The sequence below is a fragment of the Aquamicrobium sp. genome, assembly GCF_023954335.1.
Classification (GTDB): domain Bacteria; phylum Pseudomonadota; class Alphaproteobacteria; order Rhizobiales; family Rhizobiaceae; genus Aerobium.
Map to the genome: position 1 here is coordinate 1,394,464 of NZ_JAMLIE010000001.1, position 55,275 is coordinate 1,449,738.

A 55,275-nucleotide genomic window follows, 5' to 3' on the forward strand; every position below is an offset into this window, starting at 1 on the left:
ACCCGACCCTCGTCATGGAGCCGCTGTTCGAGGACCGCTTCTTCCTCGCCGTGCCGGCCGACGATCCCGGCTTCGTCGCTCCGCCCGTACCGCCGGAAAGTCCGGCGCTGGAGCGGCTGATGCTGCTGGAGGACGGTCACTGCATGCGCAACCAGGCGCTGGAGATCTGCACCGCCGCGCGCCGCGCCGCGCTCGCCAATTACGGCGCGGCGAGCCTGACGACGCTGCTCCAGATGGTCGCCCACGGGCAGGGCGTGACGCTGGTTCCCGAGATGGCGCTGGCGGCGGGCGTCGTCTCGCCCGAGGTCAAGGCGGTGCCGTTTTCCGAGCCGATGCCGGTGCGCAGGCTCGCCTTCGCGTGGCGCGGCAGCGCCGACCGGCAGGACGAATGCCGCCTGCTCGCCGGCGTCCTGCGCAGCCTGTCAGTTGCCGGTCAGGATGCGGAAGCCGAGCATGGCCCACAGGACGATCAGAACGGCGAAGCCGGCGATGAAAGCGGGCTGGCGATGGCGGATGCGGTTCGAGGTGACGTGGATCGCGGCATGGGCATAGCGTGAGAGAACGAACAGCCACGCCAGCGCCACCGCCCACGCGCCGTCGCCGCCGGTGACGTGAAGCGCGAGGCACACGATGTGGAACAGCACCGGCAGCTCGAACTGGTTCGAAAGGCAGTTGCGGACGAACAGGCTGTCTTCCGGCTCGTTCAGGTTCTCGCGGAACTGCGAGATCTTCGCCTTTCCGGCCTTCACCGCCGCCGCGCGCCGCTGTCCCAGAAGCGCATAGAGGATGACGATCAGCGCCACATGGGCGATCATCGGCCAGAAGATGGCAGTCTGCGTCATGAAGCGTGTCCTTGGCTGGATGGAGGGATCGACACGGCCGATTGGGCGCCTGCCCGCACCAATGTCAAGCCGCCTTTCCGTGGGGCGGTGGATTTGGGCGTGGTCCGGCGCCGCCATCGCCCTCTGCCGGCCGCGCGATTGCAGACAATCGGCGGCCGGCATGATAGGCTTGTCGCCAGCACAGCAAGGATGCCGGCATGAACATCGTTGCCACCCGCGCCGCCGAAGGCCTGCCCCGCCGCTCGTTCACCGTGGCGGAAATCCGCCGTATGGTCGAGGCGGGCATCATCGCCGAGGACGAGAATTTCGAGCTGATCGAGGGGGAACTCGTTCCGATGTCGCCCAAGGGAAACCAGCACGAGGTTGTCAAGGCTGCTCTCCTCACCATCTTCGCGCGTAACATCCCCGACGAATTACGCCTCGCGGTCGAGACGTCGCTCTATCTCGACGAGCGCACCTTCGTCGAACCGGACCTGTGCCTCTATCCGAAGCGGCTGCTTCCCGAGGACGTCAAGGGAAGCGACGTTATCCTCGCGATCGAGGTCGCGGCCTCTTCCATCGCCTACGACCGGGGCCTGAAGGCGCGGATTTATGCCCGTCACGGCGTTGGAGAGCTCTGGGTGGTGGACGCGGCAAGCCGCGAGACCTGGGTCCATCGCGAGCCAGCTCCGGACGGGCAATGGGGCAGCATCGAGCGGATCGCCGCAGGCGCGCCCCTCGCTCCCGCGGCGCTGCCCGACATCTTTGTCCGGATGGCCGATCTCGACTGACCGGCGTTCCTTCCCCTACATCCCGCCGGGATAGTTCGGGCTTTCCCTCGTGATGGTCACGTCGTGGGCGTGGCTTTCGCGCAGGCCGGCGTTGGAGATGCGCACGAAGGTGGCGCGCGCCCGGAACTCGGCGAGGTTCTGCGCGCCGACATAGCCCATCGCCGCCTTCAGCCCGCCGACGAGCTGGTGCAGCACGCCGCCGACCGGCCCCTTGTAGGGCACCTGGCCCTCGATGCCTTCCGGCACCAGCTTCAGCGCGTCGCGCACCTCGGCCTGGAAGTAGCGGTCGGCCGAGCCGCGCGCCATCGCGCCGACCGAACCCATGCCGCGATAGGCCTTGAACGAGCGGCCCTGGTGCAGATAGACCTCACCGGGGCTCTCGTCCGTGCCGGCGAGCAGCGAGCCGACCATGGCGGCCGAGGCGCCGGCGGCCAGCGCCTTGGCGAGGTCGCCCGAGAACTTGATGCCGCCATCGGCGATGATGCCGAGCCCTGCCTTGTCCGCTTCCTCGACCGCCGACATGATCGCCGAAAGCTGCGGCACGCCGACGCCGGCGACGATGCGCGTGGTGCAGATCGAGCCCGGCCCGATGCCGACCTTGACCGCGTCCGCGCCCGCGTCGATCAGCGCCTTCGTGGCGTCGGCGGTGGCGACGTTGCCGGCGAGGATGCGCACGGCGTTGGACAGCTTCTTGGCCTTGACGACCGCGTCGAGCACGCGCTGCGAATGGCCGTGCGCGGTGTCGATGACGAGGAGGTCGACGCCGGCGTCGATCAGCCGCTCGGCCCGCTCCAGCCCGTCGTCGCCGACGCTGGTCGCTGCCGCGACGCGCAGCCGTCCCTGCGCGTCCTTGGCCGCGTTGGGGTTCAACTGCGACTTCTCGATGTCCTTGACGGTGATGAGGCCGACGCAGTGGCCGCCGGGATCGACCACCAGCAGCTTCTCGATCCGGTGCTGGTGCAGCAGCCGCTTGGCCTCGTCCTGCTCGACGTTCTCGGTCACCGTGACGAGCCGCTCATGCGTCATCAGCTCGCGCACCTTCTGCTTCGGGTCGGAAGCGAAGCGCACGTCGCGGTTGGTGAGGATGCCGATCAGCTTGCCGGTCGAATGGCCGCCCGTGCCGCCGTTCTCGACCACGGGAATGCCGGAAATGCCGTGCGCGCTCATCAGCGCCTTGGCGTCGGCCAGCGTCGCCTCGGGGCCGATGGTCAGCGGGTTGACCACCATGCCGCTCTCGAATTTCTTGACCTGCCGCACCTGCTCGGCCTGCTCTTCCGGGCTGAAATTGCGGTGGATGACGCCGATGCCGCCGGCCTGCGCCATGGCGATGGCGAGCCGCGCGTCGGTGACGGTGTCCATCGCCGCCGACAGGATCGGGATGTTCAGCTCGATGTCGCGGGCGATGCGCGTCGAAACGTCGGTCTGGCCGGGCATCACCTCGGAATGGCCGGGCTGCAGCAGCACGTCATCGAAGGTGAGCGCCAGCGCGCCGGTTGCGGTCTCGATGATTCTTGCCATTGCCGATCCTCGAAAAATTCGGGTGCGCGGGAGGAGCGCTCGGAGCCTTGCGGCCGGCGGCGACTCATTTTCTCCCCTTCAGGATGGCAGCGGCTGGTAACACGCTTGTGGCGGAAAGAAAAGGCGGCATCGCCGGAAATGCGACGATGCCGTGCGAAGGGGAGGGCAGAGGGCGCGCGGCTCAGCGCGCCAGCGCGTCGAGCGCCTGTTCGAGGTCGGCGAGGATGTCCTCGACCTCCTCCAGCCCGACCGAGAGGCGGATCAGCCCTTCGGAGATGCCGTGCCGCGCGCGCTCCTCGGGCGTGTAGCTGGCATGGGTCATCGACGCCGGATGCTGGATCAGGCTTTCGGTGTCGCCGAGCGAGACGGCGCGGCGCACCATCTCCATGCGGTTCATCATCGCCCGGCCGGCTTCCAGCCCGCCCTTCAGCTCGAGCGCGATCATCGCGCCGAAGCCGGGCATCTGCCGCCGCGCCAGCTCGTGCTGGGGAAAGCTTTGCAGGCCCGGATAGTAGACCGCGGCGACCGCCGGATGCGCCTCCAGCATCCGCGCCGCCGCCATGGCGTTCTCGCAATGCTGGCGCATCCTGAGCTTCAGCGTCTTGATGCCGCGCAAGAGCAGCATGGCGGTGAAGGGCGACATCACCGCGCCGGTCATGTCCTTCATGCCGTAGGTGCGCACCAGCAGCATGTCCTCGGCGCCGCCGACGGCGATGCCGCCGATCAGGTCGCCATGGCCGCCGAGATATTTCGTCGCCGAGTGGACGACGATGTCGGCCCCGAGCTCGACCGGCCGGGTCAGGACCGGCGTGGCGTAGGTGTTGTCGACGACGACGCGCGCGCCCTTCTCATGCGCGATCTTCGCCACGGCCGCGATGTCGATCAGCCGCATGTTCGGGTTCGCCGGCGTCTCGAAATAGACGATCTTGGTGCGGGGCGACAGCGCGGCGCGCACCGTCTCGGGGTCGGTCATGTCGACATGGGTGACGGTGATGCCGAACTTCGCAAGCCCGTGATTGAGGAAGGAGAAGGTGCAGCCGTAGAGCGTCTCGTCGGCGATGATCTCGTCGCCGGGGGCGAGGAAGCTCCACAGCACGGCGCTGATCGCGCCCATGCCGGAGGCGAGCGCCAGCCCCGCCTCCGCGCCCTCGAGGGCGGCGGCGCGGCGTTCGAGCAGGTCGTTGGTCGGGTTGGAGACGCGCGAATAGAAGAAGCCCGGCGCCTCGCCGGCGAAGATCGCTGCGCCCTGCTCGGCGCTGTCGAAGGCGAAGGTCGAGGTCAGGTGCAGCGGCGGCGTCAGCGCGCCCTGGTTCTGCATCGGGTCGTAGCCGAGATGGATGGCGCGGGTGGCGAAGCCGGCGGGGCGATGCGGATTCATGGACGGATTCTTTCCTGCCTGAAATGTTCGGGACAGGACGAATCCTCGCATGACGTCTCTGGCAGGTGCTGCCAAACCATGCCACAATTCCCGGAACTGTTGGCATTGAATGCTGGAAAAATACGAAATGAAAGAAATTGATGCCAAGGATTGGCAGATAATCCGCGAGTTGCAGCAGGACGGGCGGCTGACCAATCAGGAGCTCGCCGCGCGCGTGAACCTGTCGCCGTCGCCCTGCCTGCGCCGGGTCCGGCTCCTGGAGGAGGCGGGCGTGATCACCGGCTATTCGGCGAATGTCGATCCGCGCGCCTGCGGGCTCTCCATCACCGCCTTCATCCTCGTCGCGCTCCAGCGGCCCGAGCGCGACGCGGTGGAGAATTTCGAGAAGAGCATCCAGCGCATCGACGAGATCCTCGACTGCTACCTCCTGACCGGCGAGGCCGACTACATGCTGCGCGTCGTCGTCGCCGACCTCGAGGAGTACGAGCGCTTCGTGCGCAAGCGCCTGCACGCCATTCCCGGCATCAGCTCGATGAAGACGAGCCTCGTCTACGGCACGGTCAAGTCCTCGCGGGTGTTCCCGCATTCGCACGGCTGAAACGCGAAGGCCCGGCGTGACGAGCGCCGGGCCTTCCGATTCCGCCCCTTGGGCTCCGTCAGTCGTTGGCGGTGACCGTGACGCCGAGCGACTTGGTCAGTTCCACCGGCGTCGTCATCGCGGTGGCCATCAGCAGCGCGAACGGGACGGGCTGGGCCGGCCGCGCCGACACCGTCAGGCTCTGCGGGTCGTCGAGGAACGTCGAGACGGCCTGCGAGGCCTGCGCGGTCAGCTCGGGATTGTTGAGCTGAGCCAGCGCGAACGGCACCACGGCCTTGGCCTGGTTGGCGATGTCGGCCGCGCGCATGCCCTGGTTCTTGGCGACAAAGTCCAGCACCTTGTTGGTCAGCGTGTCGTCGGCGAAGCTGATCTCGGCGCTGTGGAAGGTCATCTGCTGGAGCAGGCCGAGGATGGCCAGCCCCTGGGCCGAGTTGTCGCTGTCGGGGTTCTCGGCCATCTGCTTCTGCAGCTCGCGCAGCGAGGCGATCAGGCTCGGCGTGTAGCCGCCGAGATCGAAGGTGAAGCCGAGCGTGCCGGCTTCCACCACGGTCATGTCGTACTGCGAAAAGGCCAGCCGCCCGTCATTCGGGTTCCAGCTTCCCTCGACCTCCATATAGCCTTTCATCTGCTTGAGGCCGAGCGCCTCCATCACGGCGAGCTGGTTCTCGTCCTCCATCAGCGACAGGTCGACGGTGAAGCTTTCGGCCGCGCCGGAGAAGTCCATCGGCGTGTCGCCGTCCGGTTCCGTGACCTCGAAATGCATGTCGCCCATGGTGAACACGTCCGTGCCGGCGATCGTCAGCGCCATCCGGTCGAGAGCGAAGGTCTCGTAGAAAAGGAAGCCGCCGTAATTGTCGCGCTTGTCCTCGTCGGGCAGCAGCACATTGCCGAGCTCGATGCCCTCGGCGGCGAAACGCACTTCCTCCTCGTCGTCGGCGCCGCTGAAATCGGCCAGCGTAATGCGCTCGACCCTGTAGCCCTTGTCGTCGCGCGTGACGCCGGCGAGGCGGATGTTGCCGACCGGCACCATGGCCTCGTCATTGCCGGCGCGGACACCGACGAGAATGCCGCTCGAGCCGTCGGTGTCGAGGTCGATGCCGTCCCACTCGATCTTGAAACCCTGGTCGGCGACATAGGTCTGAAGGCGCTCGGCGGCGGCCTCGACCTCCTGCGCCGAGGCGCCGGCGAAGGTCGCCGCGCTGAGCAGCGTCGTGGCGGCGAGAATATGGATATGCTTGCGCAAAGCGGTCGTCTGGGCGGTCATGTGGCGATCCCTGTTGTCCCGCCGATCGGCGGATTGGTTGTCCTTCCCGTGCAATCCTGTCGCTCAGGATCAGGACCGGAGAATGACGCGGCGGCAAGATTGACGCTTTTGTTACAAAAGGCAAATCAAACCTCCCCGCCGGTTGCGATCATGGTTTCCCGATTTTTCACCGTGAAGGCGCGGCAAGACGGGCGGCGGAGCGCCCGCGCTCTTGCCCCGAATCACCGGCTCGATTAACCGGAAATCATGGGAAAAGAGCTTGTTCCGCCCGGATCGGACGGGGGAGACCACATCGAGCCGGTCGATCTGCGGCAGGCGCTCGAGGAGCGCTACCTCGCCTATGCGTTGTCGACCATCATGCACCGGGCGCTGCCCGACGTGCGCGACGGGCTGAAGCCCGTCCACCGGCGCATCATGCACGCGATGCGGCTGCTGCGCCTCAACCCTGACCAGGGCTTCGCCAAATGCGCCCGCATCGTCGGCGAGGTGATGGGCAAGTTCCATCCGCATGGCGACCAGTCGATCTACGACGCGCTGGTGCGCCTCGCGCAATCGTTCTCGGTGCGCTATCCGCTGGTCGACGGGCAGGGCAATTTCGGCAACATCGACGGCGATAACGCCGCCGCCATGCGCTACACCGAGGCGCGCATGACCGAGGTGGCGACCGAGCTGCTGGCCGGCATCACCGAGGACGCCGTCGATTTCCGCCCCACCTACAACGAGGAGGACGAGGAGCCGGTCGTGCTGCCGGGCGCGTTCCCCAACCTTCTCGCTAACGGCTCGTCCGGGATTGCCGTCGGCATGGCGACCTCGATCCCGCCGCACAACATCGGCGAGCTGTGCTGCGCCGCGCTCCATCTGATCGACCACCCGGATGCGCAAGTCGAGGACCTGACGAGCCGCGAGCCGGCCGAGGACCCAGACGAGAACAAGGTGCGCGGCCCCGATTTCCCGACCGGCGGCATCATCGTCGATTCCTTCGACACGATCCTCGAAGCCTACAAGACCGGGCGCGGCTCGTTCCGCACCCGCTCGAAATGGCATGCCGAGGACCAGAGACGCGGCACCTGGCAGATCGTCGTCACCGAAATCCCCTACGGCGTGCAGAAGTCGCGGCTGGTCGAGAAGATCGCCGAACTGCTGATGGCGCGCCGGCTGCCGCTTCTGGAGGACGTGCGCGACGAGTCGGCCGAGGATATCCGCCTCGTGCTGGTGCCCAAGAGCCGCACCGTCGACCCGGCGATCCTGATGGAATCGCTGTTCAAGCTGACCGAGCTGGAAGCCCGCTTCCCGCTCAACATGAACGTCCTGTCGCGCGGCAAGGTGCCGGGCGTCCTGTCGCTGAAGCAGGTGCTGCAGGAATGGCTGGAGCACCGCAAGGAGGTGCTGGTCCGCCGCTCGCGCCATCGCCTCGGCGAGATCGACCGGCGGCTGGAAATCCTCGGCGGCTATCTCGTCGCGTACCTCAACATCGACGAGGTCATCCGCATCATCCGCGAGGAGGACGAGCCCAAGCCCGTGATGATGGCGCGCTGGGACCTGACCGACCTTCAGGCCGAGTCGATCCTCAACATGCGCCTCAGAGCCCTGCGCAAGCTGGAGGAGTTCGAGATCCGCAAGGAGTTCGACGCGCTCTCGGGCGAGAAGGCGCAGATCGAGGCGCTGCTCGCCTCGGATGTGAAGCAGTGGAAGACCATCCGCTGGGAGGTCGAGAAGCTGCGCGACCGCTTCGGCTCGCACACCGATCTCGGACGCCGCCGCACCCAGTTCGCCGACGCGCCCGAGCATGACGAGGAGCACATCGCGCAGGCGATGATCGAGCGCGAGCCGGTGACGGTCGTGGTCTCGGAAAAGGGCTGGCTGAGGGCGATGAAGGGCCACCTCGCCGATTTCTCGACGCTCGCCTTCAAGGAGGGCGACGGCCTCAAGCTCGCCTTCCATGCCCAGACTACGGACAAGATCCTCGTCTTCACGACGGGCGGAAAGTTCTACACCATCGGCACTGATCGCCTGCCGGGCGGGCGCGGCCATGGCGAGCCGATCCGCATCATCGTCGACATGGAGAACGATCAGGACATCGTCACCGCCTTCGTCCACGACCCCGCGCGCAAGCTGCTGCTCGCCTCGCATCTCGGCAACGGCTTCCTCGTGCCGGAGACCGAGGTGGTCGCCAACACCCGCAAGGGCAAGCAGGCGATGAACGTCAAGGCGCCGGACGAGGCCAAGCTGTGCGTTCCCGTTACCGGCGATCACGTCGCCATCGTCGGCGAGAACCGCAAGCTGCTTGTCTTCCCGCTGGCGGAAGTGCCGGAGATGGCGCGCGGCAAGGGCGTGCGGCTGCAGAAGTACAAGGACGGCGGCGTCGGCGACATCCGCACCTTCGCCATCGATGCCGGGCTGTCGTGGCAGGATTCGGCCGACCGTACCTTCACCCGCTCGAAGGAAGAGCTCGCCGAGTGGATCGGCCTGCGCGCCTCGGCCGGCCGCATGGTGCCGAAGGGTTTTCCCCGGACCGGGAAGTTCGGGTAAGGAATAATCTTGGGTGCAGGCGCTGCCCCTGCCCGAACACCGAAATGTGCCCGCCGAACCCCTTTCCGTCAGTGGAAAACTCTGCTCTGCTGGGCGGATTGCGCGGGCCGTTCGTGCCGCGCGAGCAGGAGCATGAGCCATGGCTGTCTACCGCGTCCCCCCGGTGCCGCAGTCCGAGATCACGCCGCAATCCGCCTGGCTGAACCGGCGCGCGCTGATCGCCGGCGCGCTGGCTTCGCTGCCGGTGCTGTCGGCCGTGCGCCCGGCCGGGGCGGCGCAGGACCCGCTTCCCCTGAAGCCCGGCCCCTTCGGCACCTCCGAGCCGCCGACGCCGATAAAGGACGTCACCAGCTACAACAATTTCTACGAGTTCGGCGCCGGCAAGGCCGACCCGTCGCGAAACTCCGGCGCGTTCCGGCCCGAGCCGTGGACGCTGGAGGTCGACGGGCTGGTCGCCAAGCCCCGCACCTTCGACCTCGACGACCTGCGCGGCTTCCCTCTGGAGGAGCGGGTCTACCGCATGCGCTGCGTCGAGGCGTGGTCGATGGTCATTCCCTGGGTCGGCTTCCCGCTGGCCGCGCTGCTCGATCAGGTCGAGCCGCTCGGCAGCGCGAAATACGTCGCCTTCGTGACCGTGGTGCGCCCCGAGGAGATGCCCGGCCAGAAGGGGCTGTTCCAGCCGCTGCCGTGGCCCTATGTCGAGGGCCTCCGGCTCGACGAGGCGCGCCATCCGCTCACCATCCTCGCCGTCGGTCTTTACGGCCGTACCCTGCCCAACCAGAACGGCGCGCCGGTCCGGCTCGTCGTGCCGTGGAAATACGGCTTCAAGGGCATAAAGTCGATCGTGCGCATCTCGCTCGTCGAGGACGAGCCGGTGACGAGCTGGAAGCGCATGGCCGCGCACGAATACGGCTTCTACGCCAACGTCAATCCGACGGTCGACCACCCGCGCTGGAGCCAGGCGAGCGAAATCCGCATCGGCGAGGGCGGCTTCTTCAGCCCGAGCCGCCGCGACACGCTGCCCTTCAACGGCTATGCCGGGGAGGTCGCCGGCCTCTATGCCGGCATGGACCTCGCGGCCGACTACTGATGCAACCTGCATCGTCGCGGCGCTGGCGCGGGGTCGGCATCTGGGCGCTCTATGCGGCGGGCTTCGTGCCGGCGGCGTACTGGTTCTGGCTCGGCGCGACCGGGCAGATACCGGGCAACGCGATCAAGGAGTTCGAGCATGTGCTCGGCATCTGGGCGCTGCGCTTCCTTCTCGCCACGCTCGCCGTCACGCCGCTGCGCGACCTTGCCGGCATCAATCTCCTGCGCTACCGCCGCGCGCTCGGCCTTCTCGCCTTCTGGTACGTGGTCATGCACTTCCTGACCTATCTCGTCCTCGACCAGAACCTAAACCTTGCCGCGATCCTCGCCGACATCGCCAAGCGGCCGTTCATCACCATCGGCATGGCCTGCCTCGTGCTGCTTCTCCCGCTCGCCCTGACCTCGAACGCTGCCTCGATCCGCCGGTTGGGGAAGAACTGGAACCGGCTGCACCGGCTCGCCTATGTCGTCGTCCTCGGCGGCGCGATTCATTACGCCATGTCGGTCAAGGTGGTGACGGCCGAACCCTTCCTCTACCTCGTGCTCGCGGCCGCGCTCGTCCTCTACCGGCCGTTCCGCGGCCGGATCGCGCGGCGCAGGAGGCCGGCGGCCGGCCTGCGGGCGCGGCCCGAACAATCCGGCTGACAGGAGCCGCGGCATCGCCTATTTTATGCGGACGGCCGGAGGCGGCCGGCAGCCCGCGTCCTGCAAAAGGATATGGCGAACGCCTCCACCAGACCTTGCTCACCGTTTCAACCCGTTGGGGCGAAGGCGTTGGCAATGCGGGCGTCAGCGAAGACTTCGCCGTGACGAAGGAAACGGACATGCGCGACCATCGCGATGCAAAAGCCATGGCCAGGGCCATGCGCGAAGCCCTTGCCGAACGCGGCCTGACGATCACCCACAGCGAGGCGCTGGAGATCGTCGCCCGCCAGTTCGGGACGGACAACTGGAACATCCTTTCGGCGCAGATCGGGCGCGAGGAAGCCGCCGCTGACCCCGGCGGCATCGCCTTCGAGCAGGCCGTGCCGATCGTGCGCATCTTCGATGTCGCCAAGGCGCACGAATTCTATCTCGGCTTCCTCGGCTTTGCCGTCGACTGGGAGCACCGCTACGGCGACAACTTCCCGCTCTACACGCAGGTCTCCCGCGCCGGGTTGAGGCTGCACCTGTCGGAACATGCCGGCGACGCCACGCCTGGCGGCAACATGTGCGTCTACATGAAAGGCATCCGCGCCTTCCAGGCCGAGCTCATCGCGAAGAACTATCGCTATATGAGGCCGGGTCTCGAGGACGAGGGGACGCGGCTCGAGGTCACGGTCATCGACCCGTTCAACAACCGCATCCGCTTCATGGAGCTGAAGCAGCCGTAAAGCGGTTGCAGGAAAAGTGTGAAGCGCTTTTCCGTCCGCACTCGCGTCAAAACAGGGAGTCTGACTGGCCGCCCTCAGAGGGCGGCCAGTCAGCGAAAGCGCGGTTGCCTGCAATTTGAACGATTTTCTTGGCCGTTCCGAAATCGCCCGTCTTCTAATGTAGCGTTCGGGGAAATGTTCGGCGGGGGCCGGGATGAGAACGGCAGGCATGGCCGCGCCACGGGCGCGGCCGGATAGAACAAGCGCGCCGCGGGCGAACCGGGCATCGGGCAGGCGGCGCTGGCGCTGGCGCTGGCCGCGCTGCTGGCGCTCGCGGGATCGCTGGTTCTGGCCCTCGCCGCCGGCGCGGCGGCGAAGCTGCCCTGGGAGGAACTGCGCCTGCATCTTGCGGCGCGTTCATGGCCGGAAGCGCAAGCCTCGATCCGCTCCGTCTCGCTTTCCGAGCGCAGTCACGTCACGGGGCCGCAGGAGCGGCTGGTCACGGAGCTGGTGCTGACGGTCGCCTACGACTACGAGGTCGACGGCGTGTCGCATGAAGGTCGGGCCGCCAGCTTCGCCGATACGGGCAAGCCGCACGACCGCAGGCTGAGGACGCTCTACAGCCGGTTGAATTTCGCGCTGGTGACGGGCCGGTCCGTGCCGGTGTTCTACGACCCGCACGCGCCGGCCGAGGCCGTGCTCGACAGGAGCTTCGACCGCAGGCCGATGATGGTCGAGGGCGGGATTGCTGCGCTCGGCGTGCTGCTGGGCGTCACGCTGCTGGCCTCGTCCCTGCGCCTCGGCGGGCTGCGGCGCAGGCCGGTTTCAGGCTGAGCGTCCGCTCAGCCCTGTTTCGGCTCGTAGCGTTCCCAGCCCTTGGGGCCGAGATGCTCCTGCGGCTCGAAGCGCACCTTGTACGCCATCTTGCGCGATCCGTTGACCCAGTAGCCGAGATAGACATGCGGCAGGCCGGCGGCGCGGGCGCGGGCGATGTGGTCGAGGATCATGAACGTGCCGAGCGAGCGGTGCTCGAGCGCCGGGTCGTAGAAGGAATAGACCATCGACAGCCCGTCGGCCATCCAGTCGGTCAGCGCGACGGCGACCAGCTCGCCCTCGCCCTTGCCGGTGATGAAGCTGTCCGGCCCGCGCCGGCGGTATTCTACGATGCGGGTGTCGACATGGCTGTCCTCAACCATCATCGCGTAGTCGAGCACCGTCATGTCGGCCATGCCGCCGTCATGGTGGCGGGCGTCGAGATAGGTGCGGAACAGCGAATACTGCTCGGAGGACGGCTCGGCGTCGTGGACGGCGCCGATGAGGTCGTCGTTGCGCGACACCGCGCGGCGCATGCTGCGCGTCGGCTCGAACTGGTCGACGAGGATGCGCACCGAGACGCAGGCCCGGCAGGTCTCGCAGGCCGGGCGGTAGGCGATGTTCTGCGAGCGGCGGAAGCCGCCATGCGTCAAAAGATCGTTCAGCTCCGGCGCGCGGTCGCCGGCGAGATGCGTGAACACCTTCCGCTCGAACTCGCCCTCGACATAGGGGCAGGGCGAGGGCGCGGTCAGGTAGAACTGCGGCGAGTGGGGTGGATGTTGGTGTTTCATGGTCCGGGGCTGCCGTTCGCTCCCATAGGCATGTCACGCCAGCAAAAAACGTCAACCTTAAAAATTTGAACGCCGGCCTCCGGAACGGAAAAACCGGCGTCCGGACTGTCTCCTACCGGTCGGCGCGCGTCACCACGGTGCCGAGCAAAAGGTCGTGAACGGTGCGCTTGCGCTCCAGGAACAGCGTGGCGAGGAGGATCAGCGGCGTCAGGAGCACGTTGCCGGCCCAGAACAGCACCGTATGGACGATGGCGAGCAGCCCGTCGATGCGCTGGCCGTCGAGGCGCTCCAGCCGGATGTCCATCATCCGCATGCCGACGGTCGCCTGGTTGGGCCCGCCCATCGTGTTCCAGACATAGGTGAGCGCCACCGCCGGGAACAGCACCGAGAACAGCGCCCAGCCGAGGCCGAGCGTGACGATGCCGAACACGAAGACGAGGATGGCGAAGGGGATCATCATCAGCGCCACCAAGAGATAGTCGATGACGAAGGCCATCATCCGGCGCGTCAGCACGCCCTCGTAGACCCTGATGTCGTCGAGGCGGGTGGGGATGATCTCGCCGTCGAGGATGCGCGTCGTGGTCATGTCTTCCTGTCTCCCGGGCAACAAGCGCCCTTACGCGACAGGAGATGGTGTTTTTCGCGCGGTTTTCAATATTTCGTGCTCGTCAGCCCTTGAGGATCTCGGCGACGCGCGGCGCGAAATAGGTGAGGATTCCGTCGCAGCCGGCGCGCTTGAACGCCATCAGGCTTTCCAGCATCGCCGCCTCGCCGTCGATCCAGCCATTGGCGCTCGCCGCCTCGATCATCGCGTATTCGCCGGACACCTGATAGGCGAAGGTCGGCACGGCGAACTCGTCGCGGGCGCGGCGGATGATGTCGAGATAGGGCAGGCCGGGCTTGACCATGATCATGTCCGCGCCCTCGTCGAGGTCCTGCTCGATCTCGCGCATCGCCTCGTCGGTGTTGGCGTGGTCGAGATAGTAGGTCTTCTTGTCGCCCTTCAGGAGCCCCTTGGTGCCGATCGCCTCGCGATAGGGGCCGTAGAAGGCCGAGGCGAACTTGGTCGCGTAGGACATGATCGCCACGTCCTGGAAGCCGGCCGCGTCGAGCGCGTCGCGGATCGCGCCGATGCGCCCGTCCATCATGTCGGAGGGGGCGATGATGTCCGCCCCGGCCGCCGCCTGCAGCACCGCACCCCCCGCGACGGTCGCGACCGTCTCGTCGTTGACGATGACGCCGTCTCTCAGGATGCCGTCATGGCCGTGGTCGGTGAACGGGTCGAGCGCGGCGTCGGTGATGACGCCGATTTCCGGCACCGCCGCCTTGATCGCGCGCGTGCCGCGGTTGATGAGGTTGTCGGGGTTGAGGATTTCCGCGCCGGTGCGGTTGCGCAGCGCCATGTCGACGTTCGGGAAGGTGGCGAGCGCCGGGATGCCGAGCCCGGCCGCGCGCTCCGCTTCCCGGATCGCGAGGTCGACGGAAAGCCGGAACACGCCCGGCATGGCCGGGATCTCCTCGCGCCGGTTCTCGCCCTCGGTCAGGAAGATCGGCCAGATCAGGTCGTCGACGGTGAGGTGGTTCTCCCGCACCAGCCGGCGCGACCAGTCGGCCTTGCGCATGCGCCGCAGCCGGCGCGAGGCGGTGATCTCGTCGACGCTGCGCGGCGGGGCAGGGGGGGTGGGAGCAGGGCTGTGTCGGTTCATGGCGTCTCTCCGGTCGGCGGCTTCTATCACGGCCGGGGCGAAGGCTCCACCCCGTCGCGGCAGGCGCGAACGCGGCGGCTCGCCGCAAGGCCGCGCTTGCCCCCGCCTTTGCCCTTGTGCATGGTTGCGTCAGGTGAATCGGCCCCCGGGAGCGCTCCTTTTACATGCACCGCACAGGCGACAGCGTGGTCCTTCACGCCACGACACTCGATCTCGGCTGGGAATGGTTCCATCGCGCCGTCGCCGCGTTCGGCCTTCTGTGCGGGTTGTTCTACTGGACGCGGCTGATCGGCATCAACGACGGCCCCGAGTGGCGCTTCGACCTGATGCCGGTCCACTGGCAGGTCGCCTCCGTCTCGCTGGCGGTGCTGTTCCCGTTCGCGGCGAGCGGGCTGTGGATGATCTCGTCCTGGGGCGCGGTGATCTGGTTCCTGTGCGCCTCGATCGAGATCGCCATGTATGCCGGCTTCCCGGAATTGTACGGCGCGCGCCCGGTCCTCGTCGCCCTGCATGTCGCCATCGCGCTCGCCTATTGCGCGTTCCGCGTCGCCTTCTTCCTGCGCCGGCGCCGGCAGGCCGATTAACCCATTTTTCAGCGTGATGTCAGGTGGGGCTTCAGTAAGCCCTTGTTAAGCCTGCGGTTTAAGTCGAATTTTATAGGCATTCGATAGGGTCAGGCCAAGGTGAGAGAAAACAAGATCACCGGGCGTTAAACGAGAGGCAAGACCCATGACGACTTCGCGACAGGCGGCGAAGCCCGCTATCAGCATCGACGACGATCGCAAGGATGCGATCCGTTCCCTTTACCTCGAATCGCTCCAGCTCGTCGAGCGGCTGCATCGCCGCCTGCTCGACGTCATCAAGGACGAGTTCGACCGTGCCGGGCGTTCCGACATCAACGCGATCCAGGCGCTGCTGCTGTTCAACATCGGCTCGGCCGAGCTGACGGCGGGCGAATTGCGCTCCCGCGGCTACTATCTCGGCTCGAACGTGTCCTACAATCTGAAGAAGCTGGTCGATCTCGGCTTCATCAACCACCAGCGCTCGCGCGTCGACCGCCGCTCGGTCCGCGTCAGCCTGACCCCGAAGGGCCAGGACGTGGCTGACGTGGTCGGCAAGCTCTACGACCGCCACATCGGCTCCATCGAGCAGGTCGGCGGCATCAGTTCGGACGAGTTCCAGCAGATGAACCGCGCGCTCCAGCGCCTCGACCGCTTCTGGAACGACACCATCGCCTACCGCATGTAGCCCTCGACGGGCGCGTTCGGGCGGCCTGAACCCGGGACAGCCGCAGGGGGCGAGACCCTCCTGCGGCCGCTCCGCGTCGGGCCTTCACGCCATTGTGCCGTGCATCGGCCACGATCCTGCCATATTGAGATGTGACCGCAGAACCGTCATCTTCCGCAAGGGAGGGGGACGGCCATGCGCGTTGGGCGAATATTAACGTTAAGCCCGTCATAACGTGGATGAAGGAAGCGCGGCCGCGGCCGGCGCTGCGGACGAAAACAGGAAATCGGGACACGGTATGAAGACTTCTCGTCGCATCTTCCTCTCCGGCGCGGGCGCGCTCGCCGCCACCGCCCTGTCGCGGACGGTCCATGCGCAGAACGCGATCGACGATATCCTGTCCTCGACGCAGCGCGGAAGCTGGGACGACCAGTTCGACGCGCGCGCCTCCGCCCAGGCGGGCAGGGTGGTCTCGACCTCGCCGATCTTCAGCCCCGAGACGGTGACGCATATCGAGCGCACGCTCGGCCAGTATTCCGACATCGTCGCGCGCGGCGGCTGGCCGATGGTGCCCGCCACCAAGGCGCTCCGGCTCGGCGTGTCCGACCGCGACGTCGAGGTGCTGCGCACGCGGCTGATGATCTCGGGCGACCTTTCCGAGCGCGCCGGCATCTCGCCGTCCTTCGACACCTATGTCGACGCCGCGCTCAAGCGCTTCCAGACCCGCCACGGCATCCCGTCCGACGGCGTCGCCGGCAAGTACACCTATGCGGCGATGAACGTTTCCGCCCCGGTGCGCCTCGGCCAGCTCGAGACCAACCTCGTGCGCCTGCGCTCGATGTCGGGCTTCCTCGGCGAGCGCTACGTCATGGTCAACATCCCCGCCGCCCAGATCGAGGCGGTGGAGGGCGGCCGCGTCGTCTCGCGCCACACCGCCGTCGTCGGCAAGATCGACCGCCAGACGCCGATCCTGAATTCCAAGATCCACGAGATCAACATCAACCCCTACTGGAACGCGCCCGAATCCATCGTGCGCCGCGACATCATCCCGCTGATGCGCAAGAACCCGAACTACCTCGCCGAGAACAACATCCGCATCTTCGGCCCGAACGGCGAGGTCGACCCGATGAGCATCGACTGGTCGACCGAGGAAGCCGCCAAGCTGCGCTTCCGGCAGGATCCCGGCCGCATCAACGCGATGGCGACGATCAAGATCAACTTCCACAATCCGCATGCGGTCTACATGCACGACACGCCGCAGCAGAGCCTATTCAACAATTTGATGCGCTTCGATTCGTCGGGCTGCGTGCGCGTCCAGAACGTGCGCGACCTCGTCACCTGGATCCTCAGGGAAACGCCGGGCTGGGACCGCCGCCAGATCGAGCAGACCATCCAGACGGATTCGGACGTCAAGATCCCGGTCGCCAACCCGGTGCCGGTCTATTTCACCTACATCTCCGCCTGGGCCACCGGCGACGGCGTCGCCCATTTCCGCGACGACATCTACGGCCGCGACGGGGTGGACGAGCTCCAGCTCTCGACGCTCTAGAGTACGCGAGACGCCGCATCGGAAAGGCCGCCGCCAGGGCGGCCTTTTCTTTTGCGCGGCCGCGCGAGGGGCATGCCTCGAGAAGGGGATGAAATTTCCCGCCCGGGCGTGGAATGGCGGGGGGAAGTGTGGTATGCGGCCGGCATCCTCACCTCCCATGCCCACCGAAGGACCGATGCCATGGACACCCGCGTAACGGCCGCCGTCCCCGCTTTCTTTTCCCAGCCTCTCGAGGAGCGCGATCCCGAGATTTTCGGCGCCGTCCGTAAGGAGCTCGGCCGCCAGCGCGACGAGATCGAGCTGATCGCCTCGGAGAACATCGTCAGCCGCGCCGTGCTGGAGGCGCAAGGCACGGTCCTGACCAACAAATATGCCGAAGGCTATCCCGGCAAGCGCTACTATGGCGGCTGCCAGTATGTCGACATCGTCGAGGAACTGGCGATCGAGCGCGCCAAGGCGCTGTTCGGCGCCGCCTTCGCAAATGTCCAGCCCAATTCCGGCAGCCAGATGAACCAGGCCGTGTTCCTCGCTTTGCTCCAGCCGGGCGACACCTTCATGGGCCTCGACCTGAATTCCGGCGGCCATCTGACCCACGGCTCGCCCGTCAACATGAGCGGCAAGTGGTTCAACGTCGTCTCCTACGGCGTGCGCCGCGACGACCACCTGCTCGACATGGACGAGATCGAGAAGAAGGCTCACGAGGTCAAGCCGAAGCTCATCCTCGCCGGCGGCACCGCCTATTCGCGCGTCTGGGACTGGAAGCGTTTTCGCGACATAGCGGATTCGGTCGGCGCGTATCTGATGGTCGACATGGCCCACATCGCCGGCCTCGTCGCCGGCGGCGTCCACCCCTCGCCGGTGCCGCACGCCCATGTCGTCACCACGACGACGCACAAGTCGCTGCGCGGCCCGCGCGGCGGCATGATCCTGACCAATGACGAGGACATCGCCAAGAAGATCAACTCGGCGGTGTTCCCCGGCCTTCAGGGCGGCCCGCTGATGCACGTCATCGCCGCCAAGGCGGTGGCACTCGGCGAGGCGTTGCAGCCCGAGTTCCGCACCTATGCCGCCAACGTCGTCGAGAACGCGCGTACCCTTGCGGCCAGCCTTCGCGAGACCGGCCTCGACATCGTCTCCGGCGGCACCGACAACCATCTGATGCTGGTCGACCTCAGGCCCAAGAACGCCACCGGCAAGCGCGCCGAGGCGGCGCTCGGCCGCGCCCACATCACCTGCAACAAGAACGGCATCCCCTTCGACCCGGAAAAGCCGTTCGTCACCTCGGGCGTGCGCCTCGGCAGCCCGGCCGGCACCACGCGCGGCTTCGGCACGGCCGAGTTCGCCGAGATCGGCAGGCTGATCTCGGAAGTGCTCGACGGACTGAAGGCGGCCAACTCCGACGAGGGCAACGCGGCCGTCGAGGCAGCGGTGCGGGACAAGGTCGCCGCGCTGTGCGGCCGTTTCCCGCTCTACCCCTATCTCGGCTGATGGGGTAAGCATCCCGGCGAGGATTCATTCGCCGGAGGGGTAACATGCGCTGTCCGTTCTGTCAGTCCGAAGACACGCAGGTCAAGGATTCCCGCCCCGCCGAAGACGGGGCGGCGATCCGCCGCCGCCGCGTCTGCCCGGATTGCGGCGGCCGCTTCACCACCTTCGAGCGGGTGCAGCTGCGTGACCTCGTCGTCGTCAAGCGTTCCGGCCGCAAGGTGCCGTTCTCCCGCGACAAGCTGCTGCGCTCGATGGAGATCGCCACGCGCAAGCGCAACGTCGATCCCGACCGCATCGAACGCGCCGCGACCGGCATCGCCCGCCAGCTCGAAAGTTCGGGCGAGACCGAGGTGATGGCCGACGAGATCGGCCGCCTCGTCATGGAGGCCTTGAAGGCGATAGACGACGTCGCCTATGTGCGCTTCGCCTCGGTCTACCGCAATTTCCGCGAGGCCAAGGATTTCCACGAGGTGCTCGGCGAGTTGCGGAGCGACCAGGACGAGGACTAGGCCCATGGCGCAAGGCGAGCGCGGCGCGAACGGGGCGGACGTCGAAGCGGTTTCGGAGGCGGATCGCCGCTTCATGGCCGCGGCCATCCGCCTGTCGCGGCGCAATCTGGGCCTGACAGCCACCAACCCTTCGGTCGGCACGCTCATCGTCAGGGACGGCGCCGTCGTCGGCCGCGGCGTCACCGCGATCGGCGGCCGCCCGCATGCCGAGCCGCAGGCGCTGGCCGAGGCCGGCGATCTGGCGAGGGGCGCGACGGCCTATGTCACGCTCGAGCCCTGCGCCCATCACGGCCGCACCCCGCCCTGCGCCGACGCGCTGGCGGTCGCCGGCGTGACGCGGGTCGTCGGCGCGGCGAGCGATCCGGATCCGCGCGTCTCCGGCAAGGGCTACGCCATCCTGCGTGCCGCCGGCATCGAGGTTATCGAGGGGGTGCTGGCCGCCGAGGCGGGCGATCTTCTGGCCGGATACTTGACCCGCGCGCGCCTCAAGCGCCCGGAGGTGACGCTGAAGCTCGCCGTCTCCGCCGACGGCATGATCGGCCGGCGCGGCGAGGGCCAGGTGACGATCACCGGCGCGGTCGCGCGCCGGCAGGTGCATGCGATGCGCGCCGAATCGGGCGCCATCCTCGTCGGCATCGGCACGGCGCTCGCCGACGATCCCGAGCTGACCTGCCGCCTGCCGGGCTTGGAGGCCCGCTCGCCCGCCCGCATCGTGCTCGACGCTGCTCTGCGCCTGCCGCCGTCCTCGAAGCTCGCGGCCGGCGCGCGGTCGACGCCGCTGCTCATCGCCTCGTCGGTCGAGGCCGACCCGGCGCGCCGCGCCGCGCTCGCCACGCTCGGCGCCGGCTTCCTCTCGGCCGAGCTGCACGAGGGCCGCATCGCCCTGCCGGAGCTGCTGGAGGACCTCGCCGCGCAGGGCTTCATGTCGCTGATGGTCGAGGGCGGGGCCGAAACCGCACGCCATTTCCTCGACGAGGGGCTGGTCGACCGCATCGCGCTGTTCACCGGGCCGGCCGCGATCGGCGCGGGCGGCATCGCCGCGCCGGTGACGGCGCACCACCTGCCGGCCGGCTTCCGGCCCGTGCGGCATGCGCGCTTCGGCGACGATCTTTACAACGAATATGCGAGGGAAGACTGATGTTCACCGGCATCGTCACCGACATCGGAACCGTGGCGCAGGTGACGCCGCTGGCCGAGGGCGTGCGCCTGCGCATCGACACGGCCTACGACCCCGCCGGCATCGCCATCGGCGCGTCCATCGCCTGCGCGGGCGTGTGCCTTACCGTCGTCGCCCTGCCGGACGCCGCCTCCAACGCGCGCTGGTTCGAGGTCGAGGCGTGGGGGGAGGCGCTGCGCCTGACCACCGCCGCCGGCTGGAAGCCGGGAACCCGGATCAACCTCGAACGTGCGCTGAAGATCGGCGACGAGCTCGGCGGCCACATCGTCTCCGGCCATGTCGACGGCCGCGCGACCATCCTCGAGCGCCGCGACGAGGGCGACGCCGTGCGCTTCACCCTCGAGGCGCCGCGCGCGCTCGCCCGCTTCATCGCGCCCAAGGGCTCGGTGGCGCTCGACGGCACCTCGCTGACCGTCAACGGCGTCGACGGCGCGCGCTTCGACGTGCTCCTGATCCACCATTCGCTGACCGTGACGACATGGGGCGAGCGCCAGGCAGGCGACGCGGTCAACATCGAGATCGACACCATGGCGCGCTACGCCGCGCGGCTCGCCGAGTTCGGCGGCTAGCCAGTTAAGCAATGCATATTGCGCAAGGCCGCCATCGCCAACGAAGCGCTTGCTAAGGTGCCGGCTTCGGCCTAAGTCACCGGGCGATTTCCGGAGAAGACCATGACCAGCACCGTTCCGCCCCGCCTCCTCATCATCGAGGCGCGTTTCTACGACGATCTGTCCGACGCTCTGCTCCAGGGCGCGAAGGCCGCGCTCGACGAGGCGGGCGCGCTCTACGACGTCGTCACCGTGCCGGGCGCGCTGGAGATTCCGGCCGTGGTGTCGTTCGCGCTGGACGCGGCCGAGGGGGACGGCACCGACTATGACGGCTTCGTCGCGCTGGGTTGCGTCATTCGCGGCGAGACCTATCATTTCGACATCGTCGCCAACGAATCCTGCCGGGCGCTGGTGGACCTCGCCGTCGAGGAATCGCTCGCCATCGGCAACGGCATCCTCACCGTCGAGAACGAGGAACAGGCCTGGGCGCGCGCCCGGCGCAACGAGGGCGACAAGGGCGGGTTCGCCGCGCGCGCCGCGCTGACCATGATCGCCCTGCGCGACCGGCTCGGAGCCTGACCTTGGCCGCCAAACCGCTTCCGCCGAAACCCGCGGGTCCGCGACAGGCCAACAAGCGCGGCGCCGCGCGCCTCGCCGCCGTGCAGGCGCTCTACCAGATGGACGTGGCCGGCTCGGGCATCCTCGAGATCACCGCCGAATACGAGCAGTTCCGCCTCGGCAAGGAAGTCGACGGCGCGCAGTATCGCGAGGCGGACGCGCAGTGGTTCCGCGCCATCCTCGCCGGCGTGGTCGAGGACCAGAAGACCGTCGACCCGGTCATCCGCCAGGCGCTGACCGAGGACTGGCCGCTCTCGCGGCTCGATTCGACGCTGCGCGCCATCCTGCGCGCCGGCGTCTACGAGCTGATGCGCCGCCAGGACGTGCCGGTGCCGGTCATCGTCTCGGAATATGTCGACATCGCCAAGGCGTTCTACGAGGAAGACGAGCCCAAGCTCGTCAACGCCGTGCTCGACCGCGTCGCGCGCCGGGTGCGCGGCGAGGGCCGGGGCAAGGAACCGGGCGAGTGAACGCCGCGGCGGGCGACGGCGAGGCACGGCGCGCGACTCTGATCCTCGCTGCCTCGCAGGCCATCGTCGGCTCGGCCGCGCCCATCGCCTTCGCCCTCGGCGCGCTGTCCGGCCACTATCTCCTCGCCGAGGACAAGGCGCTCGCCACGCTTCCCGTCACCGGCTTCACCGTCGGCGTCGCGCTTGGCGCGATTCCCGCCGCGACGCTGATCAAGCGCGCCGGCTACCGCCTCGGCTTCCAGTCCGGCACCGCCGTCACCGCGCTCGGCGGTCTCCTCACCATGCTGGGGCTGCTCGGCTTCTCGTTCTGGCTGTTCTCGTTCGGCATGCTGGTCCTCGGGCTCGGCGGGGCCTTCATCCAGCAGGTGCGCTTCGCGGCCGCCGACTACGCGCCGCCTGCCCTCAAGGCGCGGGCGATCTCGCTGGTCCTGGCCGGCGGCGTCGTCACCGCGATCCTCGGGCCGCAGATCGTCATCCTGACCCGCGACCTCTTCGCCCCGGTGATGTTCGCCGGCGCCTTCGCCTCGATCATCGGCCTTGCCGTGGTCGGCGCGGCGATCCTCCTGTTCCTGCCGCGGCGCAAGGGGAGCGGCGGCACCGTCACCGGCCTCGACCAGCCGGCGCGGCCGCTCGGCGAGATCATGCGCCAGCCGCGCTTCGTCGTCGGGCTCACCTGCGGCGTCGGCACCTACGCGCTGATGAGCTTCGTCATGACCGGCGCGCCGCTCGCCATGGTCGGCTGCGGCTTCTCGCCCGACGAGGCGACGCTCGGCATCTCCTGGCACGTCATGGCGATGTTCGCGCCCTCCTTCGTCACCGGCCGGCTGATCGCCCGCTTCGGCGCGGAGGCCGTCGTCGCCCTCGGCCTCGCGCTTCTGGTCGGCTGCGGGCTGGTCGCGCTCTCCGGCATCCAGCTCTGGCAGTTCTGGTCGGCGCTCGTCCTGCTCGGCATGGGCTGGAACTTCGGCTTCATCGGCACCACGGCGATGATCGCCGGCACCTATCGCCCGTCCGAGCAGGGCAAGGTGCTCGGCGTCCACGACTTCATCCTGTTCGGCACGGTGTCGCTCGCCTCGTTCCTGTCGGGCGTCGTCTACGACAAATGGGGCTGGGAGGCGCTGAACTGGGTAACGTTCCCGGTCGTCCTGATGTGCGTCGCCGGGCTCGTCTTCCTGCGGCTGATTTCGCGCCGCACCGCCTCAATATCAGGCATTTAGCGCCGCCGGCGGGCAAACCTGGGCGATTTCCGGGCAAAAGATCAACGAAACCTTGACGTTTCCCGGACCGTTCCGCATAAGCCGCAGCGAAAAGGCAGAGTCCGTCCGGACTCCACCCTCTCAACCCCGGCCCGCGGAGGGGTTCTTGCGGGCCCGCAATCGAGGAATCCCGTGAAATGACCATGCTTTATGTCGTCATTCTCTGCGGCGTCCTGTCGGTCGTCTACGCCATGTGGGCGACGCAGTCGGTCCTGGCTGCCGACCAGGGCAATGCGCGCATGCAGGAAATCGCCGGCGCCATCCGTGAGGGCGCGCAGGCCTACCTTACCCGCCAGTACACCACCATCGCCATCGTCGGCGCCGTGGTGTTCGTGCTCGCCTGGTGGCTGTTGTCCGCCACCGCGGCCATCGGCTTCCTGATTGGCGCGGTGCTCTCGGGCGCTGCCGGCTTCATCGGCATGCACGTCTCGGTCCGCGCCAATGTGCGCACCGCGCAGGCCGCCTCGAACAGCCTCGCCGCCGGCCTCGACATCGCCTTCAAGTCGGGCGCCATCACCGGCCTGCTGGTCGCCGGCCTCGCGCTGCTCGGCGTCGCGGTCTATTACTGGATCCTCATCGGCCCGCTGGGCTATGCCCCGTCCGACCGCACCGTCATCGACGCGCTCGTCGCGCTCGGCTTCGGCGCGTCGCTGATCTCGATCTTCGCCCGTCTCGGCGGCGGCATCTTCACCAAGGGCGCCGACGTCGGCGGCGATCTCGTCGGCAAGGTCGAAGCCGGCATTCCCGAGGACGACCCCCGCAACCCGGCCACCATCGCCGACAATGTCGGCGACAATGTCGGCGACTGCGCCGGCATGGCCGCGGACCTGTTCGAGACCTATGCGGTGACGGTCGTCGCCACCATGGTCCTCGGCGCGATCTTCTTCGCCGGCACGGACGTGCTCTCCTCCGTCATGATCTATCCGCTGGCCATCTGCGCCCTGTGCATCGTGACCTCGATCGTCGGCACCTTCTTCGTCAAGCTCGGCGCCAACGGCTCGATCATGGGCGCGCTCTACAAGGGCCTGATCGTCACCGGCATCCTCACCGTCGGCGGCGTCGCCATCGCCAACCAGTTCACCATCGGCTGGGGCGAGATCGGCGTGGTCGCCGGCCAGACGATCACCGGCACGGCGCTGTTCGTGTGCGGCCTGATCGGCCTCATCGTCACCGGCCTCATCGTGGTCATCACCGAGTACTACACCGGCACCAACAAGCGCCCGGTCAACTCGATCGCCCAGGCTTCCGTCACCGGCCACGGCACCAACGTCATCCAGGGCCTCGCCGTCTCGCTCGAGTCGACCGCCCTGCCGGCCATCGTCATCGTCGGCGGCATCCTGGCGACGTTCCAGCTCGCCGGCCTGTTCGGCACCGCGATCGCCGTGACCACCATGCTCGGCCTCGCCGGCATGATCGTCGCGCTCGACGCCTTCGGCCCCGTCACCGACAATGCCGGCGGCATCGCCGAGATGTCGGGCCTGCCGCCCGAGGTTCGCCAGTCGACCGACGCGCTCGACGCCGTCGGCAACACCACCAAGGCCGTCACCAAGGGCTACGCCATCGGTTCGGCCGGCCTCGGCGCGCTGGTCCTGTTCGCCGCCTACTCCTACGATCTGGAGTATTTCGCGGCCAACAGCGCTCAGTACCCGTACTTCGCGGATGTCGGCGAGATCTCGTTCTCGCTCGCCAATCCCTACGTCGTCGCGGGCCTGATCTTCGGCGGCCTGATCCCCTACCTCTTCGGCGGCATCGCCATGACGGCCGTCGGCCGTGCAGCGGGCTCGATCGTCGAGGAGGTGCGTCGTCAGTTCCGCGAGGATCCGGGCATCATGGCCGGCACCTCGAAGCCGAACTACGCCCGCGCCGTCGACCTGCTGACCAAGGCCGCGATCCGCGAGATGATCATCCCCTCGCTGCTGCCGGTCCTTGCCCCGCTCGTCGTCTATTTCGGCGTGCTGTTGATCTCGGGCTCCAAGGCCTCGGCCTTCGCCGCGCTCGGCGCCTCGCTGCTCGGTGTGATCGTCAACGGCCTGTTCGTCGCCATCTCGATGACCTCGGGCGGCGGCGCGTGGGACAACGCCAAGAAGTCGTTCGAGGACGGCTTCGTCGACAAGGACGGCGTCAAGCACCTCAAGGGCTCGGAAGCGCACAAGGCCTCCGTCACCGGCGACACGGTCGGCGATCCCTACAAGGACACGGCCGGCCCGGCGGTGAACCCGGCGATCAAGATCACCAACATCGTCGCGCTTCTCCTGCTCGCCGTCCTGGCGCACTGAGGCGACCCGCGCGGGGAGGGCCACCGGCCTTCCTCACCGGACCGGATCGAAAGGCCGCGGAGATATTCTCCGCGGCTTTTTTCTTGTCCCTTTCTCTTCCGTAGGGGCGGATGAAAAAAGGCGGCCCGACGGGCCGCCTTTCGATTTTCAGGATGCAAGAAAAAGGGGCTTACCGGCTCATGGCCCCCGCCGCGTTGGGCGCGCCGCCGCTCATCATGCCGGTGATCAGGCCACCGAGGAACGAGGTCTCCTTGCCGGCGGTTGGCGTGGTGCGCGAGACGAAGTCGAACAGCTTGCCGTCCTGCATGCCGTATTGAGCGATGTTGGCGACGCGGCCGTCCGCGCCGAAATAGACCGCGAGCACACGCTGGTCGGTCAGGCGCGGGTTCATGAAGGCGACAGGGCGGGTGCGCGTCTGCGAGATGTAGTAGAAGGCCTCGGTGTCGAAGGTCGCGGTGGTCGACGGGGTGCCGAGCGAAAGCAGGACCTGCTCGCGGCTGGAGCCGACCGGGACGAGGTCGAGCGTCTCCTGATCGACCACGAAGCCGTGCGAGAGCGTCTCGCTCGGCTTCAGCGCCTCGGTGCTGTTGCAGCCGGCCAGCATCAGGGCGACGCCCGCCAGCGCCGCCATGGCACGAACCGGACGGGTGACGCCTGTTGTGAAATTATGCGAATGCACCGGCAACTCCATCTTCTCCCCGTCAGGCCGGCGGCTTGCACCGGGCGGCAAAAGCGGTAAACCAGCTTGCGCGGCGATGCAACCGCGCCGCGGATCGAAACCAGCCGTTCGGAAGGCAAGCCCCATGTTCAAGTCGATCCTGAGCTTCGGCAAGCGGTCCAACCAGCCGGTTGTCGATGCTCTCTATGAGGCAATCGTGGCATCCGCGCGGCAGCCGCATTTCTATTCGCAATGGGGCGTGCCCGATACGCCGCTCGGCCGCTTCGAGATGCTGTCGCTGCACATGTTCCTGTTTCTCGAACGCGCCCGCGCCAGCGGCACGGTCCTCGGCGCCTTGGCGCAGGAGGTGACGGACGAGTTCTTCAAGGACATCGACCATTCCCTGCGCGAGCTCGGCATCAACGACGTCAGCATGCCGAAGCGGATGAAGAAGCTGGCACGCATGTTCTACGGCCGGGCCGAGGCCTACCGCGCGGCGCTGGCGGAAGGCGACGCAGCCGCGCTGGCGGCCGCCCTTGCGCGCAACATCCGCCCCGACGAGCCCGGCTGGGCCGATGCGCCGCTGCTGGCCGCCTATGTCGGGCACGCCTCGGCCGCGCTGGCGGATCAGGACGATGCGGCGCTGCTGGCCGGCCGCATCGCCTTCGCCGACGCCGCCGGCGTGGAGGCGAAGCCATGACGACCCCGGACGCCGGCCCTGCCGCGAAGGCAAGCGCGATCTCCTATCCCGTCCATGTCGCGCGCCTGCCGAAGAACGGCATGGAGGTCATGATCGAGGCCGACGAGGCGCAGCGCGCCGCCCTTGCCGCCGCGCACGGCCTGCTCGGCGTCGGAAGGCTCGTCGCGCTCCTCCACGTCACGGGCTGGAAGCAGGGCGGGGTGCGCGTGACGGGCACCGTCGAGGCCGACATCGTCCAGGCATGCATCGTCACCCTAGATCCCGTCGACGCCCGGATCGACGAGCAGGTGGCGGCGACGTTCCTGCCGGAAGGCTCGCGCCTTGCCGTGCCGGTCTATTCCGCCGAGGGCGAGATCCTGCTCGACGCCGAGGGCGAGGACGCGCCCGAGCTGTTTTCCGGCGATACGGTCGATGTCGGGCAACTGGCCGAGGAATTCTTCGCGCTGGGGATCGACCCCTATCCGCGCAAGCCCGGAGCCGTTCTTCCCGGCGGCGGCGAAGGCGGGGAAAAGCGCGGGCCGCTTCACGACAAGCTGGCGGAACTGAAAAAGAAGCTCTGAAATCGAACAACCTCTGAAATCGATGGGCCAGCATGTGAAACCGGTTGTGCAGCCTCCGAAAACCGCTATTTTCGCCCCGTTCCGTCCCTCTCCCCGGTTGGTTTACCCCCCGAACCGGGGACCAGAAGAAATGACTGCCTCTTGATACGCATCGCCATCGACGCAATGGGTGGAGACCACGGACCGGAGATCACCATCGCCGGCCTCGACATGGTCGCCGAGCGCCGCCCCGACGTGCGTTTCGTCGTCTTCGGCCGCGAGGAGCGCGTGCGCCCCGTGCTGGAAAAATTCCCGCGCGTCGCCGGCGCCTCGCAGTTCGTCCATTGCGACGTCGCCGTGCGCATGGACGACAAGCCGAGCCAGGCCCTGCGCCAGGGGCGCTGGAAATCGTCGATGTGGAAGGCGATCGAGGCGGTCAAGTCCGGCGATGCCGATGTCTGCGTCTCGGCCGGCAACACCGGCGCGCTGATGGCGATGTCGAAATTCTGCCTGCGCACCACGGCCTCCATCGAGCGGCCGGCCATCGCCGCCATCTGGCCGACGGTGCGCGGTGAGAGCATCGTGCTCGACGTCGGCGCGACCATCGGCGCCGACGCCCACCAGCTGATCGACTTCGCCATTCTCGGCTCGGCCATGGCACGCGCCATCTTCGGCATCGAGCGCCCCTCGGTCGGGCTGCTCAATGTCGGCGTCGAGGAGATCAAGGGCCAGGAAGAGGTCAAGGAGGCCGGCCGGCTGCTGCGCGAGGCGGAGCTGAAGTCGATGGACTATCGCGGCTTCGTCGAGGGCGACGACATCGGCCGCGGCTCGGTCGACGTCGTGGTCACGGAAGGCTTCGCCGGCAACATCGCGCTGAAGACCGCCGAAGGCACGGCGAGGCAGATCGGCGAATATCTGCGCGCCGCGATGAGCAGTAGCCTGATGACACGCCTCGGCTACGTGCTGGCGCGCGACGCGTTCAACACCCTGCGCGAGAAGATGGACGTGCGCCGGGCCAATGGTGGCGTCTTCCTCGGCCTGAACGGCATCGTCGTCAAGAGCCATGGCGGCGCGGACCCGGAAGGCTTCGCCGCCGCCGTCGAGCTGGGCTACGACATGGCCCGCAGTCGCCTGATGGACGGCATCCGCAAGGAGCTCGACGCGTTCCACGGCGGCAGGCCCGGCAAGCGCGTCGCGAACGGCGACGACGCGGCCGAGGAAGAGCGGGGTCAGGCGTGACGATGATACGTTCAATCGTGCGCGGTGTGGGCACCGCCCTGCCGCGCCGCATCATGAAGAATGCGGAGTTCGAAACCCTCGTCGACACCACCGACGAGTGGATCGTCCAGCGCACCGGCATCCGCCAGCGCCACGTCGCGGCCGAGGACGAGACGACCGCCTCGCTGGGTGAGGCGGCGGCGCGCGCGGCGCTGGCGAATGCCGGGCTGACGCCGGCCGATATCGACATGATCGTGCTGGCGACCTCGACGCCCAACAACACCTTTCCCGCCACCGCCGTCGAGATCCAGGAACGGCTGGGCATGCGCCACGGCTTCGCCTTCGACATGCAGGCCGTGTGCTCGGGCTTCGTCTATGCGGTGACGGCGGCGGATTCGCATATCAGGTCCGGCCTCGCGCGGCGCGTGCTGGTCATCGGCGCCGAGACCTTCTCGCGCATCCTCGACTGGAGCGACCGCACGACTTGCGTCCTGTTCGGCGACGGGGCGGGCGCGATGATCCTCGAGGGCGTCGAGAGCCCCGGCCTGCTGACCGACAGGGGCATCCTCGCCGCCAGCCTGCGCTCCGACGGCAGCCACCGCGACAAGCTATATGTCGACGGCGGCCCGTCGACGACGCAGACCGTCGGCCACCTGCGCATGGAAGGCCGCGAGGTGTTCAAGCACGCGGTCGGCATGATCACCGACGTGGTCGAGGACGCGCTGGCGCGGGGCGGGATCACGGCGCAGGACCTCGACTGGTTCGTGCCGCATCAGGCCAACAAGCGCATCATCGACGCCTCGGCGAGGAAGCTCGGCATCCCCGAGGAGAAGGTCGTCGTCACCGTCCATCTGCACGGCAACACCTCCGCCGCCTCGGTGCCGCTGGCGCTCGGCGCGGCCGTCGCCGACGGCCGCATCAGGCAGGGCGACCTCGTGCTGCTCGAGGCGATGGGCGGCGGCTTTACCTGGGGCGCGGTCCTGCTGCGCTGGTAAGGTTGGGTCAACCACGCGCCGAACTCTTCGCCCGCGGCGGTACAGGTTCTTGACCTGACGCGGGCAATTTCTTAACGTCGCGAAATAGTGTTGATTTTTTAGATAGTTCGAGATGGCTGGACCGCTCAATGGGGGGAAAGACACTAACGCGCGCTGATCTGGCAGAAGCCGTCTATCGCAAGGTCGGCCTGTCGCGCACCGAGTCGGCCCAGCTCGTCGAGATGGTTCTCGATGAAATCTGCGAGGCTATCGTCCGCGGCGAGACCGTGAAGCTGTCGTCCTTCGCCACCTTTCAGGTCCGCGACAAGAACGAGCGGGTCGGCCGCAATCCCAAGACCGGCGAGGAAGTGCCCATCCTTCCGCGCCGCGTCATGACGTTCAAGGCGTCGAACGTCCTCAAGCAGCGCATCCTGCGCTCGCATCAGGCGATCAAGTCCAAGGTCAAGAAGTAGGCAGCCGCCGGACGACCCGGCGACGACGACGGCGCGGCCTCCCGCCACGCCGGCAAAATTGCGCGCCAAACGTGCAGGCGACTTGAAAGCGCCCGTTTGTGACGTTCTTATGCTGGGGCGATTCCACCGGGCGCGCGAAGCGGCTCCGGGTAGGAAATCGTGCAGGAACAAGGGGTTGGAGCGCGGGCAGCGCTTTCGCCGATTCGAAGCGCGAGGATGCAGGAGCCAATGGACAAAAGCCCGGACGCCTTTCGCACCATCAGCGAGGTCGCCGAACAGCTCGACCTGCCGCAGCACGTGCTGCGCTTCTGGGAGACGCGCTTCGCCCAGATCAAGCCGCTGAAGCGCGGCGGCGGCCGACGCTACTATCGCCCGCAGGATGTCGACCTGATCAAGGGCATCCGCCACATGCTCTACGACCAGGGCTACACCATCAAGGGCGTGCAGAAGCTGCTGCGCGACAACGGGGTGCAGTTCCTCGTCGCCATCGGCGCCGGCGACCTCGCGGCCGTCGAGGCCATCGCCCAGCGCCGCCAGGCCGAGCTGGAGGCCGAGGAGGCGCTGGACCACGCGCCCGCCGCCGCCCCGCCGCGCGGCGGCGACGACGAGATGCTGGTCGGCCAGCCGCGCGTGCGGCCGGGCCGGCGGTTCTTCAATCTCGGCAAGCCGGAGGAGGCCGGCCCGGTGCAGCCCGGCGAAGGCCGCCTCTCGCGCGACAACCGGGCGCTGCTTCAGGAAGCCCTGTTCGATCTTCTGGAATGCAAGCGCCTGCTCGACCAGGTGCGCTGACGGCAGGAGGCGGAGCGCGGCCGGCCTGTGGTGCGCTCCGGGCAGTCGCGCGGCTCCATTGCCTGAAATCGGCAAGGTGGATCGCTCCGTTGGCTCGGAGCGGGCGCCGGGTGCATACCTCGCCGCCGCTTTCCTTAGGCTTGCGGCTTGGCAGAACGCCGCCGTGGGGCGAATATGGCGGTGCCGGAAGCCGTTCCGCGATGGCGCCGAGGAGGGCGCTGCGCGGGCCGCGGGTTCCCGGCCTGTCGACATACGGGAGGAAGAAGCATGCGCTTGAAACGTGTTCGCAGGGCAGGGGCCGCGCTGGCCTTCGCTGCCTCGATGGCTGCCGGCGGTGTCGCCTATGCGGAGTGCCCGGCGGACGAGGCCGTCGCCCGCCTCGCCGCCGACATCCTCGCGGCGAAGCCCACCCCGCCGCCGGCCGTCGCCTCGACCGAGGACGCGCTGTGCGCGCAGGGCAAGCTGGTGCCGCTGCTGGCCAAGGACTGGGGCGCGCCCGCCGGCTACAAGGCTGGGCTGACCAGCGAGCCGGCGCAGAAGGCGTTCGGCGCCAGCTCCCCCGTGCGCGGCGTCCTTTATGCCGACATGATGCTGGAGGACGGGGCGAGCATTCCGGCCAACTGGGGCGCGCTGCCGCGCTTCGAGGCCGACATGATCGTCGTGGTGGCCGACGCCGCCATCAACGCGGCGACGACACCGCAGGAGGTGCTCGCCAGCCTCTCCGCCGTGCATCCGTTCATCGAGCTGCCTGACCTCGTCGTCGACGATCCCAAGGCGCTCAATGCCGACATCATCACCGCCATCAATGTCGGCGCGCGCAAGGGCGTTCTCGGCGCGGCGATCCCGGCCGACCAGAGCGAGGCGTTCCTGGCGTCGCTGGCGGCGATGCAGGTCGTCGTCACCGATGGCGACGGGCAGGAGCTGGCGCGCGCGCCGGGCGCGGCCATCCTCGGCCATCCGCTCAACGCCGTGCTGTGGCTGCGCGACAGCGGCGTCGAATTCAAGGCCGGCGATCTCGTCAGCCTCGGCTCCTTCGGTCCGCTGCTGCCGCCCAAGCCCGGCCTGAAGGCGACCGTCACCTATGAAGGCCTCGCCGACAGCCCGACGGTCAGCGTCGGCTTCGAATAGCCGAAGAGGGGGCGGTCTCCCGTCGCGATCCGCGCCGGGGCAGAACGCCCCTTTATCACTTGCCGGACCTTCTCCTCCAGCAGGGAGGAGGCCGTCCGCAATGCCGATACGGCGATGCCTGCACAAAACAAAAAATGCCGCCCGGAGGCGGCATTTCGTGAATCGATGGCAGGTGGATCAGCTCAGTTGAGCTTGGTCTTGACCTCGGACAGCGCCGACTTGAACAGGGTGGCGTCGGCGCCGGCCTTGACCTTGCCGGCGAGAAGCCTGCCGGCGGCCTCGACGGCGATGTCGACGGCCCGGCCGCGAACTTCCGCCACGGCGTCACGCTCGGCCTGGGCGATCTTCTGCTCGGCCAGCGTCGTGCGGCGCGCGACGTAGTCCTCGGTCTTCTGCTTGGCCTCGGCCACCAGCGCATCGGCCTCGCGCTTGGCGGCGGCAACGATGTCGCCCGCCTCCTGCTCGGCTTCCTTGCGCTTGCGCTGATACTCGGCCAGCAGCTGCTGGGCCTCGTCGCGCAGGCGGCGCGCCTCGTCGAGGTCGTTGCGGATGCGCTCGGCCCTGGAGTCGAGCGACTTGCCGATCGCGCGCGGGGCGCCGAGATAGACGACGATGGCGATGAAGAGGACAAGGCCGACAAAGGCCCAGAATGTAGCGTCCATTCCCTACCCCCTTGCCGCCTTGACGGCTGCCGAGACGGCAGCCTTGTCGACGTCCGAGCCGATGAGCTCGCGCACGATCGAGCCCGCGGTTTCCTCGGCGATCTGCCCGACGTCGCGCATGGCGGCGTCCTTGATGAGCGCGATACGGGCCTCGGCCTCGGCGAGCTTGGTTTCGAGCGAGGCCTCGACCTTCTTGCGCTCGGCCTCGGCCTTGGCCTTGGCGCCGTCACGGGCGTCCTGGCCGATGGCGTTGGCCTTGGCGCGCGCGTCGGCCAGTTCCTGCTCATAGGCGGCGAACGCCGCGTCCGCCTCGTCCTTCAGGCGTGCGGCCTCGCCCAGATCCTGGGCGATGCGGTCGCTGCGCACCTCGAGAATCCCGCCGATGCGCGGCAGGACCACCTTCTTCAGGAAAAGGTAGAAAAGACCGAAGGTGATCGCCAGCCACAGGAGCTGCGAGGGAAAAGTCGAGGAATCGAAAGGCGGAAAATTGCCGCCGGCATCGTGCTCGACGCCGACCTCGGAGTGCGTCTCCGGCGCGTCCTGCGCCTCGGCATCCGGTCCCGCTTCCGTCTCCTGCGCATATGCAGGCGCCGTGAACATGGACTACCCCTGTCTAGAGAAAAACCGGCCGCCTCTGGAGCGGCCGGCGATGCTGCTTGCGGATCAGACCGCGAACAGGAGCAGAAGCGCGACGAGCAGCGAGAAGATGCCCAGCGCTTCCGTCACGGCGAAGCCGAAAATCAGGCGGCCGAACTGGCCGTCGGCGGCCGACGGATTGCGCAGCGCGCCGGCGAGGTAGTTGCCGAAAATGTGGCCGAGGCCGATGCCCGCACCGCCCATGCCGAGGGTGGCGATACCGGCGCCGATGAACTTCGCTGCTTCAGCTTCCATTGTAGAACTCCTTCGATGGAATTTTGATGATCCGGGTTTCGTTTTTCAGGCGGAGAGGCCCGCCGGTGAAAGGGTCGGCCGCACCCCTAGTGCGAGGGGTGCAGGGCGTCGTTGAGATACATGCAGGTCAGGATGGTGAAGACATAGGCCTGGATGAACGACATGAGGAATTCGAGGCCGGTCAGCGCGATGACCATCAGCAGCGGCATGATCGCCCCGCCGATGCCGAGCAGGCCGAAGCCGCTGAGCGAGACGATAAAGCCGGCGAACACCTTCAGCGCAATATGGCCAGCCAGCATGACGGCAAACAGACGGACCGAATGGCTGATCGGACGCGACAGGAACGAGATGACCTCGATCACCACCACCAGCGGCACAAGAATGGCCGGCACGCCCTGCGGCACGAACACGCCGAGGAACTTCAGCCCGTGCTTCCAGAAGCCATAGATCACCACCGTGCTGATGACCAGCATCGCGAGGGCGAAGGTGACGATGATCTGGCTGGTCACCGTGAAGAAATACGGAAACATGCCGAGCATGTTGGCCGTCAGGATGAACATGAACAGCGAGAACACCAGCGGGAAGAACCGCATGCCCCCGGTTCCGGCCGATTCGCGCAGCATGTTGGCGACGAATTCGTAGGAGAGCTCCGAGACCGACTGCATCCGGCTCGGCACCTGGCCGCGGCTTGCCGTCGTCAGGTAGAGGAAGGCGCCGGCGGTGACGACCGTGGCCACCATGAACAGCGACGAATTGGTGAACGAGAAATCGTAGCCGCCGATCTCGATCGGAATCAAGTTCGTGATGTGAAACTGGTGGATCGGATCGTTGGCCAACCTGGACCCCCTCAATGCGTCGCGCGCCGTGCGGCGCTAGTTCATTTGCCGTCCCGTCGCCCCGGATCGGAGCGTGAAATTCCAGACTTCGGCTCGGCGACCAGCCCTGCCGAGCGCAGGACGTTGAGCACGCCGGCCGCGAAGCCGAGAAGCAGGAAGACGATCAGGCCCCAGGGCGACGTTCCCGCCACCTTGTCGATCAGCCAGCCGAGACCCGCTCCCACCGCAATGCCGGCGACGAACTCACTCGACAGCTTGAGCGCCTGCCCGAAGCCTTGCAGACCGCCCGAGCCGGGTCTGCCGCTTTCGTTCTCCGCCCGCGAGGCCGGCAGCTTCGCCGCCAGGGCCTCGTTCAGCTCACGACCGCGGCGCTCGAGATCGTCCCGATTGCCCCCGTCCGGCCTGTACGCTGTCTCGGGCGAAGGTTTTCCCGGTTCGCCCGGCTTTTTCGAGCCGGCCATCGCAACCTCCTGCCCGGATAACCGCGTTCGGCTTTCCGCTTCCAAAGTCGCGCGCAACATAGTGAGACCCCCCAATCCAGTCAAGCCGGGAGGGTCGCGTCATAGGGAACTTAATTCGCGATTGATTTCAATATGTTGGCTAGAGCCGTCTTGATACGCCGCCGCCGGTGCCGCCGGATTCGGGCGAATCCGGCCGGTCGGGGCGGCGTGGGCGCCGCTCAGCTCCAGCCGCCGCCATGCGTCCGGTAGAAGATGTGGAGGCCAATCTTCTTCATCTTTTCCATCGTGCGCGCCCAGCGCGGGTTGACGTAGGTCGCATGGTAATGCGTCGCCGAGCCGACCTCGGGAATGAACACCTTGCCCGCCGTCACCGCCATCGCGACTTCCTGCGCCATGCGGTAGTGCTGCTGGCTGCGCACGCGCGGGCGCGTGCCGTCGCAGGCGAAGGAGAACTGGCAGCGGTTGCGCCAGACTTCGTTCTGGTAGACGACGCCGCAGATGGTCGAGGGATAGGCCGGGTTGCGCACCCGGTTGAGGATGACCTGGGCGACGGCGGCCTGGCCCTTCACGTCCTCGCCGCGCGCCTCGAAATAGATGCCTTCGGCTAGGCACTTCTGCTCGGCGGCGGTGAAGACGTGCTCGGGCAGTGGCTTGCTCATCCAGGCATGGTCGCCCTCGCTCACCGGCGGAATGAACCGGCCGCCCGCATCCTCCTCGTCGCCGAGCAGGCTGGCGAAGGGCGAGGCGCGCGCATAATCGGGGGCCGGCGGCGCATAGGCCGCGGCGAGGATGTCGGGCTTGTCGTTGGTGACGAGCGAGGCAAGGAAAGCGGGAACGCCGGAGGCGTCCGTCCCGTCCTCGCGGACGTGGAAGGCAGCGGCGATCTCGATTTCCTTGCCCTTGATCTGCGGCCGGGCGAAAGCCATCGCCATGCCCGGCTGGCTTTCGGGGGTCTTGATCATGCTGGTGCGCTGGAACACCGAGCCGGCATTGAACGATTTGGGCGGCGCGACGGGAACGACGTTGACGATGCGGCCGCGCTTCTCGGCGCGGTTGATGCGGGTTTCGTCGGGCGTCTCGCTGGCCTCGGCCTTGCCGCGCAGCGCGACGGCGCCGAGGCCGGGGGCGACGAGCCCGCTGCCCGACACCGAGGCCGTGGTCATGGAATCGACGAACGGCATCTCGGCGCTGTGGACCGAGCCGGCCACCGACTTCTCGACGAAGCCGCTCCACCGCGCCGCGCTCCTTTCCGTGCCGGAAACGAAGCTGGCCATGTCCTGGAACGCCGCCGGAGTGGGCGAGCCGAGCAGAATGCCGAGGCCGATGACGATGGGAGCGGCGGAAGAACGCATGAGTCCGGCGATGTCTCGCCGGCGCAGGACAACTCGACGCAACACGAACACTCTCCAGAAAACGCGACTTCGTCTGATGAGCGGCGATAATGCGGCATTAACCTTGAGAGAACCTTAACGTGGACCCGACTTGCCCATTGATTTCATTAAGGGATTTTTAACAAGGCGATCAGCGTGCCCTTCGCCGGCGCGCTTGCCTATCTACGGAATGGGGCGAAGGAGAGACGGTGAAGGCGCGGCGCCGGGCCGTGCTCGCCGATGGCGGAACGGTGGCGGGCGGTGGCGTAGCCCATGTGGATCTCGAAGCCGTAGCGGCCGTCGCAGCCGCCGGCATGCGCCATCATGCGGTCGCGCATCACCTTGGCGACGATCGAGGCGGCGGCGATGGAGAGCGAGCGGGCATCGCCCTTGACGACGGCGCGACCCTCGCAGGCAAGGCCGGGCGGCACGTCGCGGCCGTCGGCGAGCACCATCAGCGGCCGTGCCGACAGGCATGCCACGGCCCGGCGCATGGCCTCGAGGCTCGCCTTGCGGATGTCGCCGGCGTCGATGGAGCCGGCGCACAGCGAGGCGAAGGAAACCGCCCTCGCGCGGGCGAGGATGTCGGCGAACGCCGACTCGCGTGCCGCGGCGTCGAGGCGCTTGGAATCGTCGAGCCCCTCGGGGATGTCGTCGGGGTCGAGAATGACAGCCGCCGCCGCCACCGGCCCGGCGAGCGGTCCGCGCCCGGCTTCGTCGGTGCCGGCCACCGGCCAGAACCCGTCCCGCCGGGCCGCCTTCTCCAGGGAAAAGTCGGGCCTGATCGGGAGGTCGAAAAGAAGGGGAGAATCGGGACGCGCGCGAGACATGGTGCGGCGATGCTCGCATCGGTCCCGATTCTCCGCAAGCCTTCCCGTTCCTGGGGCGGGGCAGGGAAGGCGTGCCGTCCGGCTCATGGGGACAGGAAGGCCGGACGGAACTGTATAAAGAACGCGCGAGGCTGCATGGGAGGCGCGGCCGCGCCCCGCTTCCGGCCCCGCGCCGGTGTCGAGTCGCGGGGCGAAGGTTCCGTCGGCTCCCCGCGCTTCAAGCTGTCGTCCTCCCTTCTTTCCTCATGGCCGCGTCGCTTCCGGGCCGTGCTAGAACAGCATCAGCTGCTCGCCCGCCCGGGCGACCGGCTTGAACAGATCGTTGCGCAGCCGCCGGCGCTCGACATTGAGGCCGAGGCGCTTGGCTGCGATCTCGAAGCGGCGGCCGATCTGCCAGGCATAGGGGCCGGTGCCCTTCATCCGCTTGCCCCATTCCGCGTCGTAGTCCTTGCCGCCGCGCATGGAGCGGATCAGCGACATGACGTGGCGGTAGCGGTCGGGATAGTTGCGCAGCAGCCAGTCCTTGAAGACGGCGCTCACCTCCAGCGGCAGCCGCAGGATGATGTAGCCCGCCTCGCGCGCGCCGGCGGCATGGCCCGAATCGAGGATGCGCTCGATCTCCTGATCGTTGACCGCCGGAACGATGGGCGACACCAGCACCGAGACGGGGATGCCGGCCTCGCTGAGGGCCTGGATCGCCTCCAGCCGCTTCGGCGGCGTCGAGGCGCGCGGCTCCATGGTGCGCGCTAGCGCCGGGTCGAGCGTGGTGACCGACAGCGCCACCTTGGCGAGGCGCTTCTCGGCCATGCGCGACAAGATGTCGATGTCGCGCGTCACCAGCGCCGATTTGGTGACGATGCCGACCGGGTGGTTGTGCGCCTCCAGCACTTCGAGGAGCTCGCGCATGATGCGCCATTGCCGCTCGATCGGCTGATAGGGGTCGGTGTTGGTGCCGATGGCGATGGTGCGGGCCTCGTAGCCGGGCCTGGCCAGCTCGCGCTCCAGGAGGCGCGGCGCGTCCGGCTTGGCGAACAGCCGCGATTCGAAATCCAGCCCCGGCGACAGGCCCATATAGGCGTGGGTCGGCCGCGCGAAGCAGTAGATGCAGCCATGCTCGCAGCCGCGATAGGGGTTGATCGAGCGGTCGAAGCCGATGTCGGGCGAATCGTTGCGGGTGATGATGGTGCGCGGGCGCTCCACCTGCACCTCGGTCTTGAAGGCCGGCAGCTCCTCGAGATTGTTCCAGCCGTCGTCGAACACATGGCGCGAGGTCGGCTCGTAGCGGCCGGACGGGTTGACGCCCGCGCCGCGCCCGCGGCGGCGCTCGAAATCGACGCGCACGCCGCTTTCCTCGACCATGGCGTTGGCGAGCGCCGCGCCGCCGCCGGAAAAAGCGGCCATGTCGGCCTGTCTGATCGGTTCCATCCTCGGTCTCCACGGGTCTGCGGGCGACTCTTCGATGAAATTATTCCTAACGAGAAATCAGAACAAAGCAAGAACTTTTTGCGAGGAGGAATACGGTGACGTCAGGGCACGCGCCGGCGAAGGAGTCATAACATTATGAAATTCAAGGAAAAATTCAGGGAACGCCCGCGGGAAGGGCTCAGCCGGATCGCGCCGCGCCGCGCTTCAGGTGCTCGTCCAGCCGCGGCATGATCTCGACGAAGTTGCACGGCCGGCGGCGATAGTCGAACTGCTGCTCGAGGATGTGATCCCAAGCGTCGCGGCAGGCGCCGGGCGAGCCGGGCAGGCCGAAGACGAAGGTGGCGCCGATGGTGCCGGCCGTCGCCCGCGACTGGATCGTCGAGGTGCCGATCTTGTCGTAGGAGATGCGGTGGAAGACCTGCGAGAAGCCGTCCATGCGCTTGTCGAACAGCGGCTCCAGCGCCTCGGGCGTCACGTCGCGGCCGGTGAAGCCGGTGCCGCCGGTGGTGAGGACGGCGTCGATGGCCGGATCGTCGGCCCAGCGGCGGACGACGGCGCGGATCGCCTCGACCTCGTCGGTGACGATCTCGCGCGCCGCCAGCCGGTGGCCGGCCTTCTCGATGCGCTCAGTGAGGGTCTGGCCGGACTTGTCGTCGGCGAGCGTGCGGGTGTCGGAGACGGTCAGCACCGCGAAGCCCACGGGCAGGAACGGGCGGTCGTCGTCGCTGTGATGGCCCATGGCGGTCGGGTCTCGCTTCAGATGGTTCTCGTCGCGCGAACATACCATGACGGCTGCCCGGCGGCGATGGCGGCGGCGGCCCGCGCGGCATCCTGTCGCGACGGGTAAAGGCCGAAGCACGTCGCGCCCGATCCAGACATGCGGGCGAGCGCCGCCCCGCTCTGCCTGAGCGCGGCGAGGCAGGAGGCGATGGCCGGGGCTATCGAGACGGCCGGCGCTTCGAGATCGTTGCGCGCGGCGGCGAGCCATTCGACGAGGATGGAAAAATCCGGCCGCGCGGGCAAGGGAGCGAGTGGCGGGTTGGCGCGGTTCGCCAAGGCCGTGAACACGGCGGGCGTCGCCACCGCGACGCCGGGATTGACGAGGACCATGTCGAGCCCCGGCAGGCCGTCGACCGGCGCGAGCGCCTCGCCGACTCCTCGGGCGCGCAGCGTGTGCGCGGCAAGGCACATCGGCAGGTCCGCGCCGAGCGGCAGGGCGATGGTGGCGAGGTCGCCGGCGGAAAGGGAAAGGCCCCACAGCCGGGCGAGCGCGCGCAAGGTCGCGGCCGCGTCGCTGGAGCCGCCGCCGATGCCGGACGCGGCCGGCAAGGCCTTGTCGAGCTCGATCCGGACCGGCCGTGCGCTTGCGCCGGCGACGCCGCGCAGGAGGTCGCGCGCCCTGAGGACGAGATTCGCGCCGTCGGCGGGGATGTCGGCGGCGAAGGGCCCGGTGACGGCGAAGCCGTCGCTGCCGGCGTCGGCAGCGCGGATGCGGTCGCCTGTTTCCGTGAAGACCACAAGCGTGTCGAGAAGGTGGTAGCCGTCGGCGCGCCGCCCGGTGACATGCAGCGCAAGGTTCACCTTGGCCGGCGCGTGCTCGCCGGTCGCGCCGGGCTCCGTCGCATTGGCCGTATCGGGGGCCATTTCGGAGGCGATCAGTCCTTGGTCAGGTGGTATTCGCCGGTGACGGGGTCCTTGACCAGCGTCCCCTGCGCGCCGGCGCGCTGCTCGGCTTCGGTCCGCCGCGCCCGCGCGGTGACGCGCTCGGCCTCGCGCAGGAAGGAGCGGTATCCGACCCAGGCGGCGACGCCGAGGACCGCGAAGAAGATGAGCTGAGGCACGTTCCTGTCCTCCATGCGTGAGGCCGGCAAGGGTGAAGCGATTATCCTGCCGACAAATCTAGAGCGTTTTTGCCTGTCGTCAAAGCCTTGCCGTCAAAGTCCAAGCCGCGCCCACAGCGCGCGCTCCTGTGCGGTGTCGGCCAGCCCGTCGGCGGCCGCGGCCGCCCTTTCGGCCCCGCCGCGCATGCTTGAAAGCCCGAGCCTGCGGCTGAAGAAGCCGCGCGGGGCGGAGACGAGCTGGAGCTTCGTCTTCTCGCCGTAGCGTTCCTTGAGGAACGAGCGCATGTCGCCGAGCGCGTCGATGAGGCCGAGCTCCAGCCCTTTTTTCCCGGTCCAGAACAGGCCGGTATAGAGGTCGGGATCGTCGGCGAGCTTTGCCCCGCGCCGCTCCTTGACCATATCGATGAAGGTGTCGTGGATTTCGAGCTGAAGCGTCTTCAGCCGCTCAACGTCCGCCTTCTTCTCCGGCTGGAACGGGTCGAGGATCGCCTTGTTCTGCCCCGCCGTGTGGACGCGGCGCTCGACGCCGATCTTCTTGATCAGTTCCTGGAAGCCGAAGCCCGAGGAGACGACGCCGATCGAGCCGACGATGGAGGAGGGGTCGGCGACGATCTCGTCCCCGGCCAGCGCGATCATGTAGCCGCCCGAGGCGGCGGCGTCCTCGACGAAGACGATGACGCGCTTGTTCTTCTCCTCGGCGAGGTCGCGGATGCGCTTGTAGATCAGCCGCGACTGCACCGGCGAGCCGCCGGGCGAGTTGATCGAGATCGCCACCGCCGGCGCGTCCTTGAACGCGAACGCCTTCTCGATCACCCCCGCGGTCGTCGCCAGCGACAGGCTGGGGCGGAACTGGTTGCCGCCGGCCATGATCGCGCCGTGCAGGCGGATGACGGGAATGGTGACGGCGTTCGGGCGCAGCGAGGCGGGAAGCAGGCGGTTGAGGAAGCGTTTCACGGCGGGCGGGTCTCCATCAGGTGCGCCTCCGCATGTAGGCGTTCGCGCCCGCCGCGCAATGGCGAATGCGCCGTTCAGCGCGCGAAAAGCGCGGCGCGGCCGTTGATCGCCGCCTCGGCGGCCGGCGTGAAGCCGTTTTCCTCGCCATGCAGGACGAGCGGCGCGTCGAGCACGAGCGCCGCCCGCGAGCCCCGCACGGCGCGCACGATGACGCGGATCGCCGGCGTGCCGGCGCGCGGGTGGACGGGCAGGATGCGCGCGGCCCCGAAGCGGCCGCCGAGCGCCGTGAGGATGCCCTGAAGCGATTGCGGGCGCGCGATCAGCGCGACCGTGCCGCGCGGCTTCAGGATCGCGCTCGCGGTGCGCAGCCAGCCCTCGAACAGCCCGTCCTCCATCACATGCGCGGCACGGCGCAGCGCGTCGGGCGAGGCACGGTCCGACGCTTCGTTGAAGGGCGGGTTCATCACCACGGCATCGAACGAGGTGTCAGCGAGGCCGGATTCGCGCCGCGCCCTGCCGGTCAGTGTCACGTCGGCGGCGAGGAGGTCCACCCGCCCGGCGAAGGCGGCGTTGGCCTCGTGGGCGAGGGTCAGCCGGGCATGCGCCAGCATCCGCGCTTCCCGTTCGACGAGGACGATGCGCGCGGCCGGGCAGCGCGCGGCGACGGCGAGGCCCGCCGCCCCGGCCCCGGCACCGAGATCGGCCAGACGCCCGTCGAAACCGTCCGGCACCGCGGCGGCGAGCAGCATGGCGTCGAGCCCGGCGCGGTGGCCTTCCTGCGGCTGCACCAGCACGAAGCGGCCGCGGTGGAAGGCGTCGACCGAGGGCGCCGCGTCTTCGCTGCCGGCGGCGCTCATTCGCTTTTGATTTCGCCCCTGATCTCGTCCGCGATGCCGGCGTCGGCGAACAGGCGGCGCGCCTCGTCGGCGTCCGCCTCGGCCACCATCACCCGGCGCGGCAGGATGCCGATCGAGCCCTCGATCACGCTCATGTTGTTGTCGGCGACGAAGAAGCCGATCCCGGCATCGCGCAGCAGGGCCTCGACGAAGGAGATGAGGACGGCGTCGTTGGTGCGAAGAAGCTCGATCATGCCGTAAAGGGTTTCAGGTTGCGCCGGCGATGTAAATCCCCGGGTAAATCCCCGGCGGCGGCGGCCGTTCCCGCCGGTGTTTCCGCTAGGTAAACGGTGTATTTTGCGCCAATTCGCCCCTTGCCGCCATGGGTGTGTCTGCCTAGAGTCCGCCGTCGGCATGGCCGGCGGGGCGGGTATCCGGGTTGGCATCAAGGAGTTTCCGGTGGGCGTTGTGGTCGAAATCGAGGATGGAAAGCGTGCGAAGGCGTCCATAGAGGCGTTGATCGCGCTGACGCGGACCGACATGGGACGCGTCAACGAACTGATCCTGTCCAAGGCCGGCTCCGACGTCGAGATGATCCCCGAGGTCGCCAACCACCTGATCTCGTCGGGCGGCAAGCGCCTCAGGCCCATGCTGACGCTGGCCGCCGCCCAGATGTTCGGCTATCGCGGCGACGGCCACGTCAAGCTCGCCACCAGCGTCGAGTTCATGCACACGGCGACGCTGCTCCACGACGACGTGGTCGACGAGAGCGACCTGCGCCGCGGCAAGCGCACGGCGCGCATGATCTGGGGCAACCAGGCGAGCGTGCTCGTCGGCGATTTCCTGCTCGGCCAGGCCTTCCGCATGATGGTCGACGTCGGCTCGTTGGAGGCGCTCGACGTCCTCTCCTCCGCCGCCTCGGTCATCGCCGAGGGCGAGGTGATGCAGCTCGGCGTCGCCAAGAACCTGGAGACCACCGAGGACGACTACCTCGCCGTCATCAAGGCCAAGACTGCGGCGCTGTTTTCCGCCGCCGCCGAGGTCGGGCCGATCATCGCCGACGCCGGCAAGGCGGAGCGCGCCGCGCTGCGCTCCTACGGCGTCAATCTCGGCCTCGCCTTCCAGCTCATCGACGACGCGCTCGATTACGGCGGCGATTCGCGCAATCTCGGCAAGAATGTCGGCGACGACTTCCGCGAGGGCAAGGTCACGCTGCCGGTGATTCTCGCCTCCCGGCGCGGCTCGGCCGAGGAGCGCGAGTTCTGGAAGGCCGCGATCGAGAACGCGGAGGCGGACGACGCCTCGCTGGAGCGCGCGCGGGGGCTGATGACGAAGCACGGCGCCATCGGCGACACGATCGGCCGGGCGCGCCATTTCGGCGAGATCGCCCGCGACGCGCTCGCGCCGCTGGCGCGGACGCCGCAGAAGGACGCGCTGCTCGACGTCATCGATTTCTGCATCAGCCGGGTGAACTGACGGAGCCGCTTCGGCCGCCGGTCGGCCGGCGTGCCCCGGCGCGATTGAACCGCGTCCGCAAAAAGGCCATGCTTTGCGTCTTGATTGAGTGGCCGGATTCCTGCCCGGCGGCGCGGGAAGATCAAGGGAAAGGGAAGCGATGCGGCTTTTGACTGGACGATGGATCGTGGCAGCCGGGCTTGCCGTCGGCACGGCGTCGGGCGCATGGGCCGCCGCGGTTCCCATCGATACGGACGAGCCTGTGCGCGTCAACACGCTGTCGGGCGCGTATCTCGCCGCCCGCATCGCCGAGAGCGACAACGAGCTCGACGCGGCCATCGCCTACTATCGCCGCGCGCTCGCCTTCGATCCCGACAACCGCACCGTCCAGCAGAGCCTCTTGCTCGGGCTGATCTCGCAGGGGCGCTTCGACGAGGCGCTGCCCTTCGCCGAGAAGCTGAAGGAGGTGCCGGAGGTCGAGCGGTTCTCGCGGCTGGCGCTCGGCGTCGACGCCATCCGGCAGGGCAAGTACGGCGACGCCGACTACTGGCTGAAGCTGTCGCTCGAATCCGATCTCGACCGGCTCATCACCGGGCTGATGGCGGCATGGGCCAAGCTCGGCGACGGCAAGGGCGAGGACGCGCTTGCCGCGCTCGACGCGCTCGCCGGGCCGGAATGGTACGAGCTGTTCATCACCTATCATCGCGCGCTGATCGCCGAGCAGGCGGGAGAGGTCGAGGCCGCGCGCGCCGCCTTCGAGGCCGGCGCCGACAACCTCTCGGCCGCCGGTGCCGCGCCGGAGACCCATCTGCGCCTGCTCGAAGCCTATGCCGGCTTCCTCGCCCGCAAGGGCGAGCGCGACGCCGCCTTCGCCGTTATGGACAAGGCCGATGCCTTCGCGCCCGGCCGGCTGACCATCCAGGCGCTGCGCGGCCGGATCGAGGGCGGCCGCGCCGCGCCGCCTCTGGTGCCGGACGCCAAAGCCGGTGCGGCCGAGGCGCTGCTCAACCTCGCCACCGCGCTCAACCGCAGCGGCGGCGAATCCTTCGTGCGGCTCTATCTCAACTACGCGCTCGCACTCCTGCCGCACAGCGACGCGGTGCTGATCCAGCTTGCCGGCGTTTCCGAGCAGCAGGGCGACGCCGAGGGCGCGATCGCCTTCTACGAGAAGATCCCCGCCGCCTCGCCGATGAAGCGGGTGGCGGAATTGCAGCTCGGCCTCAACCTCGCCGACCTGAAGCGCCACGACGAGGCGATCAGCCACCTCAAGGCGGCGCTGGCCAAGGACGAGGGCGACATGCGCGCCTATCTCTCGCTCGGCGGCGTCTACGCCTCGCAGGAGAACTACCGCGCCGCGGCCGACATCTACGAGCGCGCCGTCGCCCGCATCGAGAAGCCGGTGCGCACTGACTGGAACATCTTCTACCAGCGCGGCATCGCCTATGAGCGGCTGAAGGAGTGGGACAAGGCCGAGCCGAATTTCAGGACCGCGCTGGAGCTGTTCCCCGACCAGCCGCAGGTGCTCAACTATCTCGGCTATTCCTGGGTCGACATGAACATCAACCTCGACGAGGGGCTGGAGCTGATCCAGCGCGCCGTCGACCTGCGGCCTTCAGACGGCTACATCGTCGATTCGCTCGGCTGGGCCTTCTATCGCCTCGGCCGCTACGAGGACGCGGTGCGCGAGCTGGAGCGCGCCGTCGGGCTGATGCCGGCCGATCCCATCCTCAACGACCATCTCGGCGACGCCTACTGGCGCGTCGGGCGCAGGCTGGAAGCGGGCTTCCAGTGGAACCACGCGCTGGCGCTCGATCCCGAGCCGGACCTGAAGGCCGAGGTCGAGAAGAAGATCGCCGACGGCCTGCCGTCGCGGGACGAGGAGGCGCAAGCCCGGCAGAAGGCCGAGGCCGAGCTGCCGCCCAATGCGGTGCCGCTGCCCGAGGGCGTCGACGGGGCGAAGGCCGAGGCCGCGCCGGAAGTAGAGACCGTCTCGGCGGGCGCGGCGGTCCACACCGTCCTGCCGGGGCAGTCGCTGTGGTCCATCGCCGCCGAGATCCTCGGCGACGGCAACCGCTATATCGAGCTGCTCGACCTCAACCCCGCCCTGCGCGGCGACCCCGGCCGCATCGTGCCGGGCCAGAGGCTTACGCTGCCCCAGCCGGGAAACTGAACGAGCCGCCAATCAACCTCTCTTGAAGCGGCGAGGTTGCGGCCATCTCTCCTCTCCCCGTTCACGGGGAGAGGATGCCGGCAGGCAGGTGAGGGGCGGCGCCAACCTTCCAGTGTCGAGGTGCCCGCCACACGATGCCGTTCGCCCTCACATCGCGCAGCTTCAAGTCGGAAACGCCGATGCCGCCCCTCATCCGCCCTTCGGGCACCTTCTCCCCGTGAACGGGGAGAAGGGGGAACGCGACCCGAACGTTCCATTGCCTTGACGCCTGCCGGCCGCGGTTCTAGGACGGGGCCTTTCCCGTCCATGCCGCTGCGAGCCGCCCCGTGAACGCAAGCCTGCCTGCCCACATGCACCCGACCCGCTCGTTCCAGGGTCTCATCCTGACGCTGCACGAATACTGGGCGGAACGCGGCTGCGTCGTGCTCCAGCCCTACGACATGGAGGTCGGCGCCGGCACCTTCCACCCGGCGACGACGCTGCGCGCACTCGGGCCCCGCCCGTGGAACGCGGCCTATGTCCAGCCCTCGCGCCGGCCCAAGGACGGCCGCTACGGCGAGAACCCCAACCGGCTCCAGCACTACTACCAGTATCAGGTGATCCTGAAGCCGAACCCGCCAGACCTTCAGGAACTCTATCTCGGCTCGCTCGACGCCATCGGCATCGACACGGCGCTGCACGACATCCGCTTCGTCGAGGACGACTGGGAAAGCCCGACGCTGGGCGCATGGGGCCTCGGCTGGGAATGCTGGTGCGACGGCATGGAGGTGTCGCAGTTCACCTATTTCCAGCAGGTCTGCGGCATCGAATGCGCGCCCGTCGCCGGCGAGCTGACCTACGGGCTGGAGCGGCTGGCGATGTACGTCCAGGGCGTCGACAACGTCTACGACCTGAACTTCAACGGCCGCGAGGGCGCCGAGAAGGTCACCTATGGCGAGGTCTTCCTCCAGGCCGAGCAGGAATATTCCCGCTTCAACTTCGAGTTCGCCGACACCTCCATCCTGCTGCGCCATTTCGAGGACGCCGAGAAGGAATGCCGGACGCTGCTCGAGGCGGGAGCGAAGCGGCCGGAGGGCCAGCCGCACCGCATGGTGCTGCCGGCCTACGACCAGTGCATCAAGGCATCTCACGCCTTCAACCTGCTCGACGCGCGCGGCGTCATCTCCGTCACCGAGCGCCAGAGCTACATCCTGCGCGTGCGCAACCTCGCCAAGGCGTGCGGCGAGGCCTTCCTCGAAACCGAGGCCGGCGGCCTCGGCTGGCGGCCGGAGGCGGCGTGATGGCAAAAACGCTACTCCAGCTCGCCGGCGCGGATTTGACGCCGCCGAAGCTGACCGACACCGCCGTGGTCGTCGTCGACGCCCAGCGCGAATATGTCGACGGCAGGCTGCCGCTTCACGGCGTCGACGCCGCGCTCGACAACATCGCCGCGCTGCTCGCTGCGGCGCGCGCGGCCGGCGCGCCGGTGATCCATGTCCGGCACAAGGGCCAGCCGGGCGGCCTGTTCGGCCCGGACACGACCGGATACGCGCTCGCGCCGCAGGCCGCCGCCTTGGCCGGCGAGACGGTGATCGACAAGGGCCTACCCAATTCCTTCGCCGGCACGGCGCTCAAGGAGGCGCTCGACGCCACGGGGCGCAAGCGTCTCGTCGTCGCCGGCTTCATGACGCATATGTGCGTCTCCTCGACCACGCGCGCGGCGGGCGAGCACGGCTTCGGTGTCGTGGTCCTTTCCGACGCGACCGCGACGCGCGACCTGCCCGCGCCGGGCGGCGGCGGCATCATCCCCGCCGCCGCGCTGCACGAGGCCGAGCTTGCCGCGCTCGCCGACCGCTTCGCCCTTGTCTGCCCGACCGCTGAACTGGTGCGCTGATGCCCGACCTTCTGCTTGAACTTCGCTCCGAGGAAATCCCCGCGCGCATGCAAAGGAAGGCCGCCGGCGACCTGAAGAAGCTGGTCGCCGACGGGCTGGTCGAGGCCGGGCTGACCTACGAGGCGGCGCGCGAATACTGGACGCCGCGGCGCCTCGCGCTCGACATCCGCGGCATCACCGCCCGCTCGAAGGACGTCAGCGAGGAGATCAAAGGGCCCGCGACGACCGCACCGGAGCAGGCGATCCAGGGTTTTCTGCGCAAGGCGGGCCTCGCCTCCATCGACGAGGCGCATGTCCATTCCGACCCGAAGAAGGGCGATTTCTACGTCGCGCGCGTCTCGCGTCCCGGCCGCGCCGCCGAGGAGATCGTCGCCGGCCTGATGCCCGGCATCATCCGCAACTTCCCGTGGCCGAAGTCGATGCGCTGGGGCGCGGCCTCGGCGAAGCCCGGCAGCCTGCGCTGGGTGCGGCCGCTGCAATCCATCCTCTGCACCTTCGGGCCGGAATCGTCGGATCCCGAGGTGGTCGATTTCGAGGTCGACGGCATCCGCGCCGGCAACGTCACCTTAGGCCACCGCTTCCATGCGCCGCAGGCCATTACCGTCAAGCGGTTCGACGACTACGTGACGAAGCTCGAAGCCGCGAAGGTCGTGCTCGACGCCGAGCGCCGCAAGCGCATCATCCTCGACGACGCGCGCAACCTGACCTTCGCCGCCGGCCTCGACCTTGTCGAGGACGAGGGGCTGCTGGAGGAGGTCTCGGGGCTGCTCGAATGGCCGGTCGTGCTGATGGGCGAGTTCGAGCAGGCCTTTCTCGGCATCCCGCCCGAGGTCATCCGCCTGACCATACGCGCCAACCAGAAATGCTTCGTCACCCGCCCGCGCGGCGAGGCGGAGAAGCTCTCCAACCGCTTCGTGCTGGTCTCCAACATCGAGGCGCGCGACGGCGGCGCCGAGATCGCCCGCGGCAACGGCAAGGTGGTGCGCGCCCGGCTTTCCGACGCCGTGCATTTCTGGAACACCGACCAGGCCGACCTGCCGGACCTCGCCGCGCTGACCGGGTCGGCGGAGAAGTTCGCGCTGGATTTGAAAAAGCCGCTCGACCAGCGCATGGCGCGGCTCGACCGGCTGGGCGTCACCTTCCACGCCAAGCTCGGCACGCAAGGCGAGCGCGTCGAGCGCATCCGCCGGCTGGCGGCCGATCTCGCGCCGCTGGTCGGGGCCGAGCCGGCGATGGCCGAGCGCGCCGCCGTGCTGGCCAAGGCCGACCTGCAAACCGAGGTCGTCGGCGAGTTCCCCGAGCTGCAGGGCGCGATGGGCCGCAAATACGCCCTGCTGCAAGGCGAGGACGCGGCCGTCGCCGCCGCCATCGAGGAGCACTACCGGCCGCAGGGACCGTCGGATTCGGTGCCCACCGACCCGGTCTCCATCGCCGTCGCCCTCGCCGACAAGCTCGACACGCTTACCGGCTTCTGGGCCATCGACGAGAAGCCGACCGGCTCCAAGGACCCCTACGCGCTCAGAAGGGCGGCGCTCGGCGTCATCCGCGTTCTGGTCGAAAATGGGGTGCGGCTAAATCTATGGTCCATTTTTGAGTTTTGGGAGACAACACTCCAGCCCGAGAACGTGCATGTAGAGTCAGCGACGCCGATCTCTTCGGCAGACATGCGTCCGGCGCGAAATGCCGACCTCCTCTCCTTCTTCCACGACCGGCTGAAGGTCTATCTGCGCGACAAGGGCGCGCGGCACGATCTGATCGACGCGGTGATCACGCCGGAGGCCGACGATTTGCTGCTCGTCGTCTCCCGCGTCGCCGCGCTCGGCATCTTCCTCGATTCGGAGGACGGGCAGAACCTGCTCGCCGGAACCAGGCGCGCCGCCAACATCCTCGCCGCCGAGGAGAAGAAGGGCACGGCCATCGCGGAAGACGTCGACCCGATCCTGTTCCGTCAGGACGAGGAAGGCGCGCTGTTCGAGGCCGTCACCCATGCCGAGCACGAGGCGGGCGAGGCCATCGCGAGGCAGGACTTCTCCGCCGCCATGCAGGCGCTTGCGGCGCTGCGCCGCCCTGTCGATGCCTTCTTCGAGGCGGTGCTGGTCAATGACGAGGACAGTTTCGTGCGCGCCAACCGTCTGGCGCTGCTGTCGCGCATCCGCGGCGCGACCGGGCAGATGGCGGATTTCTCGAAGATCGCCGGGTAGCCGCCCGCGGCTAGTCCTGCGGCGCGGCTTCAGCCTGTTCCGGCGCGGCCTCGGTAGCAATGCCGCCGCGCAAGGGAGGCGCGCCGTCCCCGGCGAGCCAGCCGGGCAGGGCGGGCGCTTCCGGCTCCGGCGCCGCGTTGTCGATTGCGGCGACTTCCTCGCGCGAGGGCGGGATCGCCTCCGCGCCGATGGCGACGACCGAATGGCCGATGGCGAGGATTTCCGTGCCGCCTTCGTCCGCCGCTGCCGCGTCCGCGACCGGCTTCGCCTCGATGGGCGCGGGCGCGGCCTCGCCGACGCTGACGATGGAAGGCGTCGCCTGCGGCGGCGCGACGGTGACGATGGAGGAGGCGGCGCCCGGCAGGGCGAGACCGAGCAACGGCGCGACCGAGGCAAGCCCGGAAAGAACGACTTTACGCATGGACACACTCGTCGTTTTCACGCGCGGGCAATCTCCCCGCCCGGCGCGCATGGAAACTCAAGGGGTATTTTAGCGTTTCAAGGATTAACAAATCGGTGCCTCGGGTTTTCCTTGCCGCCGCGACGCGCCCGCGCTACCCAATCCCTCGAACCAGCGGAGACCCACTTGGCCGAAATCCTCCCGCTCGACGAGGCGCTTCAACCCGCGCTGGCGCTGCTCGCCGCCGGCGAGGTCGTGGCGCTGCCGACCGAGACGGTCTACGGCCTCGCCGGCGACGCCACCAATGGCGAGGCGGTGGCGCGCATCTTCGAGGTCAAGGGCAGGCCGCGCTTCAACCCGCTGATCGTCCACGTCTCCAGCCTCGACATGGCGAGAAAGATCGGCGTGTTCGACGACGCCTCGTTGAAGCTCGCGGAAACCTTCTGGCCCGGCCCGCTGACGCTGGTGCTGAAGCTGCGCGACGGCCACGCCATCCACCCGCTGGTGACGACCGGCCTCGACACGGTGGCGCTGCGCATGCCGCGCGGCTTCGCGAGCGCCGTCATCGCGGCCTCGGACCGACCGCTCGCCGCGCCCTCGGCCAATTCCTCGGGCCGCATCAGCGGCACGACGGCCGAGGCGGTCAACGAGGACCTCGGCGCGAAGATCAGGCTGATCGCAGACGGCGGGCCGACCCCGGTCGGGCTGGAATCGACCATCGTCAAGGTCGGGCCGGAGGGCGTGCGCATCCTGCGGCCGGGCGGGGTGGCGAGCGAGGAGATCGAGGCGACGCTGGGCATGAAAGTGCTGCGCGGCGGCGCTGCCGGCATCGAGGCGCCCGGCATGCTCGCCTCGCACTACGCGCCCGACGCCGCGATGCGGCTCGACGCGGCCGAGGTCCGGTCCGGCGAGGCGCTGCTCGCCTTCGGGCCGGCGCGTATCGCCGGCGCGGAACGCGCGCTCGCCGTGCTGAACCTTTCCGAGGCCGGGGACCTGCGCGAAGCGGCGGCCAATCTCTATCATCACATGAAGGCGCTGGACCGGACGGGCGCGGGCGTGATCGCTGTCGAGCCGGTCCCGGCCACGGGGCTCGGCGAAGCGATCAGGGACCGGCTCGGCCGCGCCGCCGCGCCGCGGGACGGGTGAGACGATGGATGCGAAGCTGATCGAGCGTTTTGCGGCAATCGTCGGGGCGCGCCATGCGCTGACCGACCCTGTCGAGACCGAGCCTTTCGTCACCGAGCAGCGTGGCCTGTGGCCGGGCCGGACGCCGCTGGTTCTGCGCCCCGGCAGCGTCGGCGAGGTCGCCGCGATCCTCAGGTTCGCCAGCGAGACGCGCATCCCCATCGTGCCGCAGGGCGGCAATACCGGCCTCGTCGGCGGGCAGGTGCCGGACGCCACCGGGCGCGAGGTGGTCCTGTCCCTGTCGCGGCTGAATGCGGTTCGCGAGATCGACATCGCCTCCAACACGATCACCGCCGAGGCGGGCGTGACGCTGCATGCCCTGCGCGAGGCGGCCGACGAGGCCGGACGGCTGTTTCCCCTGTCGCTCGCCTCGCAGGGCACGGCGCAGATCGGCGGCAACCTTTCCTCGAACGCCGGCGGCACCGGCGTGCTCGCCTATGGCAATGCGCGCGAATTGTGCCTCGGCGTCGAGGTGGTGCTGCCCACCGGCGAGGTGCTGGACGACCTGCGCAAGCTGAAGAAGGACAACACCGGCTACGACCTGAAGAACCTGTTCGTCGGAGCCGAGGGCACGCTCGGCGTCATCACCGCCGCCGTGCTCAGGCTCTATCCGAAGCCGAAGGGCAGGGAGGTGGCGTGGGTCGGGCTCGAAAGCCCCGAGGCGGCGCTGTCGCTGTTCTCGCTCGCCTCCGACCGGGCCGGCTCGAGCCTGACCGCCTTCGAGCTGATGATCGACGAAAGCCTCGCTTTCGTGCTGCGCCATATTCCGGGCACGGCCGCGCCGCTCGGCTCCTCCCATCCGTGGCATGTGCTGATCGAGATCTCCTCCGGCCGTTCGGCCGAGGACGCACGCGCCCTGATCGAGGAGATCCTCGGCAAAGGCTTCGAGGCCGGGCTGGTCACCGACGCCACGCTCGCCGCCAGCCTCGCCCAGGCGGAAGGCCTGTGGAAGCTGCGCGAATCGATGTCCGACTCGCAGCGCCACGAGGGCGCGTCGATCAAGCACGACATCTCCGTGCCGGTCGCCGCGATCCCCGATTTCATCCGCGAAGCCTGGCAGGCGGTGGTGAAGATCGAGCCGGGCGCGCGGCTCGTCGCCTTCGGCCACATGGGCGACGGCAACCTGCACTACAACATCTCGCAGCCGGTCGGCGGCGCATCGGCCGCCTTCCTCGCCCGCTACCGCGAGGTCAACGATGCCGTGCATGCCGTAGTGCGAGCCTATCGCGGCTCGATCTCGGCCGAGCACGGCATCGGCCGGATGAAGCGCGACGAGCTGATCGCCACCGCCCCGCCCGTCGCCACCGACCTGATGCGCCGCATCAAGGCCGCGTTCGACCCGGCCGGGATCATGAACCCCGACAAGATGATTTAAGTTTCCTTACCTCGGGTTGCAAAGCGATAACCATCGCGCGAGGCGAGAAAACCTTAACCCTCATTTTTAAGCGGTGCGGAACGCGCCGGCCCTTACTGTCACGTCCATAGCAAGGCGGCAAAAAAGCCGCCTGGCATAACGAGGCGGCAAAAGCTGCCCGGAGAGACCGGAAAACCGGCTCTCAGGAGAGACAGGAAGGCAGTGACGACATGAGCATCGGGCTTAATTCCGCCTTGAAACCCGCCCTGAAACCCACTTGGGCCGGCAGCGACCTGCGGCTCGATCCCTTCCGCCTGCCGCAGGCGGTTTCCTATGCCGCGCGCGACGATCTCGGCGACGTGACCTTCACCATCGACCATCGCGGCGTCACCATCCGCCGCCTGCTGGAAGCGAGCCGCCTGCCGGTGTCGATCGCGCTGCCGGCGCGCGCCTTCCGCGGCGTCGCGGCCCGCGCCATCGAGGACGGCGACGGCGAGGTGACGGTGACGCTGGAGCTGCTGCACGCCGACCCGATGCTGTCGGTGCCGCTGCTCGTCGCCCACGATCTCGACGACGTCGCCGCCGACTGGCGCGCGTGGTCTGACGCCTACCAGCTGCCGATGCTGCTGATCGAATCCGACGGCGAGGCGCGCACGCTGGAAGAATCGCTCGGGCTGGTCAAGAAGCGCCCGCCGGCGGAGCGCCGCAAGGGCCGCGTGTCGATGCAGCGCCGTCCGCGCTTCCTCGCCCGGCGGCGGGTCGGGGATTCGGGCGGCAATCTCGGCGTGCGCCTCGTCGTCGACGGCTACGAGATCATCGCCCGCGACGAAAACTAGAAGTTCGGGCTGATCGAGGCCCAGACGCCGCCGCCGAGAAGGCCGAGGAAGATCAGCCAGCCGACGGTCGAGTTCGACTTGAACAGCCTGAGGCACTGGTCGGGGTCGTCGATGTCGAGGACCCTGATCTGCCGCCACAGATGCGCGCCGGCCGCCAGCAGGCCGGCCAGCGCCGGCATCGGCACGGCGGCGTTGGCGAAGGCGACGAAGAAGAACAGCAGCGCCGCGCCGTAGAGCCCGATCAGCCATTGCTTCGTCCTGCCGCCGAACAGCCGCGCGGTCGAGCGCACGCCGACCAGCGCGTCGTCCTCCTTGTCCTGATGGGCGTAGATCGTGTCGTAGCCGATCACCCACAGGATCGAGCCGAAATAGAGGAGGGCCGGCGCGAGCTCCAGCGCGCCGAAATGCGCCGCCCAGCCCATCCACGCGCCCCATGAGAAGGCGAGGCCGAGGAAGAGCTGCGGCCAGTCGGTGAACCGCTTCATGAACGGGTAGACTGCGACCACGGCGAGCGAGGCGGCGCCGACGGCGACCGCGAACCAGTTGAACTGGAGGAGCACGAGGAGGCCGCCGAGACATTGCAGGGCGAGGAAGCCCCACGCCTGCCGGCGCGTCACCTTGCCCGAGGGGAGCGGGCGCGAGCGGGTGCGCGCCACCTTGTCGTCGATGTCCTCGTCGACGATGTCGTTATAGGTGCAGCCGGCCCCGCGCATCAGGATCGCGCCGACCATGAACAGCAGCAGATGCCAGGGCGAGGGCAGCACGTCGATCAGCGCCGCGCCCGGCACGGCCCGGGCCGACGCCGCCATCGCCGCCGACCACCAGCACGGCCACATCAGCAGCCACCAGCCGATCGGCCGGTCCCAGCGCGCGAGCTGCGCGTAGGGCCACAAGGGGCGCGGCAGCAGGCGATAGACCCAATGGCCGGAAGGGGCGTCGGCGACGCGGCCCTGCGCGTCCTTGCTCTGGATGTTTTCCATGGCGCTTTGAGTGGCAGGGCGGGGGGCGGGCGTCAAGTAAGACGTAGCCGTTCCCGGCCTTCGGTCAGTCCCGCCCTGAATCGACGCCGAGGCGGCCGGCAGCCTCCCGCAATCGCCTGTCGCGCGTCCACAGGCTCGCGCCCGCGGTGAGCTGCGTGGCGGCAAGGAGATGTGCGTCGGCATAGCCGATGCCGATGCCGAAAAGCCGGTGGCGCGCGACATAGGCGAGAACCTCCTCGTCGCCCGCGACCACGGCCTGCGGCAGGTTTCCCAATAGAGCGAGAATCGAGTCGCGGGCGCGCAGGTTTCCCATCGCCAACTCGCCCACCACGAGCGGATGCGTCGCGGCGAGGCCTGCTTCGAGCAACCGCGCGAGCTCGGCCTCGCCGCCGCGCAGATGGTCGATCCAGACCGAGGTGTCGACCAGGATCATGGCGTCAGGAACGGCGCCGGGGGATGGGCTCAAGC

The 55,275-nt window shown here is 68.4% G+C and carries 59 protein-coding genes and 1 pseudogene (2 of these 60 cut by a window edge); 34 read left to right on the plus strand and 26 right to left on the minus strand.

Annotation, left to right across the window (positions count from 1 at the left end):
* Positions 1–422, plus strand: a pseudogene (locus tag M9945_RS06835) (hydrogen peroxide-inducible genes activator) (its annotated part extends 463 nt beyond the left edge of the window); the annotation flags it as partial.
* On the opposite strand, the gene M9945_RS06840 reads toward M9945_RS06835, so the two are convergent.
* Positions 423–842, minus strand: coding sequence for an MAPEG family protein (locus tag M9945_RS06840; protein WP_367943934.1), 420 nt, complete (start codon positions 840–842; stop codon positions 423–425).
* Between the two features lie 197 nt (positions 843–1,039).
* Here M9945_RS06840 and M9945_RS06845 point away from each other — a divergent pair, with 197 nt between their 5' ends.
* Positions 1,040–1,612 carry a Uma2 family endonuclease gene (locus M9945_RS06845; RefSeq protein WP_367943935.1) on the plus strand — a complete coding sequence of 191 codons (573 nt, stop codon included), beginning with the start codon at positions 1,040–1,042 and terminating at the stop codon, positions 1,610–1,612.
* Between the two features lie 15 nt (positions 1,613–1,627).
* Here M9945_RS06845 and guaB read toward each other — a convergent pair whose 3' ends face one another.
* Together guaB and M9945_RS06855 are read right to left on the minus strand one after the other, a co-directional pair.
* A complete protein-coding gene (gene guaB / locus M9945_RS06850) occupies positions 1,628–3,130 on the minus strand; it encodes an IMP dehydrogenase (RefSeq protein WP_367930175.1) in 1,503 nt (500 codons plus the stop codon).
* A gap of 181 nt (positions 3,131–3,311) precedes the next feature.
* The gene (locus M9945_RS06855) at positions 3,312–4,508 is read right to left on the minus strand and encodes a methionine gamma-lyase (protein WP_367943936.1); all 1,197 of its coding nucleotides are present in this window, start codon (positions 4,506–4,508) and stop codon (positions 3,312–3,314) included.
* A 127-nt stretch (positions 4,509–4,635) separates the two neighbouring features.
* Between M9945_RS06855 and M9945_RS06860 the strand changes: the two genes are divergently transcribed.
* A complete protein-coding gene (locus tag M9945_RS06860) occupies positions 4,636–5,106 on the plus strand; it encodes an Lrp/AsnC family transcriptional regulator (protein WP_367930173.1) in 471 nt (156 codons plus the stop codon).
* Positions 5,107–5,164: 58 nt separating this feature from the next.
* Here M9945_RS06860 and M9945_RS06865 read toward each other — a convergent pair whose 3' ends face one another.
* Positions 5,165–6,370: a hypothetical protein gene (locus M9945_RS06865; protein ID WP_367943937.1), complete on the minus strand. Its 1,206-nt coding sequence runs from the start codon at positions 6,368–6,370 to the stop codon at positions 5,165–5,167.
* Positions 6,371–6,616: 246 nt separating this feature from the next.
* Here M9945_RS06865 and parC point away from each other — a divergent pair, with 246 nt between their 5' ends.
* The 5 genes from parC to M9945_RS06890 all read left to right on the plus strand — a co-directional run bounded on the left by parC (position 6,617) and on the right by M9945_RS06890 (position 12,174).
* On the plus strand, positions 6,617–8,899 hold the full coding sequence (gene parC / locus M9945_RS06870; RefSeq protein WP_367943938.1) for a DNA topoisomerase IV subunit A: 2,283 nt from the start codon (positions 6,617–6,619) through the stop codon (positions 8,897–8,899).
* Between the two features lie 139 nt (positions 8,900–9,038).
* A complete protein-coding gene (msrP, locus tag M9945_RS06875; RefSeq protein WP_367943939.1) occupies positions 9,039–9,989 on the plus strand; it encodes a protein-methionine-sulfoxide reductase catalytic subunit MsrP in 951 nt (316 codons plus the stop codon).
* Positions 9,989–10,633: a protein-methionine-sulfoxide reductase heme-binding subunit MsrQ gene (msrQ, locus tag M9945_RS06880; protein WP_367943940.1), complete on the plus strand. Its 645-nt coding sequence runs from the start codon at positions 9,989–9,991 to the stop codon at positions 10,631–10,633. Before msrP ends, msrQ begins: the two co-directional genes overlap by 1 nt.
* 179 nt (positions 10,634–10,812) lie before the next feature.
* Positions 10,813–11,361, plus strand: a complete 549-nt coding sequence (locus M9945_RS06885) for a glyoxalase superfamily protein (protein WP_367943941.1) — start codon at positions 10,813–10,815, stop codon at positions 11,359–11,361.
* Between the two features lie 303 nt (positions 11,362–11,664).
* On the plus strand, positions 11,665–12,174 hold the full coding sequence (locus M9945_RS06890; protein WP_367944785.1) for a DUF3592 domain-containing protein: 510 nt from the start codon (positions 11,665–11,667) through the stop codon (positions 12,172–12,174).
* 8 nt (positions 12,175–12,182) lie between these two features.
* Here the strand turns inward: M9945_RS06890 and M9945_RS06895 are convergent, their stop codons facing one another.
* The 3 genes from M9945_RS06895 to hemB form a co-directional block, all read right to left on the minus strand.
* On the minus strand, positions 12,183–12,944 hold the full coding sequence (locus M9945_RS06895; RefSeq protein ID WP_367943942.1) for an arginyltransferase: 762 nt from the start codon (positions 12,942–12,944) through the stop codon (positions 12,183–12,185).
* A 112-nt stretch (positions 12,945–13,056) separates the two neighbouring features.
* Positions 13,057–13,530 (minus strand): RDD family protein, encoded by a 474-nt coding sequence (locus M9945_RS06900; protein ID WP_367943943.1) that lies wholly within the window; start codon positions 13,528–13,530, stop codon positions 13,057–13,059.
* An 82-nt stretch (positions 13,531–13,612) separates the two neighbouring features.
* On the minus strand, positions 13,613–14,650 hold the full coding sequence (hemB, locus tag M9945_RS06905) for a porphobilinogen synthase (protein WP_367943944.1): 1,038 nt from the start codon (positions 14,648–14,650) through the stop codon (positions 13,613–13,615).
* A gap of 164 nt (positions 14,651–14,814) precedes the next feature.
* Here hemB and M9945_RS06910 point away from each other — a divergent pair, with 164 nt between their 5' ends.
* From M9945_RS06910 to M9945_RS06960, 11 genes are all read left to right on the plus strand, one after another.
* The gene (locus M9945_RS06910; RefSeq protein ID WP_367930163.1) at positions 14,815–15,234 is read left to right on the plus strand and encodes a DUF6163 family protein; all 420 of its coding nucleotides are present in this window, start codon (positions 14,815–14,817) and stop codon (positions 15,232–15,234) included.
* Between the two features lie 145 nt (positions 15,235–15,379).
* Positions 15,380–15,898 carry a winged helix DNA-binding protein gene (locus tag M9945_RS06915; RefSeq protein WP_367930162.1) on the plus strand — a complete coding sequence of 173 codons (519 nt, stop codon included), beginning with the start codon at positions 15,380–15,382 and terminating at the stop codon, positions 15,896–15,898.
* 277 nt (positions 15,899–16,175) lie between these two features.
* Positions 16,176–17,426, plus strand: coding sequence for a murein L,D-transpeptidase (locus tag M9945_RS06920; RefSeq protein ID WP_367943945.1), 1,251 nt, complete (start codon positions 16,176–16,178; stop codon positions 17,424–17,426).
* Between the two features lie 180 nt (positions 17,427–17,606).
* Positions 17,607–18,914: a serine hydroxymethyltransferase gene (glyA, locus tag M9945_RS06925; RefSeq protein WP_367943946.1), complete on the plus strand. Its 1,308-nt coding sequence runs from the start codon at positions 17,607–17,609 to the stop codon at positions 18,912–18,914.
* A gap of 44 nt (positions 18,915–18,958) precedes the next feature.
* Complete coding sequence (gene nrdR, locus M9945_RS06930; RefSeq protein ID WP_367931696.1) at positions 18,959–19,423, plus strand: transcriptional regulator NrdR; 465 nt, start codon at positions 18,959–18,961, stop codon at positions 19,421–19,423.
* Between the two features lie 4 nt (positions 19,424–19,427).
* Entirely contained in the window at positions 19,428–20,561 is a 1,134-nt protein-coding gene (gene ribD, locus M9945_RS06935) for a bifunctional diaminohydroxyphosphoribosylaminopyrimidine deaminase/5-amino-6-(5-phosphoribosylamino)uracil reductase RibD (protein ID WP_367943947.1), read from the plus strand.
* A complete protein-coding gene (locus tag M9945_RS06940; RefSeq protein WP_367943948.1) occupies positions 20,561–21,169 on the plus strand; it encodes a riboflavin synthase in 609 nt (202 codons plus the stop codon). Before ribD ends, M9945_RS06940 begins: the two co-directional genes overlap by 1 nt.
* A gap of 102 nt (positions 21,170–21,271) precedes the next feature.
* Entirely contained in the window at positions 21,272–21,727 is a 456-nt protein-coding gene (gene ribH, locus M9945_RS06945; RefSeq protein WP_367943949.1) for a 6,7-dimethyl-8-ribityllumazine synthase, read from the plus strand.
* Positions 21,728–21,729: 2 nt separating this feature from the next.
* Positions 21,730–22,236: a transcription antitermination factor NusB gene (gene nusB, locus M9945_RS06950; protein WP_367943950.1), complete on the plus strand. Its 507-nt coding sequence runs from the start codon at positions 21,730–21,732 to the stop codon at positions 22,234–22,236.
* Positions 22,233–23,453: an MFS transporter gene (locus M9945_RS06955; RefSeq protein WP_367943951.1), complete on the plus strand. Its 1,221-nt coding sequence runs from the start codon at positions 22,233–22,235 to the stop codon at positions 23,451–23,453. Before nusB ends, M9945_RS06955 begins: the two co-directional genes overlap by 4 nt.
* A gap of 176 nt (positions 23,454–23,629) precedes the next feature.
* Complete coding sequence (locus M9945_RS06960; protein ID WP_367943952.1) at positions 23,630–25,768, plus strand: sodium-translocating pyrophosphatase; 2,139 nt, start codon at positions 23,630–23,632, stop codon at positions 25,766–25,768.
* A 169-nt stretch (positions 25,769–25,937) separates the two neighbouring features.
* Here M9945_RS06960 and M9945_RS06965 read toward each other — a convergent pair whose 3' ends face one another.
* Entirely contained in the window at positions 25,938–26,399 is a 462-nt protein-coding gene (locus tag M9945_RS06965; RefSeq protein ID WP_367944786.1) for an outer membrane protein assembly factor BamE, read from the minus strand.
* A gap of 172 nt (positions 26,400–26,571) precedes the next feature.
* Here M9945_RS06965 and M9945_RS06970 point away from each other — a divergent pair, with 172 nt between their 5' ends.
* From M9945_RS06970 to M9945_RS07000, 7 genes are all read left to right on the plus strand, one after another.
* Positions 26,572–27,126 (plus strand): ubiquinol-cytochrome C chaperone family protein, encoded by a 555-nt coding sequence (locus tag M9945_RS06970; protein WP_367943953.1) that lies wholly within the window; start codon positions 26,572–26,574, stop codon positions 27,124–27,126.
* Positions 27,123–27,686, plus strand: a complete 564-nt coding sequence (locus M9945_RS06975; RefSeq protein ID WP_367943954.1) for a DUF177 domain-containing protein — start codon at positions 27,123–27,125, stop codon at positions 27,684–27,686. The genes M9945_RS06970 and M9945_RS06975 overlap by 4 nt, the downstream gene beginning before the upstream one ends.
* Before the next feature lie 141 nt (positions 27,687–27,827).
* The gene (gene plsX / locus M9945_RS06980; protein WP_367931687.1) at positions 27,828–28,904 is read left to right on the plus strand and encodes a phosphate acyltransferase PlsX; all 1,077 of its coding nucleotides are present in this window, start codon (positions 27,828–27,830) and stop codon (positions 28,902–28,904) included.
* Positions 28,905–28,906: 2 nt separating this feature from the next.
* Positions 28,907–29,878, plus strand: coding sequence for a beta-ketoacyl-ACP synthase III (locus tag M9945_RS06985; RefSeq protein WP_367943955.1), 972 nt, complete (start codon positions 28,907–28,909; stop codon positions 29,876–29,878).
* Between the two features lie 128 nt (positions 29,879–30,006).
* A complete protein-coding gene (locus tag M9945_RS06990; RefSeq protein WP_367928253.1) occupies positions 30,007–30,330 on the plus strand; it encodes an integration host factor subunit alpha in 324 nt (107 codons plus the stop codon).
* Between the two features lie 228 nt (positions 30,331–30,558).
* A complete protein-coding gene (locus M9945_RS06995) occupies positions 30,559–31,119 on the plus strand; it encodes a MerR family transcriptional regulator (RefSeq protein WP_367928252.1) in 561 nt (186 codons plus the stop codon).
* Between the two features lie 267 nt (positions 31,120–31,386).
* Positions 31,387–32,247 carry a 2-keto-4-pentenoate hydratase gene (locus tag M9945_RS07000; RefSeq protein WP_367928251.1) on the plus strand — a complete coding sequence of 287 codons (861 nt, stop codon included), beginning with the start codon at positions 31,387–31,389 and terminating at the stop codon, positions 32,245–32,247.
* 182 nt (positions 32,248–32,429) lie between these two features.
* Here M9945_RS07000 and M9945_RS07005 read toward each other — a convergent pair whose 3' ends face one another.
* The 14 genes from M9945_RS07005 to M9945_RS07070 all read right to left on the minus strand — a co-directional run bounded on the left by M9945_RS07005 (position 32,430) and on the right by M9945_RS07070 (position 42,607).
* On the minus strand, positions 32,430–32,909 hold the full coding sequence (locus tag M9945_RS07005) for a F0F1 ATP synthase subunit B (protein ID WP_367928250.1): 480 nt from the start codon (positions 32,907–32,909) through the stop codon (positions 32,430–32,432).
* A gap of 3 nt (positions 32,910–32,912) precedes the next feature.
* Complete coding sequence (locus M9945_RS07010) at positions 32,913–33,509, minus strand: F0F1 ATP synthase subunit B (protein WP_367928249.1); 597 nt, start codon at positions 33,507–33,509, stop codon at positions 32,913–32,915.
* 63 nt (positions 33,510–33,572) lie between these two features.
* Positions 33,573–33,800 (minus strand): F0F1 ATP synthase subunit C, encoded by a 228-nt coding sequence (locus M9945_RS07015; RefSeq protein ID WP_367928248.1) that lies wholly within the window; start codon positions 33,798–33,800, stop codon positions 33,573–33,575.
* 86 nt (positions 33,801–33,886) lie between these two features.
* On the minus strand, positions 33,887–34,636 hold the full coding sequence (locus tag M9945_RS07020; protein WP_367943956.1) for a F0F1 ATP synthase subunit A: 750 nt from the start codon (positions 34,634–34,636) through the stop codon (positions 33,887–33,889).
* A 41-nt stretch (positions 34,637–34,677) separates the two neighbouring features.
* Positions 34,678–35,097 (minus strand): AtpZ/AtpI family protein, encoded by a 420-nt coding sequence (locus M9945_RS07025; RefSeq protein ID WP_367943957.1) that lies wholly within the window; start codon positions 35,095–35,097, stop codon positions 34,678–34,680.
* Between the two features lie 218 nt (positions 35,098–35,315).
* On the minus strand, positions 35,316–36,449 hold the full coding sequence (locus M9945_RS07030) for a cell wall hydrolase (protein ID WP_367943958.1): 1,134 nt from the start codon (positions 36,447–36,449) through the stop codon (positions 35,316–35,318).
* 197 nt (positions 36,450–36,646) lie between these two features.
* Positions 36,647–37,297 carry a ribonuclease HII gene (locus M9945_RS07035; protein WP_367943959.1) on the minus strand — a complete coding sequence of 217 codons (651 nt, stop codon included), beginning with the start codon at positions 37,295–37,297 and terminating at the stop codon, positions 36,647–36,649.
* 270 nt (positions 37,298–37,567) lie between these two features.
* Positions 37,568–38,722, minus strand: a complete 1,155-nt coding sequence (locus M9945_RS07040) for a PA0069 family radical SAM protein (protein ID WP_367943960.1) — start codon at positions 38,720–38,722, stop codon at positions 37,568–37,570.
* Positions 38,723–38,900: 178 nt separating this feature from the next.
* Entirely contained in the window at positions 38,901–39,461 is a 561-nt protein-coding gene (gene moaB / locus M9945_RS07045) for a molybdenum cofactor biosynthesis protein B (protein WP_367944787.1), read from the minus strand.
* 17 nt (positions 39,462–39,478) lie between these two features.
* On the minus strand, positions 39,479–40,366 hold the full coding sequence (locus M9945_RS07050) for a 4-(cytidine 5'-diphospho)-2-C-methyl-D-erythritol kinase (RefSeq protein WP_367943961.1): 888 nt from the start codon (positions 40,364–40,366) through the stop codon (positions 39,479–39,481).
* Positions 40,367–40,377: 11 nt separating this feature from the next.
* Entirely contained in the window at positions 40,378–40,563 is a 186-nt protein-coding gene (locus M9945_RS07055; RefSeq protein WP_367928242.1) for an NfeD family protein, read from the minus strand.
* Between the two features lie 93 nt (positions 40,564–40,656).
* Positions 40,657–41,517, minus strand: coding sequence for a S49 family peptidase (locus M9945_RS07060; RefSeq protein ID WP_367943962.1), 861 nt, complete (start codon positions 41,515–41,517; stop codon positions 40,657–40,659).
* 74 nt (positions 41,518–41,591) lie between these two features.
* Positions 41,592–42,374: a tRNA1(Val) (adenine(37)-N6)-methyltransferase gene (locus tag M9945_RS07065; RefSeq protein WP_367943963.1), complete on the minus strand. Its 783-nt coding sequence runs from the start codon at positions 42,372–42,374 to the stop codon at positions 41,592–41,594.
* Positions 42,371–42,607 (minus strand): DUF2007 domain-containing protein, encoded by a 237-nt coding sequence (locus M9945_RS07070; protein WP_367928239.1) that lies wholly within the window; start codon positions 42,605–42,607, stop codon positions 42,371–42,373. Before M9945_RS07070 ends, M9945_RS07065 begins: the two co-directional genes overlap by 4 nt.
* 205 nt (positions 42,608–42,812) lie before the next feature.
* On the opposite strand from M9945_RS07070, the gene M9945_RS07075 reads away from it, so the two are divergent.
* The 5 genes from M9945_RS07075 to glyS all read left to right on the plus strand — a co-directional run bounded on the left by M9945_RS07075 (position 42,813) and on the right by glyS (position 50,052).
* The gene (locus tag M9945_RS07075) at positions 42,813–43,829 is read left to right on the plus strand and encodes a polyprenyl synthetase family protein (RefSeq protein ID WP_367928238.1); all 1,017 of its coding nucleotides are present in this window, start codon (positions 42,813–42,815) and stop codon (positions 43,827–43,829) included.
* Positions 43,830–43,968: 139 nt separating this feature from the next.
* Positions 43,969–45,978, plus strand: a complete 2,010-nt coding sequence (locus M9945_RS07080; RefSeq protein WP_367943964.1) for a tetratricopeptide repeat protein — start codon at positions 43,969–43,971, stop codon at positions 45,976–45,978.
* A 326-nt stretch (positions 45,979–46,304) separates the two neighbouring features.
* Positions 46,305–47,258, plus strand: coding sequence for a glycine--tRNA ligase subunit alpha (locus M9945_RS07085; RefSeq protein ID WP_367943965.1), 954 nt, complete (start codon positions 46,305–46,307; stop codon positions 47,256–47,258).
* A complete protein-coding gene (locus tag M9945_RS07090; RefSeq protein WP_367943966.1) occupies positions 47,258–47,851 on the plus strand; it encodes an isochorismatase family protein in 594 nt (197 codons plus the stop codon). Before M9945_RS07085 ends, M9945_RS07090 begins: the two co-directional genes overlap by 1 nt.
* Positions 47,851–50,052, plus strand: coding sequence for a glycine--tRNA ligase subunit beta (glyS, locus tag M9945_RS07095; protein ID WP_367943967.1), 2,202 nt, complete (start codon positions 47,851–47,853; stop codon positions 50,050–50,052). Before M9945_RS07090 ends, glyS begins: the two co-directional genes overlap by 1 nt.
* 10 nt (positions 50,053–50,062) lie before the next feature.
* Here glyS and M9945_RS07100 read toward each other — a convergent pair whose 3' ends face one another.
* Positions 50,063–50,473: a hypothetical protein gene (locus M9945_RS07100; RefSeq protein ID WP_367943968.1), complete on the minus strand. Its 411-nt coding sequence runs from the start codon at positions 50,471–50,473 to the stop codon at positions 50,063–50,065.
* A gap of 165 nt (positions 50,474–50,638) precedes the next feature.
* On the opposite strand from M9945_RS07100, the gene M9945_RS07105 reads away from it, so the two are divergent.
* From M9945_RS07105 to M9945_RS07115, 3 genes are all read left to right on the plus strand, one after another.
* Entirely contained in the window at positions 50,639–51,598 is a 960-nt protein-coding gene (locus M9945_RS07105; RefSeq protein WP_367943969.1) for an L-threonylcarbamoyladenylate synthase, read from the plus strand.
* Positions 51,599–51,602: 4 nt separating this feature from the next.
* Entirely contained in the window at positions 51,603–53,012 is a 1,410-nt protein-coding gene (locus M9945_RS07110; RefSeq protein WP_367943970.1) for an FAD-binding oxidoreductase, read from the plus strand.
* A gap of 233 nt (positions 53,013–53,245) precedes the next feature.
* Positions 53,246–53,827, plus strand: a complete 582-nt coding sequence (locus M9945_RS07115) for a DUF6101 family protein (protein ID WP_367944788.1) — start codon at positions 53,246–53,248, stop codon at positions 53,825–53,827.
* Here the strand turns inward: M9945_RS07115 and ubiA are convergent.
* The 3 genes from ubiA to M9945_RS07130 form a co-directional block, all read right to left on the minus strand.
* Positions 53,824–54,807, minus strand: a complete 984-nt coding sequence (gene ubiA / locus M9945_RS07120; protein WP_367943971.1) for a 4-hydroxybenzoate octaprenyltransferase — start codon at positions 54,805–54,807, stop codon at positions 53,824–53,826. The two genes, M9945_RS07115 and ubiA, sit on opposite strands and share 4 nt — an antisense overlap.
* Before the next feature lie 64 nt (positions 54,808–54,871).
* Positions 54,872–55,240, minus strand: coding sequence for a type II toxin-antitoxin system VapC family toxin (locus tag M9945_RS07125; protein ID WP_367928228.1), 369 nt, complete (start codon positions 55,238–55,240; stop codon positions 54,872–54,874).
* A 4-nt stretch (positions 55,241–55,244) separates the two neighbouring features.
* Positions 55,245–55,275 carry the 3' portion of a type II toxin-antitoxin system VapB family antitoxin gene (locus M9945_RS07130; RefSeq protein ID WP_367928227.1) on the minus strand. Its footprint extends 158 nt past the window's final position, so 31 of the gene's 189 nt are visible here — the last part of the coding sequence; the start codon falls outside the window, past its right edge; the stop codon is at positions 55,245–55,247.

Coding starts and splice junctions, on each gene's coding strand:
- M9945_RS06840 (WP_367943934.1), bottom strand. CDS start 842: ATGACGCAGACTGCCATCTTCTGGCCGATGATCGCCCATGTGGCGCTG.
- M9945_RS06845 (WP_367943935.1), top strand. CDS start 1,040: ATGAACATCGTTGCCACCCGCGCCGCCGAAGGCCTGCCCCGCCGCTCG.
- guaB (WP_367930175.1), bottom strand. CDS start 3,130: ATGGCAAGAATCATCGAGACCGCAACCGGCGCGCTGGCGCTCACCTTC.
- M9945_RS06855 (WP_367943936.1), bottom strand. CDS start 4,508: ATGAATCCGCATCGCCCCGCCGGCTTCGCCACCCGCGCCATCCATCTC.
- M9945_RS06860 (WP_367930173.1), top strand. CDS start 4,636: ATGAAAGAAATTGATGCCAAGGATTGGCAGATAATCCGCGAGTTGCAG.
- M9945_RS06865 (WP_367943937.1), bottom strand. CDS start 6,370: ATGACCGCCCAGACGACCGCTTTGCGCAAGCATATCCATATTCTCGCC.
- parC (WP_367943938.1), top strand. CDS start 6,617: ATGGGAAAAGAGCTTGTTCCGCCCGGATCGGACGGGGGAGACCACATC.
- msrP (WP_367943939.1), top strand. CDS start 9,039: ATGGCTGTCTACCGCGTCCCCCCGGTGCCGCAGTCCGAGATCACGCCG.
- msrQ (WP_367943940.1), top strand. CDS start 9,989: ATGCAACCTGCATCGTCGCGGCGCTGGCGCGGGGTCGGCATCTGGGCG.
- M9945_RS06885 (WP_367943941.1), top strand. CDS start 10,813: ATGCGCGACCATCGCGATGCAAAAGCCATGGCCAGGGCCATGCGCGAA.
- M9945_RS06895 (WP_367943942.1), bottom strand. CDS start 12,944: ATGAAACACCAACATCCACCCCACTCGCCGCAGTTCTACCTGACCGCG.
- M9945_RS06900 (WP_367943943.1), bottom strand. CDS start 13,530: ATGACCACGACGCGCATCCTCGACGGCGAGATCATCCCCACCCGCCTC.
- hemB (WP_367943944.1), bottom strand. CDS start 14,650: ATGAACCGACACAGCCCTGCTCCCACCCCCCCTGCCCCGCCGCGCAGC.
- M9945_RS06910 (WP_367930163.1), top strand. CDS start 14,815: ATGCACCGCACAGGCGACAGCGTGGTCCTTCACGCCACGACACTCGAT.
- M9945_RS06915 (WP_367930162.1), top strand. CDS start 15,380: ATGACGACTTCGCGACAGGCGGCGAAGCCCGCTATCAGCATCGACGAC.
- M9945_RS06920 (WP_367943945.1), top strand. CDS start 16,176: ATGAAGACTTCTCGTCGCATCTTCCTCTCCGGCGCGGGCGCGCTCGCC.
- glyA (WP_367943946.1), top strand. CDS start 17,607: ATGGACACCCGCGTAACGGCCGCCGTCCCCGCTTTCTTTTCCCAGCCT.
- nrdR (WP_367931696.1), top strand. CDS start 18,959: ATGCGCTGTCCGTTCTGTCAGTCCGAAGACACGCAGGTCAAGGATTCC.
- ribD (WP_367943947.1), top strand. CDS start 19,428: ATGGCGCAAGGCGAGCGCGGCGCGAACGGGGCGGACGTCGAAGCGGTT.
- M9945_RS06940 (WP_367943948.1), top strand. CDS start 20,561: ATGTTCACCGGCATCGTCACCGACATCGGAACCGTGGCGCAGGTGACG.
- ribH (WP_367943949.1), top strand. CDS start 21,272: ATGACCAGCACCGTTCCGCCCCGCCTCCTCATCATCGAGGCGCGTTTC.
- M9945_RS06960 (WP_367943952.1), top strand. CDS start 23,630: ATGACCATGCTTTATGTCGTCATTCTCTGCGGCGTCCTGTCGGTCGTC.
- M9945_RS06965 (WP_367944786.1), bottom strand. CDS start 26,399: ATGGCGGCGCTGGCGGGCGTCGCCCTGATGCTGGCCGGCTGCAACAGC.
- M9945_RS06970 (WP_367943953.1), top strand. CDS start 26,572: ATGTTCAAGTCGATCCTGAGCTTCGGCAAGCGGTCCAACCAGCCGGTT.
- M9945_RS06975 (WP_367943954.1), top strand. CDS start 27,123: ATGACGACCCCGGACGCCGGCCCTGCCGCGAAGGCAAGCGCGATCTCC.
- M9945_RS06985 (WP_367943955.1), top strand. CDS start 28,907: ATGATACGTTCAATCGTGCGCGGTGTGGGCACCGCCCTGCCGCGCCGC.
- M9945_RS06990 (WP_367928253.1), top strand. CDS start 30,007: ATGGGGGGAAAGACACTAACGCGCGCTGATCTGGCAGAAGCCGTCTAT.
- M9945_RS06995 (WP_367928252.1), top strand. CDS start 30,559: ATGGACAAAAGCCCGGACGCCTTTCGCACCATCAGCGAGGTCGCCGAA.
- M9945_RS07000 (WP_367928251.1), top strand. CDS start 31,387: ATGCGCTTGAAACGTGTTCGCAGGGCAGGGGCCGCGCTGGCCTTCGCT.
- M9945_RS07005 (WP_367928250.1), bottom strand. CDS start 32,909: ATGGACGCTACATTCTGGGCCTTTGTCGGCCTTGTCCTCTTCATCGCC.
- M9945_RS07010 (WP_367928249.1), bottom strand. CDS start 33,509: ATGTTCACGGCGCCTGCATATGCGCAGGAGACGGAAGCGGGACCGGAT.
- M9945_RS07015 (WP_367928248.1), bottom strand. CDS start 33,800: ATGGAAGCTGAAGCAGCGAAGTTCATCGGCGCCGGTATCGCCACCCTC.
- M9945_RS07025 (WP_367943957.1), bottom strand. CDS start 35,097: ATGGCCGGCTCGAAAAAGCCGGGCGAACCGGGAAAACCTTCGCCCGAG.
- M9945_RS07030 (WP_367943958.1), bottom strand. CDS start 36,449: ATGCGTTCTTCCGCCGCTCCCATCGTCATCGGCCTCGGCATTCTGCTC.
- M9945_RS07035 (WP_367943959.1), bottom strand. CDS start 37,297: ATGTCTCGCGCGCGTCCCGATTCTCCCCTTCTTTTCGACCTCCCGATC.
- M9945_RS07040 (WP_367943960.1), bottom strand. CDS start 38,722: ATGGAACCGATCAGACAGGCCGACATGGCCGCTTTTTCCGGCGGCGGC.
- moaB (WP_367944787.1), bottom strand. CDS start 39,461: ATGGGCCATCACAGCGACGACGACCGCCCGTTCCTGCCCGTGGGCTTC.
- M9945_RS07050 (WP_367943961.1), bottom strand. CDS start 40,366: ATGGCCCCCGATACGGCCAATGCGACGGAGCCCGGCGCGACCGGCGAG.
- M9945_RS07065 (WP_367943963.1), bottom strand. CDS start 42,374: ATGAGCGCCGCCGGCAGCGAAGACGCGGCGCCCTCGGTCGACGCCTTC.
- M9945_RS07070 (WP_367928239.1), bottom strand. CDS start 42,607: ATGATCGAGCTTCTTCGCACCAACGACGCCGTCCTCATCTCCTTCGTC.
- M9945_RS07080 (WP_367943964.1), top strand. CDS start 43,969: ATGCGGCTTTTGACTGGACGATGGATCGTGGCAGCCGGGCTTGCCGTC.
- M9945_RS07090 (WP_367943966.1), top strand. CDS start 47,258: ATGGCAAAAACGCTACTCCAGCTCGCCGGCGCGGATTTGACGCCGCCG.
- glyS (WP_367943967.1), top strand. CDS start 47,851: ATGCCCGACCTTCTGCTTGAACTTCGCTCCGAGGAAATCCCCGCGCGC.
- M9945_RS07100 (WP_367943968.1), bottom strand. CDS start 50,473: ATGCGTAAAGTCGTTCTTTCCGGGCTTGCCTCGGTCGCGCCGTTGCTC.
- M9945_RS07110 (WP_367943970.1), top strand. CDS start 51,603: ATGGATGCGAAGCTGATCGAGCGTTTTGCGGCAATCGTCGGGGCGCGC.
- ubiA (WP_367943971.1), bottom strand. CDS start 54,807: ATGGAAAACATCCAGAGCAAGGACGCGCAGGGCCGCGTCGCCGACGCC.
- M9945_RS07125 (WP_367928228.1), bottom strand. CDS start 55,240: ATGATCCTGGTCGACACCTCGGTCTGGATCGACCATCTGCGCGGCGGC.